This window comes from Paenibacillus sp. VT-400 (assembly GCF_001029205.1).
Taxonomy (GTDB): domain Bacteria; phylum Bacillota; class Bacilli; order Paenibacillales; family Paenibacillaceae; genus Paenibacillus; species Paenibacillus amylolyticus.
The window spans coordinates 288,358-346,028 of record NZ_LELF01000047.1; the positions used below are offsets into that span (position 1 = coordinate 288,358).

Genomic DNA, 57,671 nt, shown 5'->3' on the forward strand with positions numbered 1-57,671 from the left:
TTCCGCGGCGTGTTCTCCTTAATCGGAACAATCCAGGAGAAGAGGGTCAATACGCCAGACAAAATGAGCATCGCACCAAGACGTACGAATGTATCCCCCACGTTCGAACCGTCGAGTCCCCACTCCAGCAGAAGCCCTGCCAGTAGACCCGACACCGCACCGCCTATACCAAAGCTGAGCGCGAGATGACGGTTATCAAACACGAGTCCGAGTGACACACCCAGCGCCACGCCAATCAGTAACACGGCTGCTACACGGAAAATCGCCAGATAAACGCTGTGCTCCATCATGCCTGTACGCTCCGTTACCAGCGTCCGTTCATCAATCGTATCGTAGATCTGCTGGAATGCCAGATTCAGACCACCGGAATCTGGTACATCATAGTACATGCCGCCCGTTTGCTGAGCAATATTACGCAGCAGATCCGTACCTGATGGGTCCACCAGGCTTAGGCCGACTGTATTAATAGAGATCTGTTCGTTGTTATATTGGGACAAAATATCGGTCGTGTCCGCTTCACTGAAGCCATCGGATAACAAGATGACGACGGTACCGCGTTTCGGGTCCTGTTTGCCCTGAATCTGCTCCATGCCTTCCCGCAGCACGGCATCAAAATTGGTGCCGCCCGAAGTCGTGACAATGCCATCGATTTTGCTATAAACCTCATTCTTGGCCGCTTCACTATCCAGCGCAATAAACGGCTGTAACAACTGCGGTTGGTCATCAAACGTAATGACAGCTACCTGTTTGTCACTCTCCATTTGGCTGATTAGTGTCTTGGCGGCTTCAAAGCGTCCGTTATCCGGATCTGTATCATTCATGCTGCCCGAGTTGTCGATCATTAGTACGATGTCTTTCACTTGCTTCACACCGCCCGGATTGATCTGATACAACAATTGCAGGGCGAGTCCAACAACAAATAACAGAGCCAATGTTGCCGGAACAAGCAATTTCCACGACAGTCCCAGATACCGGAGCTTCCATGAAGCGCCATTCAGCTTGGGTGAGATCATCTCTGCGATCAAACAGAACAATCCAACGCTCAGCGCCAGTACGCCAAAGTATAATCCCATCAGCAACAGACGTGGCATCTCCCCAAGCCATTGACGCAGCATGATTTCTCCTGCCGCAAAGCCCACTGCCCCGCCAATCAGGCTGAACAGGACCAGGAGAAGATTGATTTTTCGCTGCATGTCTACATGCATCCTTTCCATACCAGCCGTAAACAGGCTGAGTTAATACAAGATTGGTGCTGGGTGTCAGGACACTTCCGGCGTCTTAACGAATGGGTGACAACTTTTCCACCAGACCAGCGGGGTGAAGTTCATAGCCGTTCTCCGTGTACGAGTCATAATATACCTTGCCGTTCCGATACACCATGAGATCCTCCAGATGGAAACCGCCCATCAGATTCAGCTTCTCCACGCCACTACTGCGTTCTTCGTACACCACACCCAACTTGTAGATACGTGACGTCTCTTCGGCATGTGCCGCGTAGTCCATGAAAGCACTATGATGGTCACCAAAGAAATACTTCTCTTCATATCGATGTTCCTGCGTATAATCGAATACCCGGACCCGAACAACCGCCTGATCCTCCAGCGTGTGGTACAACCTGCGGAACAGATCATCGCGGGTTAATACATCTTTATCTCCGTAGGCAATCGTGACATTCGCCCGCTGCAACAGTTCTTCTTCAAATGGCAATCGCAATGGCTCGGCTGTAAGCAGCAACGAGTGACATACCTCCATCAACCGTTTCAGCAGACGATCATCGCCTTCTGTGGCAAGCCGGTTCATGTCTCCCATGTAACGGTCCTCAAACCATACATCCCGTCCGCGTTTGGCTTCCAGGTCGATGATTAGCTCTTCCGTCACTTTGCCGTAGTACTCCATCACGTTCTGGCCGATGTATTCATCCGCAGCGGCGATACTTTGGGTAGCTGTCTCGCGCAGTGTGCGTTCCAGCGCTTCAAGTGCTGCTGTGACGTGGCGACTAAAACGGTGAAGCTCTTCCATCTCCGTATCGTAGTTGCGCAGCAGATGTAATTCATTTTCCAGTCGCAGTAATTCTACCTTTGGTACATACACTCGCTCCAGCATGCAGTCAATCAGATTGCGCACATTCTGTTTATCACGGAACAACGCTCGTTTGAACGACTGATCTTCCACTCGCTCTTGCTGACGTTGCTCCAGCAGAGCACGTGCCGATTCAAGCTGCACTGATTTATCCCTAATCAGTCCGAGCAGCGCTTCACGTACACTACCAGGCTCACTGTCACTCCAGGCAGCCCACTGGAAGTAACCAACCTCTGGATGCTCCGCGCGGGATTGTTCGGCCTGACGGCGCAGAGAGCCGCCAGAGCTGCGCTCACGCACACGCTCTTCCACAAGACGGACAACGTTATCGCGGAAGTACGCTTCAGCTCCTTGTCCAAACAACGCTCTCTCCGCTTCACGAAGTGAGAGCGGCTTCAGATCGGAAAAACTGACGTTATGCGTCATGATGCCACTCATGCCACTAACCAGATCTTCATCGGGCAGCAGGCCTTCGACTTTGCGTTCCACCGAGGCCGCGTCCAGTCCAAAGAAAGCGAGCTTGTCCTTAATGCTCCAGTCCGGCTCCTGCCGCATGCGTGCGAGCAGATACCGATACATGTGATATAACACCGCCAGTGCAATCGGCTTGTTTGGCCGCCTGATCTCGGCAAAACCCGCACTTGCATAACCATGCTGATCAGAGGTGGTACGAATATTGTTTTTAAAGGATGTATTGTTGTACGTGTTCGCTCCCGTACTTGAAACGCTACCCGAGTGATCCACATCCTGCTTCCTGTTCTTCAGCAGGCAGATGCGGCAGATGATCTCGGCATTTTCGATCCAGCCACCGGGAACGCCGGTTCCACGCTCATTTTTGTCGGACAACAGATATACCAGATCAAACAACGGCGAAGCGGGATGTGTAACAGGAATGGAGATCCCATCCTCCGTCACCAGCAGATTACCGCTGAACGTGTAGTCCAGCGACTGCATATAATCCAGTTCCCGCAGAAAAGCGAGGCCTGCTGCGCTGGCATATCCGAAGGAATCCACCTGTTCCATCTCACTGACCAATACATGTAGATCCGTCTGCACCGACTTGAAGGCTTGGGACAGAATGGTCTCCGTCAGCTTGGTGAGCTCCGGCAACAATACATTCAACGGATCATCCGCTCTGGTTACCACCGTAACGTAAATCCGATCAAATGACGAGTATAACCGTCCATATTCGGCAATCCGGTTACTTACCCGCCGAAGCGTACGATTCAGATCAAAGAGCGCCTGATCCGATTCGTGGAAACTGCGATGTACATCCTTACGCCGTGTTTTGGACGGTCGCTCTGTCAGCCCAGCGGACAAAGGCAAGCGGTGACGAGTCACCTGACCATCATCGGACGAGCCACCATTTCTCGTTTCAACCGGACGTGCTTCCTGATCTTCTGTCCCGATCTGAACGTAGACCACACCGTCTCCGTTATCCCATTTCAGCCGATTGATCTCCTGCACGGCAGACACAGCAGGCGCAACCAGATCACCCACGAATAGGAACAAAGCCGGGTAATGGATACTGCTGCGTCCATCACCCAGGCTGCCTTGACGCTCCTGCTCTATTGCATACTGCTCTGCATATTTCTCCAGATCACGCTTCAGGGTATTGTTCCAATTGAACTCCATCCCGGTCACCATCTTACTTCAGCCTTCTGCGAATGTCGTTCAGCTTGGACGACATCGTTCTGTAGAACTGATAGATGTCTTCTCCGTTAGCCAGTTCTACCCGCTCGTATTCCAGACGATCACGCGATTCCATGAACAGCGCAGCCAGATCATCAAGCTTTGTCAGCAGTGGGGTGATATCCTCAGAGGCTGTAAGATCGTTATCACGGCGGGAGGCTTTGCGCAGCAATGTACTGCGATCCTTCTCCGCCAGACCGCGGAAGTTGCCAAACACTTCATACTCGGCAAAGTTACGGCTCTTCATCAGGTTTGCGAACGGCTCCCATGCGTCTTCTTCCGGGTCACGGTCATAGACGTAGAGCGCACCTTTTTTGACGATGGTGTCGGTATACAACGCTTCGATGAAGCGGTCATACCACTGCTCTTCGTCTTGGTACTGGGCAAGAATGCCTTCGAGTTCGGCAACTTTGGCCGAGATGGCATTCATCTTCGCAAGTTCCTCACGGACACGTGCGATCAGCTGCGGGGAGCGTACCAGGTTTTCTTTGGCCATATCTTCATTAATACTTCCGAAAATATCCTTAACGCCTACACGCGGCAACCCTTCGGATTGCAAACGTTTCAGCTCAATCACGGCTCGCTTCACTTCGCCAAGGTTCGGCGTGGTGGACGTCAGACGCATGTCGTAGGCTCCCAGTTTGGCAGACAGATCAAACGCTTCTGTTGTCACAATCGCATACCGGTTACTTGTATTTTCATCAATGGATTTGGCTGTTACGATGTTGCATCCAAGCGCCTGCTCGAATTCACTACGTACACGGGCGTTATACTGCTTCACGCGGGCGTTCTCGTACACATCTCCCCATGATTTCTCCGGAATCGGAGACGGCAGATAGGTCCAGTTGTTTTTCTCCGTTTGCACCAAGTGACGACCAATGCCTTCTTTGTCCAAAATGGTACGTTCATAACTTTCCTCATATACTTTGAGCGGTGTATACACAAAGAGTGGTACCCCGTTGCGGGTGTTCAGCCAGAAAATCCGGTTACGCACTTCACTTTCCTTGACGGTAAAATGAGATTTGCCCACTGCATTGTTCTGATAATTACGAATCCCTTTCAGAATGCCTGGTGCCTGTGCCGGCACCGATACAAATCCCCATGAAGGGAAATGCAGACTGCCTGTACTGTTGCTCAGATTAAACACCGGAACGGCCTCATCATCCAGCTTGCCAGCAATGAAACGTTCCACGAATTTCTCAACCGACTCATCCTGACCGTATTTGATTACCAGGAAATCTTCCATGGATCGCGTAATCAGATCACCGAATTTCTCACTCAGGAAGTCGGAGATGGAGCTGACGATATCAATCTCGTTTTCTTTCACCCACTGGCTGGAGTTTTCCAGCAATTCACGAGAGAAATCACGGATCAGATCATCTGTATCACGCTTATCCAACAGCCCGTCCACCACACTGACGATATCCGGTACACTTACAACGTTCCAGTAATATGTTTTGTTGCCTTTGTGATCGGCTTGTTCTTCGCCGCGTGTCAACAGATCACCGTTCTTGGCGAATATCGAGCTAAGGGCATTCAGCGTTTCGGTAAATACGTTATAAATGCGGCTGTTTTCCTGGTTCAGCAACTCATACAGATCTTCATAGAACTCGATCATCTGATCGTTGCGTTCCACGTCGGCGTGCAGCCAGTACTCATGAATTTTTGCTTCAATATAAGCATTCTTTTTCTTCTCTTTGGAGACAAAAGCACTCTTCGCATCGCCCAGCTTCTCTTCGGACTGCTCCTGAGCTGCTTCAATATCACGCGGAATGCGGAAGGCATTCTCACGCAGCGTTTCGATGTACGACTGAATCATCTTCAGTACACAGAAACCTTTTTCCGTATAAATTAGACGAGAGACATAGAACGGACCTTGTTCGGGATGTAAAAACATACGCCGGATCTGTTCGGTGAACTGACCGGCAATCTCGCCTGGCAGTTGTTTCTTCGCCTTGATATATTCTTCACGGGCACGCGCCAGGAAGTTCTGTTCCAGTTCGGTGTCCATATTCACAACCTGTGATTTCACCACGTTGCCATAGGATAAACGCTCACTGTTCTGATAACCAGGTAGCGGCTCTGGCACGCGGGCTTCAAAGGACTTGACCACACTTTCGAGATCAATGCCCAACTTGCGGGCAAACTTCTCGGTATCCTCCTGGTTCGGTGCTTTGGAGAACATGGTATTCATTTTGTCAAACATCCGGTAAGCCAGATACGTGGTCATCTCTTCGATCGGAAGTACGGCTGAAGATGCACCGATGATGTTGTAATCATAGTTAGCCGGGTACACCTTGTTCATCTGTGCAATGTTGGTCCGAATGTTGCTGATATAGTCATGGATCGCAAACTCCTCACCCGACTGCTTCTCCTCACTTGCCATGAAGTTGGTAATGTTCTCGGCCGTGACGTTCATGCAGTAATCGTAGGCGTTCTCCAGCAATTTGCCTTCGGTATTCGTCGCAGAGATCAGATGACACAGGTTAAATGGCGGCAGTGGTGAGTTAACTGTTAAAATATTGCCGTACTTCTGAGTAAATCGCTCCCCACGGCTATCCACGTTCATCCAGTAATCCAGCTCTTTGAGCGCAGCATATCCGTTCTTGCGAATGTATTCACGAGTGTGTTCACTCAAGCTTTTGTTGGAAAGGTTCACGTCTGGCGTGAACAGATACCCAAGCGTATTCACGCGGTCAATCCCGGCAGAACCGTGATCACGTTCGATAATGCCGCGTACGATATAGGAAATATCGAGGAAACAGCCGCTGCCTGTACCGCCGGACAGACCTGTCAGCAGGAACACCATCAGTTTTTTGTTGGTGCCTACGGATAAGGTTTTGATCTTTTTGTCGATGGCCTGCACGACCTGATTAATCTTCGTGAACAGGAGCAGACGTCCAGCCTGACGCACACCTGCGGCGCCGTTCATGCCGTCCGTAATGCTCAGTTCGGGAGACAGCCAGTCCGTAATATAAGGCTCCAGCACGCTGCGGTTTTGTAGAAGTCCGCCAATCTCGGCATTGGACAGCAATACGAATTCATTGATCGGATCAAGTCCGATTCCTTTATACTTTTTGGCACGATCCTGTTCGTTTGTCTCAAAAGCCAGAAACTCCACATTGTCCGGCTTGTCCATTTTTTTCTTGGATACCGGGTCCTGTGGCAGCTTGAAACGACGGTTGATCTGATATTTGAGGCGCAGCAACGCGTCAATTCCCGTTCCTCCCAGACCGATAATCAAAATGGGGTTATCAATTGTATCAACTCTGATCTTCTCACTGACAATACCTCCGCCAAGTGATACATCCAGTTGCTGAATATGTTCTCTAACAATCGGTTTCATTCCATGTCCTCCCTTTAGTTAGACCAGTTGGGCACAAACTCATTACACTTGCCACTCCGATGACAGAGTAACCTTCCGATCGCTGTTATCCTCAGATTTTTTTGGTTCCCTTTTCTAAAGGGAAAAATCTGAGGATAAAGGCGAACGCTTCGCTTCTTCAGGTTTTCTCTGTCCTCTCCGTTCTCGTGTAAACAATTATATCCAACTTAAATTTGCATTCCTTTTAAACCAAACAATCAACTTACACCAGATACTCAATTAAAATGGTCTTGTCCGCCTGTTGCAGCGGGATGCTCAGTCGGTCACCGTTCTTCAGTTCAACGCCTGAGCTTGCATCGACTGCACGACCGGATTTCTCCAACGTACCGCCTGCGGTGTTACGGATTATAATTCGATCCCCATTGCTGGGCGTAAATACGTATTTTTCGGTTTCCTTAAGCTCAGGGTCCAGTTGCAACAACTGATGCAGATGAAATCTACCGCGGAAGGATACCAGCTTTTTATATTGTGGATAGGACTTGTCTCCCGTGTTCTCATCACGAATCTCCACGACCATCTGACCTACAAATCCCTGGTTTTTGCGTTTCAGCCAGCCCATCAAGAACCAGGCACCAACACCGACCACAATCAGAGCTATAACACCCAGGATGACAGGCAACCAAGGAAACGGCTTGTCCTGTTCACCGCCTGACGTTGTTGGTTGAGATCCACTTCCGGCTGCTCCACTCGCGTTGATCGTGATTGGCTCACTTTCACGGTAGAAGCTGTCTTCTTCCGCACGGATGACTAATTCATAGTTATGATTGTCTGGTACTTCAAACGTTCCGGCAAAACCAGAACCTGTGTTTTCCAGCGGTTGTTCCTCGCTTTTACCTGTATCCACATCTTTCACAACCAGCGTCGCCTTCATATCCTTATACAGGTCATTATCCTGAAGCGGCTGACCTCCATTCTCCAGTTTGGCTGCAAGATCAACCTTATCCCCTTTGGTATAGGACTTGGTCTTAATTGGGTCCACAACGAGCTGAAGATCATAGTTGAACAACAGGTTGATATCGATGCTGTCTTTCGGAGCCCCTTTTACCCGAAGTTTCCAGTCTCCTTCTTGGGGTTTCAACAGCTTCACGAGTGAATAACTCTTCGACGTCGAGAGCTTGGCTGCATCCGAGTTCAGGTCCACAGCTTGTCCGGAAGGGTCCGTCAATTGCACTTCCACCGGCTTCGAAGACATGATCGAAATGTTTGCTTCCAATACACTGTCATTCGGTACATTCACGGTAACTTCCTGATAACTGCCGTTTCCCGTTACAGAGGGCAGTTTCACAACATTCAGTTTGGCATGATCGGCGAAGATCTCACTCAGAATCTGTGGCAGATCATCCGGCGTATCGGTAATGAATGACTTGCCTCCAGTCTGCTGAGCCAGGTCTGCAAGTGCATTCTTGTTCAGCTTGCCATCGGCGTTCAATCCAATCGTATACACCGGAATACCTTGATCCTGTGCTTCCTTCACGGCTTTCGCCAGATCAGCGTCGGATTGTGCCTGTGTACGGCCTTTGGTTTTGTTAAAGTCATTGTTGCCATCCGCCAGCAGCACGATCATCGGCGAGTGGGATGGGTCTGCACCATGATTCAGTATGTTGACGGCTTCAGCGACACCAACTGAGACATCGGTATATGGCCCCCGGCCGAGCTGATCAATAAAATCTTTCAGGCTGCTCTTGTCCGCATCGGACTGAATCTCCAGCATAGCCTTTTCCCGCTCTACCTGATCGGTATAAGCAACAATCCCTACCTTGTCCCCCTGGACCGGCAGCATATCAATAAACATTTTCATGGCTTCATTACTAATCTTGTCACGGTCACTTGTATTCATTGAGTTACTTACATCGGCTACAAGTACCGCATCGATTCCGCTTGTCTGTGCCTGAGCCGCTGCAGCTTGTGGCAGCAACGCTTGAGGTAACAGTAGCGTTAGAATTGCCAGTAGAACCATCGTTCCGCTGAGCCAGCGTATTTTGCGTGTCCGCAGCATTGGGTGTACTCCTTCACGTTTGAGATTAAAATGGGAATAGTTTATTATAGGCGTCAAGCCTTAAGGAAATCTTAACAGTCTACTAATAAATTCTGAAAAGCACCCCTATCTTGAGTTACAGTTTTGTAATGACTGACAAAAATCGACGATTTCATGCCTTGAACTGGCACAAAAGTACCAACTATGGAAATATGATATAGTTATTGCCAGCAAACTGCAATATAACAGCGCTTGTTCACCAAGCCATAGAAGGGAACGGATTATGGTTACATACGGATGCCTCGCCATATTGTTTCTTTTTGTCATTATAAAGGGTTTTGCACTCCAGCTTCATCGGCGGAAACCCGTCTCCCGCGAAGACACGGATCGTACCCTCTACACTATTCTGAATGGTGAGCGTGATTGAGCATGAGTACTAAACTAGTTGTATCCATACGACCATTTCAACGAACGACCTATGCCTATGAAAAGTTGCAAGTCTGCACCCGTTGTGGACAGTATACCTGCCTGTGGGAAGAGGAGTGCACGGCCTGTGGCCGGGGTACCCTGAATTCCGTTCAAGCGAAGGCAACTTCCCGTGTGAAACGTCGAATTGCACGCGACCTGTTCATTACCATATTGTTCGGTGCAGCTGCAACCTATTTCGGTGAGACCATAGATCAAACCATGGCGGCAGCCAGCGTTTCCCTGCTGCTTCTGGCCTTACTGATCTTCATGCAGAAACGTTCGTTCGAGGTAGAGCAGCAGCGCGAGTTGAAGCGCACGTTGCAACAGGATGAGGAACTCATCCGCCAGGGTATTAACCGCAACTGGGCTCTGGTCGCCGAAGCTCGAAAGCAGGATGAAGCACTTGCCTATGAGATGCTCCGCGAGATCGGCTCACTCGTCTACAATGACCGGATTCGACTGCAGCAGGTTGCGCTGTTACAATCCTTTGTCCTGCGCAGTGATATGGATCTGCAGCTCAAGCCCTTGCTACTACGCAGTTTCGAGCGGCTGCTCGCTGAATATATCGGTGAGATCGCGCGACTTAAGCCGGATTTGATCCGTGAAGATGCGATTCGTTATATCGCAACCTATGAAGTGAACATTTTACAGCTCCACAATGGAATTCAGATACTTACAGCCGTAGCTGCTGCTGCCGTGCGCAAGAGCAAATATATTGAGTTATTCCCTAGTCTTATTACCCGCTACGCCCGCTTTATGCCCAAGGATCGCTTCATGAGACTTTATCACACGATTGAACGCTATCCGAGCAAGGCACGAGGGGGATTGGCAGAGTCGGTAGGTCGGGTTTATAACGAGAAATATCGGGATCAATATGCAGATGTTCAGCTGTAGGGATGATATATTGAGAAAGAAAAACGTAGTTTAGTGCAAACTCACTCCCTGTATATAGACGAATGCAATTTCATCCATCCCTGCATGCGCGTCAGCACCACAGATCGAAGGTTATGCTTCTAATGATATAAGAATTAATCCAAAAACACCCCATCCTTAGGTCTAGGATGAGGTGTTTTGAATTTTATGGCAGTCTGCCAAGTGCTATGTGCAATACACGAAAAAAAAGAAAAACTAGATGGTGAATACCTAAATGGCATCTTCCATGGATCAAGCAGGCGCGCCAACAGACACTCGAGATGACAAAAAGAATAAGCGGAATTGATCATCTGTACTGGTGAAAAAAGGGCCGCGACGTGGTTCCGTCGCTACCCTTGATCTGAGGGTTCGGTACATCTGTACCCGAACCCTCTCATATGTGCCATGCCAAACCCTGTGGCATGGCATGGTGCCTGCGCAATTGCGGCTGCATCGCCGCTTGCGCCAAGGCTTTACCGTCCGCGACGAGAATCGCGACGGTCACCCTTCGCCGGTCCGCGTCCTGCGGATTCCGGACGGCGAGAGCCTTCGCTGCTGCGCCCGGAGGTGCGCTTGTCGGCACTACGGCCAGCCCAGCCGCTGCTAGCTGCGCGGCCGCCTTGGCCCGCTGCACCGCGACTGCTGTCGCTGCTGCGCGCGGAACCACGACCTGCGCTGCGCTCGTCGCCACTGCGACCCGCACCGCGTCCACCTTGACCCGCTGCACCACGACTGCTGTCGCTGCTGCGGCCACCGCTACGACCACCACTGCGTCCGCCTTCACTGCGGCCACCTTCGCCACCGCGGGAACCACGCCCCCCACGTCCGCCATCTCTGCGATCGTTACGGCCTGCACCGCGACGGGCACTACCAGTTCCGGAAGAGCGTCCGCCTGAACGTTCGTCATCCCCTTGACTGTTGATGGAACGTCTAGCTGCTCCAGTTGAAGCAATTGGACCTTCGCTTGTCCACTGGATACGGGACAGCTTTTGGTCGATACCTTGCTCAATACGTGCAAGTTCCGGTCTGTCGTGCTCTGTTGCAAACGTTACAGCAAGACCTGTACCGCCTGCACGGCCCGTACGACCAATCCGGTGGATATAACTTTCCGCATCATGCGGCATATCGTAGTTAAATACATGCGTAACGCCTTCAACATCAAGTCCACGTGCAGCTACATCTGTAGCAACCAGCACTTGCAGTTTGGCATCGCGGAACGCTTTCATTACGTTCTCACGCTTGGATTGGGACAGATCTCCATGAAGTTCATCACTTGCATAACCTGCTTCACGCAGATCTTGGTTCAGCTTGGATGCACGACGCTTGGTCCGACAGAAAATAATCGCCAAGTATGGGCGATACGTATCAATCATGCCGCGAAGTGCTTCTAATTTACCACGATCCGTGCATTCCAGCACTTGCTGGCGAATCTGTTTGATCGGGATAACAGATTGGGAAGATACTTTTACATCTTCCGGATCTTTCATGTAGGTCTTCGCCAGGTTGCGAATGCCCTTAGGCATCGTTGCTGAGAACAGCATTGTCTGACGTTTATGTGGAAGCTCGCTAAGAATCGTCTCCACATCGTCCAGAAAGCCCATGTGCAACATTTGGTCAGCTTCATCCAGCACCAGTTTTTTCACATTATCCAGCTTCAACGTGCCACGGCGCAGGTGATCCAGCAGACGACCCGGTGTACCAATAACGATCTGGGTACCGTTCTGCAATTTACGCAGTTGTTTGTCCACATCCTGCCCGCCGTATACGGCAAGCACGTGCAGTTTATCGTCATTTGCCGTGAGCTTCTTCGCTTCTTCCGTAATTTGCAGCGCAAGCTCACGCGTAGGCGCGATAATCAGCGCTTGCGGAGAACGGTCGGATACGTTAATTTTCTGAATAATCGGCAGCAAAAATGCCAGCGTTTTCCCTGTCCCTGTCTGTGCCTCAGCGATAATATCGCGTCCACCCAACAGTACCGGAATCGAACGCTCCTGTACCGGAGTCGGCACGGCGATTCCCTGATGTTTCAGGATCTCGCACCATTCCGGGCGAATGCCCAGTTGTTCAAAGTTTGCCAATCGTTACACCTCTGTATATTCATTTAGATAAGTCCATTTCATAATGACCTTAGTATCAGTATCTGCCATCAAGACTAGTTTTCCTTATATCAATCATGATTATGAAATGAATTTTTTAAAAAGCAATCCACTCGTTGCTCTTCTTCTCCATACCCTGTAGTTTACACGTTAGTCAAGCAAAACAAAAGGGGATACAGCGTTACACCCCCAACTTGTAGCACAAAATCCCAAGATCAGCGTAACTTGTATCGACCAAGTGAGTTTGAGGTTGGTTTTTGAGAGTAACTCCAGAACCAACTCTGAGAATGATGATGAGTGGAACAAGCTAAGTTGTTAGCTCGAAGTATGACTTTGACTCTGTGTATTGGTTGAGGATTGAACTGCACATGTTCAGGCGGAGGGCATAGCGGGGTATATTGTCTAATGGTACTTTTTGAGAAGGATGTAATGGATCGTGATGTTCATAACCCAAGATCGTTTAGTGATATTGTTGAGATTGAGATAACTGCTATAATTCTATAAATTGTTGTGAAGATCATCCTGAAACAGATCAAAAGGAAGCTATTTCGCAAAAGTTTCAGGAATTGAAAGGTACCTTACATAGCTCTGTACATTGAGATCAAGATTCAAGATTTCTCGCGGTTCGAAAATAGCTCTCACGCTGAACCCCCCACTTACCACTAATTCTAACGAATCCAGGACACCCTATTACGCCAATTAAAGCCGTTTGGATTTTCTAACGAACTCCAGTCACCTTATTACTCGGAAATACCGGGGAAACGGCATCAGTATAAGTGGAATCAGCAAAATAAGATGTCTAAGATTCGTTAGAATAACGAAAACATGAAATAATTCCATATAAGACGCGCCAGGTTCGTTAGAGTTTACACATACTGAAGAACACAAGCTTGAGCACAATAAGATCAGCTAGAGTAATAACAACATTTACCAGAACCAGAACACCAACTACAAAAACTAGAACTAGGAACAACAACAAGCACTACCTATACTTCTACTAGAACTGCTACTACAACTGCTACTACAACTACAACTTCTACTAGAACTACCACTACCACCATTAGAACTACTACTACTACTACTACTACTACTTCTTCTTCTACTTCTACTTCTACTTCTTCGTTCTTTTTCTGTTCTCTTCTTCACTGTACACACCACACACTCTAATAAAAACAACGACGCCCTCTCCCCAATTTATTTTAGGAAAAAGTGCGCCGCTGATAGAAAGTATCTTTTTATGTTATCTACTACATAGGGCTGTCGCATGTCTGCTCAACACTACTTTAGGACAGTAGCCTTCATAACTTTACTTTATTACTTGTTTAGATCCTTAATTCCAGATTTACTAAACTGTTCATTTTTCACCTTGTCCGCGTAACTATAGTCAGACATTGCACCTTTGGACAACAACATTCGTTGCAACCAAGTTACGAACCGTGCCCTCCAGCTGTAGCAAACCCACTCCGTTCAAGAATACGAGTGCTCTCCTCGTTTAACCCGCGCAGGTGCACGGTTTTGCCTAGCTTCGCGTATTTGAACTTCAATTTGCCGATAGCCACAACCGCAGTGTTATCCCAGATATGTGAACCTCCGAAATCAATCGTGATTTCCTTCGGATCGGCCTCTGCATCGAACTCATCTACAAAGCGGGACGAAGAGCCAAAGAAGAATGGTCCGTGAACCCGATATACTTTCTGCCCTTGTTCCTGGCTCGCCTGTACGCGAATCTTGGTCTGTTTCCAGCCAAAATGCAGCACACTGAGCACAACGCCGACCATGACCCCGATCGACAGATCGTGAGTATAGACCACAATTGCCACCGTCACGATCATGACAAAGGCTTCCGCGCGCGGCACGCGAGTTATATTTTTGATAGAACTCCAGTCGAATGTCCCGATACACACCATAAACATCACACCGACGAGTGCCCCCATCGGTACCTGTTTCACCACACCGCTAAATAGCAGCAACAGGATCGCGAGAAACGCACCCGCAGTAAACGTAGATAATCTTCCACGTCCGCCAGACTTCACATTAATGACCGACTGCCCAATCATCGCACAGCCGCCCATGCCGCCAAACAAACCGTTCACAAAATTTGCAATACCCTGACCACGTACTTCACGGTTCTTGCTGCTCTTGGTCTCGGTCATCTCATCCACGATGGTTGCGGTCAGCAGAGATTCGAGCAATCCAACCAGTGCCATGGTGAATGAATAAGGTAGCAGAATCATCAGCGTGTCCCAAGTCCATGCAATATTCGGCAAGTGGAACATCGGCAGAGTACTCGTTATATTCCCCATGTCGCCGACCGTTCTTACATCCAGATGAAACACCAAGGTAATAATCGTCATCACGATGATTGCAATCAGTGGAGCCGGAACGCCTTTGAAAAACCGTGGCAAAATATAAACGATCGCCAGCGTGCCCGCCACCATCGCATACATGATCCAGTTCGCTCCCGTGAAGTGGGTCAACTGCGCCATAAAGATCAGTATAGCCAGTGCATTCACGAATCCGGTCAGTACTGAATGAGGCACAAACGTAATAAATCGCCCAACCTTAAATATGCCAAGCAGAAACTGAATAATGCCCGTCAAAATCGTCGCCGCAAAAAGATATTCCACGCCATAATCCTTGACGAGTCCAACCATCAGTACCGCCATGGCACCGGTTGCCGCCGAGATCATACCTGGTCTTCCACCAGCAATCGAGATCACAATCGCAATTGTAATCGAAGCGTACAATCCGACCATCGGATCGACACCTGCAATGATGGAGAACGCAATGGCTTCCGGAATTAACGCCAGCGCTACCGTAATGCCTGCCAGCACGTCTCCGCGAATGTTGCCAAACCATTGTTGTTTTAAAGTATTCATATGTTCTTGCCGTTCCTCCTACATGTATTCCTTATAATGGACAATCCTGCTGAAGAGTAACGGAAGCCGTTCACACTAACCAACTACCCAGGACAGCACAAAACAACGGATTCCTCTCCGCATGATCTGCCTATGCTCTTGCCTGAGTTGCATCATTCTTTACCATCCATATAGTCTTGACGGGTTAATGAGCACTCACGTCTTTTCCGTTCCAGTGTGTACAGCTAGCATTCCATTGCTGCCTCAGTTGACTTACTCGTGCGACAACAGGAGCTGATCCTGAAGCCAATAGGTTTTCCCCTCTCAGAAAAACCGGGTCCGTTAATGTACTGACCTATTATTATAGTCACAGGACTGGATATGTACTAATACAATTAAGGCGAAAAAACAGAACCTTATCTCCTATTATCTTAATCTTTCTATAATTTACTCACCCATGCTCTATTCACAAAAAATAACCCGTAAAGATCCTTTGATAAAAGTCTCTTTACGGGTCTTGTTGTTATGCTAGAACCTTCCCGATTTGAATATTGAATAAAGCAGGAAAGCCACCATCAAAATCGCCACCAGGAAACCAATCTCAATGACCGGAATATCCCACAGCATCGTGGACTGATGACTGATCGATGAACCGATAATCAAGCCCACCATGATAATACAAAAGGCAAGTAACACGATACTGAAGGACAGCCGATTGCTAATCTGGTCCATTCTACGCATGAGTGCATCCAGTTCAGGGACACTAATCTCCAGCCTCAGCTTGCCTTTGCTAATAATGGATGATAACTGCCTTAACTGCCCTGGCAGACCAATGACACTCTCGGCCATATCAGCCGCACTGCGGAACAACCGATTCTTGATTCTTCCTGCGCTAAAACGTTCCTTGATCAGCTTACGGCCAAAGGGTTCAGCCATATCTACAATGCTCAGGGAAGGATCAAGATGTTCAATCACACCTTCCATCGTCAGCAACGATTTACCGAGCAGCAGAATATCGGCAGGCATGACAACCCGGTGCCTCTGGGCTACGCCGAACAAGTCATTCAACGCCTGACCCACACTAATCTTGGAAAAGGGAATATCGTAATATTTGCTACGCAACTTGTCCAAATCCACATGAAGACCACGCAGGTCCATGTCATCTGGCATCATGCCCAATTTCTCAATGGCCCGGATCATACTGTCTGTATCTTTGCGCATTAACCCAATAATAAGCGAAGCAAGCTGCTGTTTCATCTCATCGCTCAGACTGCCCACCATACCGAAGTCTATAAAGGCAAGACGTCCATCCTTCAATACCATCAGGTTACCCGGATGTGGGTCAGCGTGAAAGAATCCATGAATAAAGATCTGATTCAATAATGAGTCCACTAGCCGCTCAGCAATATTGTTCAGATCATGGCCGCGTCTGACCAGTTCTTCACGATCATTGAGTTTGATACCTTCGATATACTCCATAGTGAGCACACGTGACGACGTCTGGTCCCAGTAAATTGTCGGGATTTTCACCTTGTTGTCCTGTTGGTATTGCTGTGCAATCTTTTCCGTATTCCGGCCTTCGACCGTATAATCCAGCTCAGCCATCAATGCCTGGGCATATTCTTCTACCATTTGCGGAATCTGATATTGCTTCACCCAGTCCCAGCGCTTCTCGGCCATGGCTGTCAGTTCACGCAAGATATCCAGGTCACGCTGCACAATACGCGATATACCGGGACGCTGAATCTTGATGGCTACCGATTCACCGCTTTGAAGTTTGCCCAGATGCACCTGTCCAATGCTGGCCGCAGCTACAGGGGTATCCTCGAACCGGGAAAAGATCTCCTCCAGCGGTGTATCCAATTCCTGTTCCAAAATACCCCGTGCCGTCTCGGAAGAGAACGGCGGGACCTGATCCTGCAACTTCACCAGCTCGCGAATGACAGACTCAGGCAACAGATCTGCCCTTGTGCTTGCGAGTTGCCCCAGCTTGACGAAAGCTGGCCCCAGCTCCTGCAGCACAAGCCTGATGCGTTCACTCAGCGTTTTGGTGGTGTGTGCTTCACGCGACATCCACCGTCTGGGCAGAGCCAGCAACTGGAACAAACCCAGCTCCTCGACCATATAACCGAAGCCATGACGCACTAGCGCCATGGCAATTTCACGGTATCTGCCGACATGTTTGATTCGCACTGCCATCTACTCGATCTCGTTTCCTTTGAGAGGAGGAGGAACTTCAAGTGGAGCTGGGGATTCATCAGGTTGAAGCTGTGGTGAGTGGCCCAGTTCGGCAAGTTTTTTCTCCAGGACAGCAACGCGCTGTTCCAGACTGGTTACATCACTTTCGGATGCCACACCAGCTTCCTGAAGCACACGCTTGACCTGTTCTTGAATCACTCTCTTGAACTGGCCTTGCTCTTCATCGCCCCGTTCCAGCAGACGTTCAACCAAAGCTTTGGATTCACCGGGCGCAAGTTCCCCGCGCTTGACCAAATCATCCACGGTTTTCTCAATTTTTTCTTTGCTTACGACAGTAAGACCAAGCCCTAACGAGATCGCCTTTTTGAACAAATCGCTCATTTTTGTCATCCTCCTCTTCGTTGATCTCTATATTATACCCCTTACACTCCGCATGCAAAAATAACAGTCCGATCAAACGTAACGTGCAGCCCATTTGCCTGCTTGCAGCAGTAACTTGCGGTAGGTTTCGTGTGCAAAAGACGGCACATGGTGACCCGGCATCAGATAAACAATACGCCCAACACCATATCGATGAGCCCAAACCGCAGGCTTTGGTCCTTCTTCGGATTGATATTCAAGCAATATCTTCGTTTCGGCAAAAGAACCAAATTCGAACTGATACGGCTCTTCTTCCATTGTGAAATTCGAAATGCCCTCCGTCACGGGATGGCTTTCCGCCGTTACAGTGAATTCAAGCGGTGCATACGCCGGATGATGCAGGAACTTGGCACCGATCATCTGTTTGAGCTCATAACGATTTTGGAGCGAAATGCCGTTATGTATAATGACCAGTCCACCTCCATTACTTACATAGGACAACAAACCTGCTGTCTGCTGTGGAGAGACTTTACCCTTCCAATCGTCCATGTATGAGATACATACATCAAACCCGGTTATATTTTCTTGCAGTAGCATATTCCGATTCTCACTGCACTGCACTGTCATAGTATCATGGAAAATTCGGCTAATCTCCGCATCCACCCCCTGAAGCGGGTGCCAATCCGGATGTGTATAATCGCCAAGTAGTAATGCTTTTTTACGATGATCCATTCAATTAATCTCCTTTCTTGTTCACCTCACTGTATCAATCAACTACCAGGGGAGTTTCTCTCCCTTGTAGTCCACATATGCGGGCTGATCTCCTTTAAACTGTTCATGGCGGTCGATAAGCACTGCGATATGCTGTGCAGATTGCTCGGGCGTGAGATCCGCAGCAACATCCAATTCGCCCCTCATATAACTCTGTACCCAACTGGGATGCACAAGCATCACTTGTCCGCCTTCATCCTTCAGACCATTGTGCACAAGGCGGGCCTGCATGTTCAAAGCAGCTTTGGACATACAATAGGCATACCACCCATCCCGACTGCATTGTTCTATACTTCCAGCCTCGGAAGAGATATCAACAATCAGCTTGACCTGTCCTTGAAGAAGGAGGGGTAACAGGGAATGAGTCACACGCAGTGTACCTAAGGTGTTCACATTAAATACTTCAGCCATCTCCGCCATATTCAACGGCCCGCGGATATGATCCGTAATACTTCCTAGTATAGCCGCATTATTGATCAGCATATCCAAATGATTCGTATCCAGCTTCAATGTCTCCGTAAACAGAGCTACCGACAGGTCGTCCGCGATATCCAGTTCGATGGCGCGCAGATGGTCAGGATATCCTTCTGCAAGCATACGAATTCCCTCGGAATCTTCCACGTCCAGACCGGCCGCATACACAAGATACCCTCTCTTCAGCATCTGTGCCGTCAAAGCCAATCCCAATCCCCGAGCAGCTCCCGTTACACATACGGTTCTCATCATGATGTCCCTCCCTCGCATAATGATTCTGTCTTTTATTCATTCCACATTTTCATCTGAAAACCTTTAATTCAGAATGGGATCGCCAACTTCACGACCAAAGACTCAGGAGGCAAAAGCGAGATTAGAGCCATTTTGCTTATTGAATTCAGCTATCTATTTGAGCTATAAATAGCTGTTATTATCCCTGCATATATCGCTCCTGCCGATAGGCTAAACAATGCTCCACCCATCTTCGAGCAGCTGCCGGATAAGAGCCCAGATGAACGTGCGTATACCCCGCCACGATGTTGCCTGCGGCATATCCCTCTTGCTTCAAGCCACGCATCCCCTTGGTCTCATACGCATAAGGAATCGTTTCTTCATCACGATAGGTCATTGTCGAATAATGAAATTCATGACCCCGAAGTACTTCACCCTTTTTCAGCAAAAAGGAATCCCGAACGCTACTTGCTTCACGGTAGCCAAGCGCAGCGCGCTTCTTCTGCATCTGCACCTGTGCGTGGATAATGCCCGCCATGTCGAAAGTAACTCCCTCTCGGTCGGTCAACGTTTCTCCAAGTACCATGTAACCACCACACTCGGCAAATAAAGGCATGTTGGATTGTGCTGCCCTTCGAAGTCCTTCCAAGAAATCTTGGTTACCGGCAATCTCTGCTGCAAACTCCTCTGGAAACCCGCCGCCCAAATAGATGCCATCCACATCTGTTGGAATACTTTCGCCAGCGAGCGGACTGAAGTAATGTAATCGAGCCCCGGCCGCTTCGAGCAATTCCAGATTATCGGGATAATAGAAATTAAATGCCGCATCGCGCGCAACGGCAATGACAGGCTGCAACGCATATGATACATGTCGATTATTAACATGGATCACTGAATTGGAAAGTGGATCGTAATTCGAGCCTGATTCAGCATTAGCCGAATCAGCGTGGGCAGTAGTTGCAGAACTCACTTCTTCTGTATTCAAAGGTGGGGCACTTGTCGCCAGTTCCAGCAGAAGATCCAGATCGGTGCCCTCCATCAACACATTGGCAGCCCGCTGAAATAAGGGTTCCAGTTCACCGCGCTCAATGGCAGGTACCAGCCCCAGATGTCTCTCCGGGATGGACATGTCTTCGTCCCGCTTCAGCCAGCCGACCACCGGAATACCGCACATCTGCTCAATGGCTTTTTTCACAATGGTATAATGACCCGCACTTCCACAACGGTTGACGATCACTCCGGCAATATTTAATTCAGGCTCCAACTGTTGAAAACCTAGTACAATCGCAGCCGCACTGCGAGCCATGCTACGTACGTCCACGACCAGGATCACAGGGGTCTGCGTGACCAGAGCAATCTCTGCAGTCGAGCCTGTATTGCTGAGCGGATCTTTGCCATCGTAGAGGCCCATAACGCCTTCTATAATAGAAATATCATGCCCCGCCGATGCTTTCTCGAACGTATCTCTCACGTACTCAGGCGATGTCATCCATGCATCCAGATTGCGTGACGGTCTGCCCGTAACAGCGGTATGGTAGGTCGGATCAATATAGTCTGGGCCGCATTTGAACCCTTGTACACTCAAACCACGCTGAGCGAGTGCTCTCATCAGCCCCAAGGTTACTGTCGTTTTCCCTGCACCACTTCCGGTCCCTGCAATGATAAGTCGGGGTCTGGCGTTACGATCTGCAATGGTCATCGTCATTTCCACCTTTTCTTCGAGATAAGAAAAGCTTCTGATCGAAGCACTATCAAGGATGTACATTCGTATTTTAGTTGTAATGTATAAATTCTATAATCTCAACAAAACCGCATCATATAGCGATGCGGTTAAGATTAATGCACACTTTTTATTCATGAAGCGACGCCAAAAGCTTTTTATCGAACTGATCTAAAAGCAGGCCACTAATCTCTAATCTTGGCCGCACGCCCTGCTGCAAAGTAACGTCCAAGCTCAACGATGAGTGCTCCCATCTTCTCTTCCTCCGGAATGACCAGTGCCTCAATGCCTTCTTCACGCATGGAGTTTGCGGTAACTTTACCTACAGACGCAGGAATTACACCTTGTCTGAAGGCTGAAAGCATCGGCTCAAGCTTGTCCTGGGAGGCTGCATATTGGGTCAGAAATCTGACCTGCGGTCCACTTGTGAATGCAACAGCATCTACTTCGAACTTTAGAATTTCATTTAATAACTGTTCCAACTCTGCCTCTTCTGGCGGTACATGGCGGTAAGGAAGCACTTGTCTGACGATTGCACCTTGTTCTTCCAACCATGCAACGAGTTTGGGAGCTGTCTCCCCATGAAGCTGCAACATAACCTTTTTCCCTGCGAGATCATGTGGGGCGAATTCTCGAATAAGCCCGTCCGTGCTACCGTCATCATCTCGTACCAGCGGTGTTAACTTGCGCTTTTTGAGCGCATTCACCGTCTTGTATCCCCTTGCCGCAATTGAGGATTCCGATAATACATCCAGTAATTTTCCCGCCACTTCCATATCCTCAGCCATTTCAAATAATGCATCCAATCCCATACCCGTAGTTAATACCGCCCAGTCTGGCGGGTCTGAGATCCAGGATACCAGCCCATCTCTGATACTCCGATCATCCAGGAATACGGTCCCCTGTGCCGGTCGCACAAGCGGGATTCCACCCATTTTTTCAACCAGTATGGACATTTCTTTCGATTTTCGTGGTCCTGTCAATGCTACACGCACACCTGCCAAATGTTGAGCCATTCATGTTCCCCCCGTTAGTTCAGCCGAATGTTCATCAGTCTGACTACAGTATACAGGGTACTTCTGTGGAGGGAAACTGTACTTTCCCTCTTTTTGCCCGTTCATCTATAAGGATTTTTGATGGAATGCATCAGGAAGGCTGGAGTTCTCCGCCATGAGAATCTTTCCGTCTTTTCTCTCCGTCCTTCTCCGAATCAGCCGATTTTTGTTCCGGCTCATGTTTCTCTTTCTTTGACTGTTCTCCCGATCTCTGTTGGGTAGATTCTTTTTTATCCTTTTTGCGAGGACGAAGGAACAGAAACAGCACAATAGGGAACAGCGCTTCAAAAACAATGGCAATCCATGTCCATTCTCGAGTAAAACGATTGAGCTGAATGGCATTTCGGAAGAACCAGAATGCACAGACAAATCCGACGAGGGCAATCGGGCCTGTCAATACCTTTCCCGATACGTTCGGAATCATTCGCTTCAATCCCCAGCAGACAAAGTACAGGTCAAATGCAATTTTCGTAATCATGGTAGGCAAGGTTGCCGCTGCCAGCGCAAGGTCAAACCGATCCAAGAAATCACTGATTTGCAATTGTCTTGCCAGTTCATAGGAGGGATACACCAACCTTGAAGCGATAGGAACTCCAATGGAGGTAATGGTCTCCACAAGGATTAGCATCATCAGGAGTGCAGAGAGGATAATACCTGACACAACCGATTTATATCGAAAATCACTGCCTTTGATAACAAAAGGTAATGCAATCATCTCTCCGTAAAACGAAAATATGTACCAACTCCCCTTGCCCACTCCCGTAACATCAACGTGAAAATACGGCATCAAATTATCCATATTGATCTGTTGAATGAGCATGAAAGGCACAATCACGGAGTTTAAGAGAAACAATGTCACATACAACTCCGACATACCGATTAAGGAGCCGAGCCCACCTCTGACGATAAAAACTCCCATAACGATCAGAGATAACACAATGATGGAGATGGGCGTGGTCTCTAACAAAGTTATGCTGATATAATCCCCCGTTAACCGGATATCCCTCGCAAACACAAAGAAAAAAAACAAAATGTACATCAATCCTGCGAGCCTTCCCAAAAAGGGGAATCGCCCAGCAAGGGCTTGAAATAGATCCTGATCCGGAAATCTCCGCTGGACCCGACTTAACATCCACATGGATGCAAGCATCACTACGACTACAGGTATATACGAGAGATAAGCGTGTTGTTCCGCATAGTAGATAGCTTGCGCGTGAGGCTGTATTAACGTTCCTGAAATACTGAGCAGCAGCACGAGCAGGATCATCTGACGGTGTGTCACTCTCTGATTCATGATATACCTCCTTTCCCTCTCGCGATCTCGCAAACTTAATGCATCCTGCCCATAACCTAGGGCAGTGGCAGTAATCGCTGGATAACGTGGCTTATCCATACCGACACAAATAAGGTTTTGCTTAGATTAGTCACATAGAACCAAATGCCTGTAGCCACTGCTATCAAACTATAGGATAGCCAGCGATTAATGGCAGCTGCCTGTTTCAAATGTCTGAAATCCATCAAAATGACCACGATTACCATGGCCAGGAAGGTAAATAAGAGTGGTTTAATCATGTACAACTTCATCCTCTCCGACGCCAATTGGTTTATTGCTCACCCCAACGTTTTCAATAAGGACATGGGGGGTAACCGTCACCTCAACTTCAGGGTATATGTCATCCCAACGATCCTTCATCGTGTCCCACTTGGCCGGCAGATGTTGATGAATGGATCGACCGATTCCAAGGATGTCCGCATGGTATTTTCCCTGAACCAACCGGACACCTTCCTCGATATCCAATTTTATTTTCTCGTGAATGGCTTCATGTAACTTCAGAATCTCATTTTCACGCCGGTCACCATAATTGGATTCGTTATCTACGAGAACTCCCTTGGCATATAATTCAATATTCACGGTGACCTTGTCAGCCTTGATACTGGGATGTAGTGAAGCGTTGTTCTCGTTCAACTTGATGAACATATTTCCATCTCCGCCAGGAGCTTTAACCATAATCTCCGGTGCATTGGCCTCGCCCATAGCAAGAATGAGCGCATCGGCTGGAGCTTTGTCAATCATGCCAACCAGCTTATCTTTCTTGAAAATGGCCAATCCATCCAGCTTGATGTTTGTTTTGGCGTCCTTCCACCCTTTTGGAACATTGCTCACTTTCGAAGCGACCGGCAGGAATGGATCGACACCTTCACTCAGAATGGCATCTATAAACGTTTTAAGTGAACGTGGATTACGCATATTGAGGAAGCACAGTTCCCGCACCATCTCGGATGGAAACTTCTCTATAGGTGCATCCGTATCCATGACCTCATATGCTGCACCTTTTGTGACCACTGGCAATGCAGAGAGTCGGTTCAGCGGATACCGCGTAAACAGATCAAGCATGGGGGCCACGCCATCCCGGGCAAGCTCCTCACCAATAAGCATCGTACGGCGATGCGCGTAATAGATTGTTCGTGAGAGTTCCTTTTGACCTTCAATAGACGTACCATGCAATGATTTGGCTGTATTGGATAACATGAACCAGGATTTATCCCCACTCGTGCCGCCTCCGCCTCCTTCACTACCGGAAGAACCGGATTGTCCCGGCAGAGCAATCTGAAGACTGGATCTGTAATTATCCCCCTCCTTATCAACAGCAATACCAATCACAAAGGCAACATCGTTAATCTCCTTACGATCCCAGCAACCTGAAATAAAAGTGGTACATAACAACAGCGCTATCACTGCCCGGTACTTATATATGATCTGCATGGGTTCACCACCCTTCCTCAGCTTCAGGGGAACCGTTGATCTTTTCGGTCATCCGTTTCTGATCCCGATGTACCGTAGAAGGACGATTGATCATTTTCCACCATGGCACACGAATGAGAATGTCTTTGGTATCTGTTTTACTGTACGGGCTAAGACCAGAGAGATATGGGACACCGAACGAAGTCATCTGTGTCAGATGCACCGAGATCAGGACCAAGCCGATGACGATGCCATATAATCCAAGCATACCTGCCAGTAACATGATCGGAAATCGGAGCAGACGCACCGTAATCGCGAAGTTAAATCGCGGGATCGTGAAGGAAGCTATTCCTGTCATGGATACGATAATAACCATCGGTGCCGATACAATACCCGCCTGAACTGCGGCCTGTCCGATCACAAGTGCACCGAGGATACTGACTGCCTGACCCACTGTCTTGGGTAACCTGACCCCCGCTTCCCGGAGAGCTTCGAACGACAGTTCCATGATGAGGGCTTCCACCAAAGCCGGAAAAGGAATAGCTTCCCGTGCACCCGCAATACTCAGAATAAGCGTGGTGGGCAACATGTCCTGATGAAATGTAGTGATGGAGATATAAAGCGCCGGCAGAAAAAGAGCGATGGCTACGAACAGGAAGCGAATCCACCGCACCAGATTACTGATGAAGAATCGCTCGTAATAATCCTCGCTGGCTTGCAGCATCTGCCACATCGTGACTGGAGCAATCAGCGAGAATGGGGTTCCATCTACCATAATGGCAAAGCGTCCTTCCAACAGATTGCCTGCAACGGTATCCGGCCGCTCCGAATAGTGCATCTGAGGGAAAGGAGAATACGGATGATCTTCAATCAGTTCCTCGATATAACCCGTCTCCAGGATGCCATCAATATTGATTTTTTCCAGACGTTTCTTGACATCTTGAATCGTTTTTGGATCAGCAATACCTTCCAGGTAGGTCAGCACAATATCTGTCTTGGTGTCTGTGCCAAGGGTCATACTCACCATCTTGAGAGCAGGTGTTTTCAGCTTGAACCGCAATAAGGCCGTATTCACACGGAGCGTTTCGGTAAATCCCTCCCGCGGTCCCCGAATCACGGATTCTGTCTGCGGTTCCTCCACACCACGTCTGACGCCACCTTTGACATTGAACATCCAGGCTTTGTTACTTCCATCGACCACCAGAAGGGCAGAGGATGCCAGCACTCCTTCTGTCGCAGCAGCCCAGGTATCCACTCGCTTCACCTGTGTTAGCTCAACGGTTGTATCATCCAGTGGAACATCAGGTTCATCTGTACGCTGCTGCACCAGCCCTCGAATAATCGGTCGCAGCATGTGTTCCTGGATATCAGCCGAATTAACAATACCTTCGATATAGACCAGAAGTCCTTTCATTTCAGGCGTAATCATGACGTTGCGAAAAACCACATCCGAACAATCGGAGAAGATTTCCTTTACCGCCTTAATCTGAGTTTCATGTACTGAACTAATCGGCTGCCGAAGAAAAGGCGGGGACGGCAGTCCCAAAGGAATATGTTTTTTTTCTTCTGAAGCTCGTCCCGGTTGTCGGGACTTGTCTTTCCCAGATGTTTTGTCTGCCATATGCCGCCCCTCCGTTCTTGTTTTTATACAAGGTAGCTTGTGCCAGACAGCAGGGAATTATGTGGTCTTTTTTGCAAAATTACGATTAAATTCTCTGAGTTTTCAGACAGCAAAAAGGCCTCTGTATTTAACAGAGACCTCTGGGATGTTCCAAGTTCTATAGTTACTTATAGGTTAATCCGCAAAATAATCTTCAGGCACATAACGAATCTCCGACTTCGCATAGATGCTCAGCGTGTGACTTTCCCTGTCGTATACTACCCGTTCACCATCTACATAGTACCAGTGTTTCAAAAGGGGCTGATCCTTGCGTTGGACGAATCGAAATACGTTCAGTTCCTGTCTAAGCTCCATAATCTGTTCCACAATCTGCTCGTCCAGACCCGTAACGGTAAATATGAAACCTGTACCCTCCTGTTGGAACCGATAGGACAGCGAATCTGTTTTGCTATTAGCTAATCCTCGCCCGGTCACCGCATGTTTAACCATAAACCATTCCTGTTGCGCCATACGTGTATATCCTCCTTCATCTTGGAGTTCATTTCATCAGCCATCTACGGCAAATCAATAATCATATAGAACGTATCTTCGTTTCCTTGCAGTTCGATTGAATCCCGCTGTTCCACACGAGCCGTGTCGCCTTCGTTCAACAGGTACTCTCCATCCAATCCCAGCTTGCCTTCGATGGAGAAAATGTACATACGACGGCCCGAATCCTGATTAAAGGTTAACGTTTCGTCTTTGGCTAATCGGCCAAGGTAAATCGTCATATCCTGATGAATGGTCGCAACTCTTGGTCCCCCATCTGGGGATACAATCGGCACGAGTGCTCCTGCCAATGCCGCGGGGTCAAATGATGTGGTCTCATAGGAGGGCTCCAACCCTTTTGTCTGTGGCATGAACCAGAGCTGAAGCAAACGTACTTCTTCGGTATCGGATGCATTATGTTCGGTATGAATCATGCCACTGCCTGCTGACATCCGCTGGATACCACCAAAGCCTGTAACGGCTACATTCCCCAGGTTATCTTCATGTCGCAACTTGCCGTTCAGTACGATGGATACAATCTCCATGTCACTATGCGGGTGAGCCCCAAAACCGCGACCAGGCGCGATCACATCGTCGTTCGCTACCCGCATCGGTCCAAACGCCGTATTCTCCGGGTCTTGGTATTCTCCGAAAGAAAAGCTGTGACTGCCACGGAGCCAGCCTCGATCAAAGCTGGAGCGGGCATCGGATGGAATGACGTTAATCATAAAATGCATCCTCCTTATTTTTTCTTAGTAGCATACTTATTCTCATTGTAACAAACCATAGGCATGTCGTCCAAACGAAAAAAGTTCTCTACTGATCAGCCCGGTTCGCAAATCAATTCCCGAACCGGCCTGGCCAATAAAGAACCTCGTTACAGGACTCATCCTGCACTTCATTATTTTTTAGCGATCGTTAGTCAAATCAAGCACTCACATTCTGGCGAGCGTTCCCCTGTCTGGAGAACAGATAATCCACGGCCAGGAGGCGGCTTCCTGTGAAGAGCAGTGTCAGGGAACCCGCAAGAAGCAGGTAATCTAACTCGGTACCACTCAGGAACGGCTCACCCACTTTGGCTGTAAACAGAACGCCAACCATCACGATGGCAAACAGGGCAGCAAACACACGTGTTCCCAGACCCAGAATCATCGCTGCACCACCTACCAACTCAATGATGGCTACAACGGATGCAAGAAATCCGGGAATACCAATGCTTTCGAAAAAACCTACCGTACCGCTGATTCCACCTTCAAATTTACTCCAGCCGTGCAATACAAAGATCAAACCGATCATAATCCTTGAGAAAAGTAATCCAATCTCTACACTTTTATTATTCATGTTCATCTTCCTTCCTCATTATATTTGACTTCACATTTAGCCCAATTAATCTATCCGATGGACCAAACAAACAAGATAGACAGCAATAGAAAAACAGTAGCCGACATCAGAACAGCATAACGTGGCAACCTCAGCGTCACGTCCTGTTCCGGGTCCAGCAGACGTGAAATTCGGACATTCACCGACGTATCCGCAAATGAGGATTGAACGGTCAGTTCTTTGGCCCCCCAAGGTTCAGGACAAGCACGGAGCAACTTGAGCAAAGCACTGCCAATGCCAGCCACATTGCCTGTACGCTCAATGGCCTCATTGTCTGCCAGAATTTCTCTAACAATATTGTAATGTTTCGAAGTATGCTTCAATACAGGAATATACGGCATCATGATTGCAAATACCGATAACAGTGTTGTCTTCAGTGGGTCACGGTGCCACAGATGATGGACTTCGTGGTACACAACTGCAGTCTCCTCTTCTGCATCCAGCATCGTCAGAAGCCCCGTGGAAAGTACGATGCAAGGTCTCCATAGACCAATTGTAAATGCAACCGGAGAATGCTTGTCCACTACAATGAATCCTGGCTGTCCGAGATGGTGATACTTGGACTCCAGTTCACGAGACAATGCATGCACTTCCATGGAGCGAAGTTTACGTACGGCTGCTCTGGTTTTCATCATACGCACCATTAACAACCAACCTGTTCCCGCAAATGTCAGCAATACCAGTGCCAGCAGGAAATGTCCCACGGATAACCATCCCAGTCGACTCATCCAATGATTGCAGAGCCAGAGCAGGTTAAACGGGATATCCCAGCCAAAAATTTTGTACATCGCGTACATGAACATCTGCATGAACACGAGTAGCGGAATGCCAAACCCGACGGTAAACAAAAGTTTCGAGCGGGTCTTCCACATCTTAATCGCTATCCTTTTTCCATTGTTTGATCTTCTGTTCCAAGCGTTCAATCAGACCCGCATCTGCTTCGTCCAGCGCATCCAGCATATGATTCAATGCCAAAGCTCCGAATTCATCCACCAACTCATGTGACAGTTCCTTGGATTGGTCGTTCATAAACTCCTCCTTGCTCTGTACCGGTTGGTACAAAGATGTTCTGCCCTTTTGTGACTTTCCGAGAAGTCCCTTGTCTACGAGCCGATTCATCACGGTCATGACTGTATTAAAATTGACGTCTTTGTCTTGTTCAAGTGCGGTCTGCACTTCACGGATGCTACTGCCAGGATGAGCCCATAAAATGTCCATAATCTTGGCTTCCAGCGGACCGAAAAATCGGTTGAGCCCACGCTCACCCACTTTGAAATTGTGTATTCTCATTTTCTGACACCCCTCACACTACCCATTGTAGTGCCATCAAATGAGAAGTCAACCTCTATGTCAGCTATTTTATGTAAATGATTTGTAAATTTGTTTTCCATTTCAGTAAAAAAGGCCAAAGACCGGGAGTTCCGCACGTTCGCGGTTCTGCCCGGTCTTCAACGAATATTAGTCCATATGATGTTGTAGAACATGGTCAAACTGTACTTTATTTTCCATCCTGTGACGGCATATGTGCAGAAATATCCACGCCGAGTCCATGAGCTAAACGTCCGCCAAGCTGTCCATCCGCTCGGAAGAAGTGGCACAGAGCACGCATTTGAATATCAACAGATACGCCCTTAAGGTCATTGATCAGATTATCAAGCAAATGCTGCTGCTCTACAGGAGTAAATGAACGGAAAAGCTCCCCTGACTGCGTATAATCATCCGTCTTCTCGATTTTCTCTCTTGTAACATGCCCTTGCAACGGAACCTGACTGTCCCGGTATGCCGGATCTTCTTGCGGGCTGTTTCCGGAACTGTTGGGTTCATAGTTCACCGGAGATGGGTCCTGATTCACATTCATGAGTCCATCACGCTGATGATTACGAACGGGTGCGTACGGGCAATTCACCGGAATTTGCAAATAGTTCGGTCCAAGCCGGTGACGCTGTGTATCTGGATAGGAGAATAGGCGTCCTTGCAACAATTTGTCTTCGGAAGGTTCAATTCCGGGTACAAGCGCACTAGGAGAAAAGGCCGCCTGCTCCACTTCAGCAAAGAAGTTTTGCGGATTCCGATTCAGGGTCATGGTCCCTACCGTATGGAACGGCAATACATCTTCAGGCCATGTTTTGGTTGGATCGAGCGGATCAAAAGCAAAATCATCCATTTGCTCAGGCTTCAAGAGCTGTACCTGAAGCTTCCACTGTGGGTACTGCCCGTTCTTGATATGTTCATGCAGGTCCCGGGTAGCATGATTAAAGTCTTGCCCCTGTACCTCGGCAGCTTCCTGACGAGAGAAGCCTCGCACGCCTTGTGCAGATTCCCATTTGTATTTCACATAGTGGACCTGTCCCTGTGCATTAATCCATTTGAAAGCATGGACGCTGAAACCATCCATCTCCCGATAACTTGCTGGTGTGCCCAGATCAGAGAACAACCAGGTCATCATATGTGTTGATTCCGGTGAGAGGGTCATAAAGTCCCAATATCGGGCAGGTTCCTGAATGTTTGTATCCGGAGCCGGCTTCAAGGAATGCACCATATCAGGGAACTTCATCGCATCACGAATGAAGAAAACGGGCAGATGATTACCGACAATATCATAGTTGCCTTCCCGTGTGTAAAATTTGACGGAAAATCCACGTGGATCTCGTGCAGTCTCTGGTGATCCCGTACCATGAATAACGGTTGAAAAACGAACCAGGACATCCGTCTCCGTACCTGGATCTTGTAGGAAGTCAGCTGTTGTATAAGCCTTCATACTCTGCTCCAGCGTGAATACACCATGAGCTCCGGCACCTCTCGCATGTACGACTCTTTCGGGAATACGTTCACGGTCAAAGTGGGCTATTTTCTCAATGAGATGGTAGTCTTCAAGCAGTGTCGGCCCTCTTCTGCCTGCTGTGCGGGAATTCTGGTTGTCACCTACAGGTGCTCCCTGATTTGTAGTCATACGTTCTGTCATCATGTCGTCCTCCTCTAATGGGTCTCACGGCTGTTATATATCTACTATTAAAATCATATTCGGCTTCGGTTTAAATATACATTTAGACTTGATCTAACTGTTAAATTGATTCTAACATGTCCCACTCTACTCTTGCATGAGGTTCACATGAGATTAAGATGAGGTTCTTCAACACTTCATGAATGAACTATGAACATGTTTTAAGGGAATGATTCTGATCTGCCTATCTATTAAGTAGTACCCGAAAAAGCATGAAGTGAAAGATAAAATTTGGTCAAAAAAAAGGCGGACTAATCCGCCAGGCGGTAGCCCACTCCTCTTACTGTTACAATATATTGCGGCGAAGACGCATTATCGCCCAATTTTTTGCGCAAACTTTTGATATGAACATCGACCACATTACTTCCACCTGTAAAGTCCGTCTCCCAGATATCGCTGAGCATTTCCTCACGGGAAATGACTGCACCTTTGGCATCAATCAGCTTGAGTAAAAGATCATATTCGGTCTTGGTTAGATGAATCCGGTTATTATCGCGCTGTACACTCATCCGTTCACGGTCGAGCCACAGATCTTTAAATCCGATACGGTGCCCTTCCTCAGGCAAAAAACCACGGTTGGGCAAAGCAGGACTGTTGCCAATCATGCGCTGCACCCGGTAAAGTGCTTCCTGCGGGCGTGCAGGCCACACCAGCAGCTCCTCCTGAAGCATCGGTCCACTTGCGCTGCCAATCATCTTCTCACCAACCAGATACAGACAAGGGGTTGTATGCTCAGCCTCACGATTCAATCGGCTGCTAATGCCGGCAAATGCATCGATCGTTCCAGCCACAGACAGATCATAGATCAACAGATCAAAGACAAGACGCTCATGCAGATCCGGTTCCCAGCGATGGAAGACCAGTACATCAAAGCAACTATCCGTTAAGGCCTTTACCAGTTCATGAACCTGCCCCGGCATCGGGCTGATCAGAATAACACGCCTTGTAACCGGACAATTGTCCACAAGGGGTGTTGAGTCAGACAAGGCTGGTTTAACCCTTAGGGGTAAACGGCGGCCAGGCAGTTTTATTTTTACTTGATCCGTTTGTTTCTGCATTCCCCGCAGACACCTCCAAAGACCACATGAGCATGATCGATTGCATATCCGGTTTCTTCAGCTACCTGTTTCATCCATTGTGGAGGAACCTCTGTCATCACCTCGTCCACTTTGCCGCACACTTCACACATAATATGCTGATGATCATCCATACGGGCATCGTACCGGCTTGCTGTCTCTCCGAGTTTAAGTTCCCGTATCAATTCTTTGTCCGTCAGATAACGAAGAGAATTATACACCGTACCATAAGCAAGATTATATCCTTGTTCCACGAGTCGATTCATGACATCAGCAGCTGTCGGATGATCCTCTGAATGGCGCACCACATCATATACTGCTTGTCGTTGTATCGTCAGATTTAAAGTTCTCACAACCATTTCTCCTTTATTATTGATCCATTTTATATGAAATCAGACACTGATCTTCTACTTATGATGGTCTTCCCAAAAAGAAGGAATATATTTTGATTTAGATTAAGTATAAATCTCATTGCATATTGAAGTCAATATCACTCTAATATCCTGTATATGCAAATAAAACATCTTTCCCAGCAATCCCCTCATAAATTTGGGATATTATGGTTCGCTACAGCACCACTTTTCAGATAAAATATAGGGATGTGCGTAAAAAGGGGGAATGTCGGTTGTTTAGCACTTTTTTCATTAATATCTGTGTCATGATTACGTTTATGTATGTGTCCGGGATCATCGCAAAGTTCTATAGTATCCGATTGCCTTTTCCCTCGTTACGTGTTCAGTTGATCGGCGGCTTATTATTCGGTATATATGGCACAGTACTCATGAACTATTCTTTCCCTCTGAACGAAACTACGATTGTAGATCTACGGCATCTGGCCATCGTTACCGCAGCGGTATATATGGGAGGATTAGCTTCAGTCGTTACGGGACTCATGATCTCGGTCATTCGTATTTTGATGTTCGGCTTATCATCCTCTGCCATAGATGCAGGTTTTGTCATGACTCTGATCGGACTGTCCGGTGTATACTTCGCCTATGCTCCCTGGTCCAGACTGACCAAAATAATTACGATGAATCTGCTTGGCATGACATTAATCTTTATCATCCTTATGTTGAATACAGACAGCATGAATTCATTAATGAAGATATATCCGTTACAAATGACCATTTCCTTTGCCGGTGGAATATTTATCTATTTCATCGCAGAATTCATTAATAAATCCAATGAAATGTTATTTCTATTGGAAAAAAGAGCTTCTACCGATCATCTTACCAACCTGAGCAATCGACGACAGTTCGAAAAATCACTTCAACTGGAACTCCAGCGTGCGCGGGATTACCAACAGAAGCTTTCCTTGCTTGCCATTGATATTGACCGATTCAAAAAGGTAAATGACACCTATGGTCATTCCGCTGGCGATGCGGTCCTGAAGCAACTTGGACAACTGCTCATTGAGCATGCCCGTTCTGCTGATATCGTGTCACGAAATGGTGGGGAGGAATTCGCCATTCTCTTGCTCGACTGTGGACACCGTCAGGCCGTGGCTACCGCCGAATCTATACGACAGGCTGTAGAGAAATACCATTTTGCTCTGCCCGACGGGCACACGACACGTCTAACCATCTCCATTGGGGTAGCCGTATATCCCGATCATTGTGATGATCATGACGATGACGACTTCTTCGAACAGGCCGATCGCGCTTTATATGAAGCCAAGAATACAGGGCGTAACCGTGTATGTGCCTTAACTTTTCGCTCCTTGCCTCTTACACTTTAATGTAAGATCTACCTTTCAATAATCTCTAACCTTCAACGTTCTCAAAAAAGGGATGTCTCGTTCGCCTATTCAGGCGCACAGGACATCCCTTTCTTTATAGATCATTGCATATCATCTCAGCTTGTGTGCTGACAGGAGATCAAGCAAGAATGCTCTCAATCTCCTCCACAATGGCAGCATCCAGCTTCACGCCAGATGCAGCCGCGTTCTCTTTTACCTGCTCGGGACGACTCGCCCCTACAAGTGCACTGGATACATTGTTCTGGCGCAGAATCCAAGCCAGGGCCAGTTGGCCAACCTTCAGATCCAGCTTGTCCGCCACTTCAATCAGTTGACGAACTTTCCCGATACGATCCGCATTGATCTTTCCTTCGTCCCATCCTAGCTTGGCAGCACGGCTATTCTCTGGGATATCGGAAACGGACGTATATTTCCCGGTCAATAGACCTTGAGCAAGCGGGGAGTATACAACTTGTCCGATGCCTTTACGCTCGCCGAGCGGAATAATTTCATTTTCGATATAACGGTCAAACATGTTGTACACCGGCTGATTGACCACGATACGATCCAGGAGCAGACGGTCTGCTGTACCCAACGCAGCTTCCATCTGAGCCGCAGTCCATTGGCTGACGCCCACATATAACACTTTGCCTTGGCGTACCAGATCATCGAGCGCGCGGAGTGTTTCTTCAATTGGTGTTTCGGTATGATAACGATGGCAGTAATAGATATCCACATATTCAACGCCTAGGCGCTTCAAGCTGGCTTCACATTGCTCCTTGATATGTTTGCGAGACAACCCCTGGTCATTCGGACCATCACCCATTTTGCCAAATACTTTGGTTGCAAGTACATAAGAGTCACGGGAGTACGCTTTGAGCGTCTGCCCCAGCAGTTCTTCTGCTGCACCCCGTTCATATACATTGGCAGTATCAAAAAAGTTAATGCCTTCATCAAATGCAGTTTCAATTGATTTCACCGCATTCTCACGTTCCACATACCCTCCGTACGTCAGCCAGCTTCCCAGGCTGATCTCGCTTACTTTCAGTCCGCTTCCACCTAATCTGCGATAATCCATTGATTGCATATCCTCCTCTGTTGGTTATAAAGATGAAGTTCACTTTCTATTGTAACGTAACCAGCTCGGAATAAAAGGGCTTTGGCTCAGAAAATGGAAAATGAAAAAAAGCGCACCTATAAGGTGCGCCGAATAAAGATCTATGATCATGATCTAAGGCAAAGTAATGCTCAATGCATTCAACAGATCAGCCTGTCTGACCGGCTTGGTCAGAACAGCATCAAAGGCTTCTGCTTCATGCAATTCAATGTGCATACCATAAGGAACAAGAACAATGACGGGCAGATTCTCCAGTCGCTGTTTCAGTTCATGTACAAAATCAACCGCGCCGCCTTCCATTAATCCCATATCCACAACGGCTACATCCGGCATGAATCCTTCCTTGATCCAATCATGCGCTAATGTCACACCCGAGGTCATGTGTACATCCATCTCCCACCTACGCATCAGGGAAGAGACACCTTGCAAAATATCAGGGTCCTTGGCAAGCAACACCTTTTTCCCTTTTAACCGTTGCTGAACACTTGCGAGTTGAGGTAACTCCCAGTATCTGCGCAATGGAAGGGAGATGTTGAATTCCGTCTCATTTTCCTTCACACTACTCACCTGAATACGGCCATGCATGAGAATGGCAAGATTCTGGCTTACAGCTAAACCTAGATTGCTTCCAATCAGTTTTTGGATATTCAAATTTTCATCTTGGCTGTTAAAGGTTGGTGTCTTCTTGTCCGATAACATCTGACCCGTGTACTTCACCTTGAGCTGAAGTGTACCGGTCTCCTCCAATTCTTCTCCGTTCACCACTGCTGTAATCAGAACGGAACCTTCACGCGTTGAATCGAGAGCATACTGAATGACGTGTGCAAGCAACTGTCCAATCTTGACTTCATCACCAACGAACACTTGAGATACATTCAGTTCAAGATTTAATCCCAGCTCAATGTTCTTGCCCGTCGCAATCCCGGCATAGAGATACACGGTATTCTCAATGGTGCCTACCAGATCAAACGGATCATCATGTATAACCGTTTTACCTGCTTCATTAATGTTGAAATTCATCATATTATTCAGCAAGGAAAGCAGAATATTGCCGCTTGTCTCAATCATGTTCACATATTCGGACTGCTCCTCAGGCATATCCGGTGTGCGCATCAGATCTGTCAGTCCCAAAATACCGTTCAAAGGATTGCGAATCTCGTGACTCATTAGCTTCAACATCTGTGTTTTGGTCATAGCCTCAGATTCGGCACGTTCTTTCTCTGCCTGGAGCTGTTCTTGCATTTGTTCCGAATCACTCAATTTCTGCTCCTGAACATGCAACGTGCTTTCCAGATCAACAACATAACCCAGGAATACAGCCATTGCCTTCAGTGTCTTCATATCGGTTTCGCTGATCACATAACCAGGATCATCCATCAGACAGATGGTGCCAAATGTTTCGCCCGATCTTCTCATAATAGGCACGCCCACGAAGAAGCGATTGCCAAGTCCGCTCGTAACGCCCATGGATCGTGTCATCGGATGTTCACATGTATCCGGGATCGTAAGAACGCTACCGTTGTCTCTTAATACCAGGCTGCAATATGAATCCGTAAATGGAAGTGCACTGCCTTTAACAACTAACTCTTCCGTACGATTAAAGGCCTCCAAAATGACATTGGTCACCCCGTCATTCGTGGCAACAAAGATGGTATTGACCTTCAATATACCACTTAATACGTCTACGATGTGGGCCGCAGCTTCCTTTATATCTTCATAGAAGCCTCTTGTAATGCCTTCTGCCGTCCCCATGATTCACCCCTCTTATCTTAGCTGCACTTTCAAATCTGTATTTCAGAATGTTTAATCACGTACAGGGGTCATCAAAAATCCGAATAGCTGTCACAATCTATACTTATATGATTAACACCGTAGAAGTATAAGAGAATCATACTCCCTGCCTATTGCCCATTTGTGGACAAAAGCAGGTCTTAAACGGATGGTTTAACGACCGCGAATTCATTGCAACTCGCCTTTTCAGCTTGATTAAAGTCCATCTTGTCCGACTTCGGATATTATACTTGCAGAATAACTAGAAATTATACGCTTCCGCTCAGACTTTGGGAACCTTTATCCGCAGCAATTAAAGGAAAGTCCACTTTGTTCAGTAAGCTGTGTGATCATTATCACACCCAAAAAACCACATATAGTTTATAAATGGATAAGACAAATCTACATATAGTATTTAACGTGAATTGAATGATAACCAAAATCATTTTAGGAGGAACCTTACATGAACATGCTTGAGTATGCCACCCCACCGGCATCCGATCTATTATCCGACCTGGGAAGACGAATTATTGGCGCAGAAGACGCCGATACGCTGAGGGAAAATGCGAATCTGAACGGGGATTCCTTCAGTGGTAAGATGAGCAGGCTCGGTTCGGAGACCGCCAAGTGGCATGCTCTGCGTCATGTGTTGCCGGAAGAGCTTGCCCAAGCTGTGGAGAATGGGGATCTGTATGTACACGATCTGGATCAGTATGCACTTGGAACGACCAACTGTATCTTTATCCCGTTTGACCGTCTCCTTGCTGCGGGTTTCAACACAGGTAACGGATCGGTTCGCACACCTCAGACGATCATGTCTGCCATGGCTCTGGTTGCGATCATCTTCCAATCCCAGCAGAACAGTCAATATGGCGGTGTATCGGCCAATAAAATTGACTGGGATCTGGCCCCTTATGTACAGCGGTCATTCCGCAAACACTACCGCAAAGGGCAACGGCTCTTTGGTGAAAATGTTCTGATCGGGGATGAACAGCTTCATCTGGATAGCATCGAAGCGAAGAATCAATGTCCGCGGGCATATGCCTTCGCCTATGAAGAGACTGAATTGGAGACAGGACAAGCTGCTGAATCACTGATTCATAACCTGAATACGATGAGCAGCCGGGCGGGTGGTCAGATTCCATTTACTTCACTGAACTATGGATTATGTACTTCTGCGGAAGGACGGTTGGTATCACGCTCGTTGCTGGAAGCAACCATTCGTGGCCTGGGCAACGGGGAGACTCCCGTGTTCCCTCAACATATTTTCCAATGTAAACAGGGGATCAATCAGGCTCAAGGAGAGCCGAACTATGATCTGTTCCGGCTCGCAGTCACCTGTTCATCCCGGCGGATGTATCCTAACTTTGTCAATGTGGATGCCTCTTTCAATCTGCCTTTCTATCATCCGGAAGATCCGGATACGATCATTGCAACTATGGGATGCCGCACACGTACACTGGCTGACCGGTTTGGTCGCAATCGTCAAAGTGGTAAAGGTAATCTGTCCTTCAACACCATTAACCTCGTGAAGCTCGGCATCCGGTTTGGCATCTGCCAAGGTGCAAGAGCTGTCGCTGACCGAGCCGGATTCTATACTGCTTTGGAGTCAGTTATGCATAATGCCGCTTCCGGCCTGCTGCACCGCTACCGAATTCAGACATTGCAGCCTGCCAAGGCATCGGACTTCATGATGCGGGAGGGTGTATGGGAAGGTGGAGAACAGCTTGGCCCGAACGAGCCGGTTGCCGAGCTTTTAAAGCATGGAACATTATCTCTTGGTTTTATCGGTCTCGCGGAATGTATGACAGCTCTCTATGGGCGCCATCATGGGCAGGACCCTCATGTACATCGCGAAGCGCTCAACATTATTCGGACCATGAGAGAGTTCTGTGACCGGATGAGCGAGCAGCATAACTTGAATATCACCCTGTTTGCCACACCTGCTGAAGGGTTGTCCGGCAAATTCACGAAGATCGACAGAGAGCGTTATGGCATTATTCCCGGAGTGAATGATCGGGAGTATTATACGAATTCATTCCATATCCCGGTCTACCACACGCTTCCAGCATATCGGAAGATTGAACTGGAGGCACCGTTCCATACGTTATGTAACGCGGGTGCAATCTCCTATGTGGAGCTTGACGGAAACGTTCGGGCCAACACCGCAGCTTTCCTGCGGATCGTACAGTATGCACTGGCGCAGGATATCGGTTATTTCTCCATTAATCATCCAATTGATCGCTGCCCTGCATGTGGTTATGAAGGCGTCATTGGGGATGTATGCCCAAGCTGTGAAGCCCATGAGAACCATGTACACTTCCAGCGGTTACGCCGCGTAACTGGCTATCTGACCGGAGATTACAAAGTACGCTTCAATGCTGCGAAGCAAGCCGAAGTGCGGGATCGGGTGAAACACCGGTGAATCTATATGGTTACATCCCGGAATCGGTGAATGAAGGAATCGGCCTGCGTGCCGTGTTGTTCATCAGCGGATGCCGTCACGCCTGTCCGGGCTGCTTCAGTCCGGATTCATGGAGCTTTCGAGCGGGTGAGCCCTTTACAGAGGAGCGGCAGCAGCAGATTCTGCATGAAGTGACGACCCATCCATTGCTGGATGGCGTTACGTTGTGTGGTGGTGATCCCTTTTTCTCGGCAGCAGAATGTACGTCTTGGGTCCAGCAGCTCCGCGCTGCACGTCCTGATCTGACGGTATGGGCCTACACGGGATTCGAATATGAAGAACTGATTACCGACCCTGCAAGAGCGGAGCTTGCCCGGTTGTGCGATGTGATTATTGACGGTCGATACGTTGAAGCGGAGCGTGATGTTTCCCTTCCCTTCCGCGGCAGCCGGAATCAGCGTTTGATTGATGTCCGTGCAACACTAGCCACTCGAACCATCGTTACAATGCAGCTCAGTATGCTGTAAACATTGGTTTTATTCCCCTCACCAACTAACAAGGCACTGGTCCCCAGCGGACTCGTGTCTTGTTGGCGTATAGCGGTCTTCTTTAAGAAATAGGTTTTATCCATTCTCTCTATTTTCTTCTCTATTGCATGACGATATATAATATAGGTAGTTATTAAGTTAGCATTTAAAATTTAACCGTTTACATAAGGTAACCAGGGAGGAATCATCTTTTATATGGATATTGTTCAAGCATTAATTACATGTATGCCTTTCTTTCGAGATACGATTCGTCAGGATGTAACCCTCTCCGTGATTGATCATGAGAAATTCCTATATTTCTCAGCAGGGGAATCGTTAAAACAACTGAATTATCAACCCGGCGACCCTCTATTGGATGGAAATCGAAATTTTGCTGATCTCAACGGCGGTACAGTCAAACGATTCGATCACTACCCTAAAGATTTATTCGGTGTTCCTTTTGACGTGGCTTTTATCCCCATTAAAAATGAAAAAGGTGAAGTCATCGCCCTGTTTAATCTGCTCTACAGTATGGATGACCAAGACCAGTTGCAACAGCTCATGGATGCTACCGAAAATCTGACTAACCAGTTAATTGACAGTGTACAGCATGTAGCTGCACACTCCGAGGAACTCAGTGCCACAACCGAAGAGATCCGGAACAATTCCAAACAAGCCGTACAGAAATCAGGCAATGTCACTCAGGTCGCCAGTTTCATTCGTGAAATCTCCGAACAAACCAATCTGCTTGGCTTGAATGCTGCCATTGAAGCTGCTCGTGTAGGGGAAGCTGGTGCAGGTTTTGGCGTTGTTGCCAAAGAAATTCGCAAACTGTCTGTGGATACCAAAGAAGCAACGGCACGTATTGAAGATTCTCTTCTCTCGGTTCGGCAATCCATTCAAGGCATGGAGAATGAACTTGGTGAGATCACTGCAAGCTCCCAAGAGCAGGCTGAACTCGTAAACAATTTCATGAGCACAATTGAGCAACTGAATGAAACCAACAAACAATTGAAGCAATTTGTGCAAAAAATGATTACGTTTGACGGAAAATAAAAATACGTGCGATGGCAAAGCATTTTGTATAATTCTAGTGTTACCGCTCAGGATAAAAGAGTTGGACAGGAAGAAGCATCCTGATCCAACCAGCGTATAGACCAACAAAAGCCTCCGAATGCATTCGGAGGCTTTTTCATGAACTATTTGACTTAACGAATCTCGAAGTGACTGATGCGCACACCCGCAGACAACACAATGTATACATCCTGCGCACCTGATGCACCTGTGAGTTCCGCCTTCACGGTAGACCACTGCTGGGCTTCACCTTGTGCCAGTTCCACACGTCCTGCGAGCGTACCGTCTGGTGAACCGAGTCGAACTTCCAACACAGCGCCTGCTTTTTCCGCGGATACACGAGCTTCAATTGCTGCTGCCCCACTACCCAGATCGGCATCCTTAAAGGCAATCCATCCTTGCTCACCAACTACACGGACAGCACTTCCGCCCTCTTTGCTTTCATCCAGATCAACACCCAGGTAAGCATCATAATTCTCGGCACGAGTAGCCACACCCAGATTACGGGCAGGGATCGTCTCTCCTTCTACCGTCAGGTCTGCAACCAGCTGAACATCGGAGGATGACTTGGCAACCATAATAGAGTAAGTTCCACTTTCCACGACATACCGATCACGAGTTACATCCCAGATTGCCAGTTCCTGAACAGGCAAAGTAAAGCTGACCTTCGCTGTAGCTCCCGCTTCGACATGAAGACGACGGAATCCTTTTAACGTTTTGAGTGGACGTTTCACCCGGGATTTGCCTGCACGAACGTACAACTGTACAACCTCGTCGCTGGCAATTGAACCGGTATTGGTTACATCTACAGTTACCGTTACGTTGCCCTCTGTACCCACTTGAGCTGGGCTAAGTTCCAAATTGCTGTATTTAAATGTTGCATACGTCAGACCATGTCCAAACGGATACAATACATTGCCTTCAAAATATTGATATGTCCGACCGGATTGAATGATATCGTAATCTTTGATGTCGGTCAGTTGATCTGCCGATTGTACCCATGTCATATTCAGACGGCCTGCTGGTGCATAGTCGCCATAAAGTACGTCGGCTACTGCATTACCCAGTTCCTGTCCTGCGTGTGAAGTATACAATACCGCCGGAATGTTCTCCTCAACCCAATTCGATGTGAATGGATAACTGCCCACGATGACCACAACCGTATTCGGGTTCGCGGCATAGACCGCCTCAACCAGACGTTGCTGGGATTCGGCGAGATCCAGACTTGGACGGTCAATCTCTTCTTTCCCGTTTACAAGCGGATTATTACCAACAAAAACAATCGCCGTTTCCGCAGCCTTAGCCGCTGCTACCGCTTCCTTCAGTCCATTCACAACCACATCCTGCTTGAATGTCTCTGTAGTACCGAAGGTTTTCAGTTCTTCGGACACTGCAAATGCATCGTTTCCACCATTAGGTGCAGTCACCGTTTTGCCATTCCAAGTGGTCAGACCTACACTTCCGTCCTGTTGTGGCAACAGGTGGAATACTTCCTTCACAAACCAGCCGTACACTTCATCTGCGGAAGCCGTTACGGTCTCTTCATCTGTGGTCAGATATTTGCCGTTGCTTTCCGCCTGCAAGGTATAACTTCCGAAGCCCCAGTCGGACACCATAAACGTCTCCGCTTCTCCCGAAGCAATAACAGGTGATTTCTCACCATCTGCCAGTCCAATCATCTTCCCATTGGCTACGGAAGTTAACGTAATGCGATCATTACCATCCTTAAACGCTACTTTGTCGCTGCCTACTTTGCCACGGATTGCTTCAAGTGGGGATACGTTATACGGCATGGTACCTGCATACCAGTCACGATAGACGGTTCCGCCCAATTGACCAATCACAGCAACTTTACCAGCTTTTGTTTTGTCCAGCGGGAGCGTGCCTTTGTCGTTTTTGAGCAATACCACTTGTTCTCTTGCGGCTCTGAGCGACAGTTCTTTTGCTTTCTCCGTCATCATGGACTCTTCACCAATAGCAGCGTACGGGTTGCCCTCTTCCGGATCGAACTCGCCCAGACGGAAACGCACACGGAACGTATTAAACAACGCTTTGTCGATGTCATCCATCGTGAGTGTGCCTTGTGCCAATCCTTCACGCAGTGCCTGTTTGGACAGCTCAGCATCATCGGTGATGCTATCAATTCCTGCCTTCACAGATTCTACGGTACCTGGTGTGTGGGAATCATAGTATTTATGATCATTCATGATGCCCATTACGTCACCTGCATCACTGACAATGAAACCATCCATGCCCCATTCACCTTTGACAATCTCGTTCACAAAAGGATGCAACAACGCTGGCGTACCATTAATAGAGTTGTACGCCGTCATCATGGACTGTGCGCCGCCTTCCTTAAATGGCTTCTCAAACGCCTTCAGATAATACTCACGCATGTTACGTGGATCAATGCTGGACGAACCGCTTCCACGATCCACTTCGTTATTATTCGCAAGAAAATGCTTCAAGGTAGCGACCGCTTTGTAGTACTTCGGATGGTCGCCCTGAATTCCTTTGACCAATGCTGTCGTCAGCTCGGCTGTCAGTTCCGGATCTTCACCATACGCCTCTTCATTCCGTCCCCAGCGCGGGTCACGTTCCATATCTACAGTAGGTGCCCACAGCGTAAGACCGTTCACTGCCGGATTTCGTTTATAAAATACACGCGCCTCGTCTCCGAGCACGGAGCCAATCTCCTTCATCAGATCCGCATCCCATGTGCATGCAAGTCCCACCGGTTGTGGGAAAGATGTTGCTTCTCCAAGCCAGGCCAAGCCGTGGGCCGCTTCTGTACCGTGTTTGTATGCAGGCACACCCAAGCGTTCTACTGCCGGCTGATATTGCAGCATGGATTCAATTTTTTCATCTTCCGTCAAGCGGGATACAAGGTCCTTCACACGGGTGTCTAACTCTAGTGCTGTATCTTGAAACGGATATTTCGTTTGGTTGGTCGTCATATAGAATCTCCTTTGGTTATCGGTAGTTAAATAAAATGATAGCGAATACATATATCAAGTAAAAACAGGGGTTAATTCGGAGGAAATATTTCTTCCGATGAATAGATTAATCCTTTTATATTCAACGTTTACAGGTGTGAAACTTGATCTCCTTTTCAAAACCTAAAACGGTTTCGGTAATCCTATCATATAGCATGTTTAACAAAAAAAACAGAGGTTCTGCGCAGGAAATTGTGAACATCCCCTCTGCAAAATCTGAACAGCACCGTTTTTTCCTGGCATAGTCTGGCAATCATGAATAAGAGTACAACGATGTGCGCTGAACAACATCCCATTCGATAGATTGAAGACAATCAAGGAGGAAAAAAAATGAGCGACAATCAGCAGCCCAAGACGGGTCTGCCCCCGGTCCCCGAATCACTGTGGCGTGCTACACATGAATTCGATGCCTATCCAAAACTGACCGAAGATATCACCGCGGATGTAGCGATTATCGGTGCCGGTATCGCCGGGATTACTACAGCCTATCTGCTCGCGCAGACGGGTATGCGTGTAGTCGTGCTGGAGGCTGGAAAAGTGTTGGATGGCACGACCGGTCATACCACTGCCAAGGTATCTGCACAACACGGCGTCATATTTGATGAAATTATGCATCACTTCGGACAAGAACAGGCACGGATGTACTATGAAGGTAATGCCGATGCTGCCAAGTGGATGCGCAATCTGGTGAAGGAAAAACAGATTGATTGCCAGTGGGCAGAGGAAGATGCCTACGTCTATATTCAATCAGAGGAAAACATCAAAAAACTGGAGATCGAGCTGACCGCCTATGGCAAACTCAATATCCCTGGTGAGTGGGTAGACCCACTCCCTATTCCAGTTCCCGCAAGGGCAGGCATTCGCATGCCGGGTCAGGCACGTTTTGATCCGCTGGCCTACCTGCACTACTTGCTCGATTCCGCTGTGAAACAAGGTGTACAGATCTACGAGCATACGACAGTTACGGATGTAGAGGAAGATGCTTCACTACATGTCAGAACTTATGGAGATGGCCCATCCGTAACAGCGGAACATATTGTCGTGGCTTCTCATTTTCCCGTCTATGATCCCGGATTTTATTTCACACGATTACACGCCGAACGATCCTACGCTGTATTAGTCGAACCGGAGAAACCCTATGTGGGCGGCATGTACATCTCGGACGATACACCTTACCGCTCCTTGCGTACCGTCTTACATAACGGGAAGGAACACATCCTTTTTGGCGGCGAAAATCACAAAACTGGACAAGGCATCTGTACCTTCGGTCACTATGAACGCCTAGAGCAGTTCGCAGCGGAGACATTTGGCATTCGCAACATCCCTTTTCGCTGGTCAGCCCAGGATCTGATCTCCATCGACAAGGTGCCTTACATTGGACCGATTACCGGAAGACATGAACGTGTATATGTGGCGACCGGATTTGCCAAATGGGGAATGACAACGGGTACCATGGCCGGTCATATTCTCGCAGATCGCATCACCGGACGTGACAACCCTCATGCTGCCATATTCGATCCGGCAAGATTCAAGGCCGATCCTGGTATGAAGCACTTTATTGTGGAAAATGTGAATGTAGCCAAGGAATTAATCTCCGGTAAAGTAGGCATTGTGCACAAAAAGGTTAGCGAAATTGGTGATGACGAAGGAGCCGTCGTTCGTCATAATGGTAAACGTGCTGGCGCCTACAAGGACACCAGTGGCAAGCTGTTTCTGGTGGATACCACCTGCACCCATCTGGGTTGCGAAGTCGAATGGAACGAGGGCGAACGTTCGTGGGATTGCCCATGCCATGGTTCCCGCTTCGATTATGCAGGCCATGTCATTGAGGGCCCTGCTGTGGAAGACCTTAAAGTCCTGGATGCACAAGAATAACCGACATTTAACGATTAACCTGTAACCAAAGAAACAAAAGTTCATCTCACAGACCGGATCGGAATCCGCCTTCAGACGGAAGTAACCGATCCGGTTTTTGCGTATGCTGAATTATAGCTAAACAGACAGCTTCAGCTAAGCATCAGTATTAAACGAACTTATTATCGATCAATCGTGATACGGAACTATTTTAAAGTCACTACCTTGCATTAAACAGTACTGGATGCTATGATGAATTCACCACTACTGAACAATATACACTAGCGAAAAATGAAGCTACTAAGGAGGAACCTGTGTGAATGTGAACATCCAGTTCAAAAAAGGAGTATTGGAGCTGTGCGTCCTGGTATTAATTAACCGCCAGGATCGGTATGGCTACGAACTGGCTCAGGCGGTCTCCAAACATATCGAAGTTGCTGAAGGTGCACTGTATCCCTTGCTTCGACGGCTTGTAAATGACGGTTACTGCACCACCTATCTGCAAGAATCAAGCGAAGGACCGCCGCGCAAGTATTACCGACTATCCGATACAGGTCGCGACTACATGACGGCACTGACGACAGAATGGAATGAATTTGTGCGCAATGTCGCAAATCTGATTGAGGAAGGAATCCCCAATGAATAGACAACAATTTATGAAAGCCATGGAAATTCATCTACGGCCGATGGACCCATTCGAACGGGCTGAGTTGCTCGCCGACTATGATCAACATTTCGAGCTTGGACTACGAGAAGGCAGGCTGGAAGAAGAGATCGCTCGGGAACTCGGACAGCCGGAAGAAATCGCCAAGGAAGCACTTGGTGATCGTTATGACATTCATACACCGGGTTCAGATGCGTTCTATGCACCGACCTATCGCGAGATGCGGTCACCCAGAAACAGCACCAGCGCCACTCGAAAATTTTTCACAGCCATCGGCCTGTTGTTCCTGAATCTGATCCTCGGCATTCCTCTTGGTCTCATGATGTGGTCGGTATGGCTTGTTATTGCCAGCCTTTCCTTGCTGGTATTGGCTCCTGTAGCAGCAGTTGTGGACTTTGTATTCCTGGGCCAACTCGATAAACCGGAAATTTTCGTTGCGATTGGCGCTTTCGGTGTCGGCATTTTGTTTGCCATCGCATCGAAGTATGTCTTTAGGGCCTTCAAAATCGTCACTCTTCAATATATTAGATGGAATAAAAACACGATGAAAGGAGATGTTTCCGCATGAGTACCAAAAAATGGCTTGCGCTTGCCGTGATATGTATCGGAATAGGTTTGCTCGGGACATCCATCTATGGCGTTCAGTTCGGGGATGAACGGGAGCATTATTCCAAACGATGGGATTTCAAAGCAGATGAATTGCAGAACATTATCATGAATGCTAATTTCAGTGCTGATATTCAATTTGTCATAAGCCCCGATTCGAATGGTTATATCGAAGTCGATGGTAAATGGGACCCTGCCATAGTCAAAAGCTTCGAACAAGCCACCTTATCCAAAGGCACATTCCAACTGGCTCAGACAGCACGTGAACGATTGCAATTTTTCACCTTGTACTGGAATGATCAAGACTCCACAATAACCGTTGCTCTGCCTGAAGGACACCAATTAAATGAGGTTAAGCTGGACTCCTCTTCAAGTGAATGGGATCTGACAGGTCTAAATGCCAATCAGCTTGAGCTGAACAACACCTCAGGTTCCATACGTCTGGAAAACATCAAGGCGCCCAATATTGAATTGGTTCTAACTTCTGGCGACATTAACGCTTCCATGATTAATGGAGACATGACCGTGAAACAGACATCCGGAAGTTTTACGGCAGATCAGATTGCCGGTCATGTAAACAGTAAGATTAAATCAGGAGATATTGAGATTACTGAATTAAACGGCGCAGCTGATGTTCAATTCACTTCGGGTAGCATTCATATTGAACAGTCCCATTCCGCCCCGATTAATGCGTCTGGAACATCAGGAGATATTTTCATTCAAGCTGCACCTGATTTTGACGGAATCTACGACGCTAAGGCTACTTCCGGAAGTGTCGATGTACCTGAATCGCCAATGGTGAGCCGGGAAGTGATCAAGGCCCGTACTTCTTCTGGTAGCATCGAGATTACCAAATAGTGATGAAGCCAATTTCCGAACTGTGGGTAATAATAGTATAATTGAATGCTAGTCCATTTCTAAGGAGGAATTACCCACATGGAACTTAAAAATAAAACAGCGATCATCACAGGTGCCGGAAAAGGTATCGGCCGTGCGATCGCTGAAGCTCTTGCCAAAGAAGGAGTGCACCTCGGCCTTATTGCACGTACCGCTTCCGATCTTCAGGCTCTGCAACAGTCTCTGAGTCAAGAATACGGTGTGAAAGTAACCAGTGCAGTAGCAGATATCTCGGATCGCACGCAGGCCGAAGCCGCTGTAGCAGCCATCGAGATGGAACTCGGTGCGGTGGATATCCTTATCAATAATGCGGGGATCGGAAAGTTCGGAACGTTCATGGAGATGGAGCCGGAAGAGTGGGAGCGCATCCTGCATGTTAACGTTATGGGTACATATTACGTTACACGCGCTGTCCTTCCGAGCATGATCAAGGAAAGTAGCGGCAGCATTATCAATATTGCTTCCACTGCAGGTGAGCGCGGATTCGCTACAGGTTCGGCATACTGTGCATCCAAGTTTGCATTGCTTGGCATGACCGAATCTCTGATGCAGGAAGTGCGCAAGTCCAACATTCGTGTAACGGCACTGACTCCAAGCACCGTTAATACAGAGCTTGCGACCAATGCCGGACTGAAAATTGGCGACGAAGATCGCATGATGCAAGCGGAAGATGTAGCTGAACTTGCACTCGCAACGCTCAAGCTGTCCGACCGTGTCTTCGTTAAAACAGCAGGCATCTGGACAACTAATCCACAATAGACAGGTGCTTCTGACCTTTCTAAGGAATCTCTCGCACCTTATTGTACTCTTTTGCAGGAAATGAGAAACGTAACGAATCACTGCGAGGTTATCTCGCCAGAATTCTGTGGAATGTAGCCAAATTACACACACAGCAGTGAAATAAAGCGCCTGAGATTCGTTACATCTCGAGATCTGCTTAAACTCATCTAATAGGGTTCGCTCAGTTCGTTAGAAATATAAAAGGACGTTTCCCATTGTACATGTATGCAGGTTCGCATGTTCATGACTTGGGAGCCGTCCTTTTTGTATTTTACAGATGATCCAGACCCAATTCTTTGGACACCGCAATGAGCACCACCGCAGGTTCCTCACCGATATTGGTCACTTCATGGGGCACGATCGCATTCCAAGTAAACGAATCACCCACTTCAAGAACTTCCACATCTTCGCATTGCTCCGCACGAATCTTGCCCTGCAACACCAGATGGCTCTCCTCCCCAGCATGTTTGCTAATCCCAGTCGAAGCACCTGGCGGTAACTCCACAATGGACATACGCATCGCACCTTTGGCTGTAAGCTGCTGCACTTTGATCTGTCCGCTTCCTGCTGTCGTCTCCTTACGCTCGTTCTTGCGTACCACGTTCATCCGTTGCTCTGGTGTCAGTAGCAAATAAGGAAGTGGCACTTCCAGATAATCCGCAATACTTTCAAGCGTAGCAATGGAAGGTGACGTTTTGTTGTTTTCCACGTTGCTGATAAAACCTTTGGACAACCCCGTTCCCTCGCACATCTGCATGATCGTAATCTGTTTCTGCTTGCGGATCGTACGAATAGCCAAGCCAATATCCATATCGCGTCCCTCCCCTTCTATTCATCTATATAAGACACCAGACGTAAGCTTAGCTACTACAGGTTATCTATTCGGCGCTTGCCTCAACAAATATAATCCGATTACCAAACGGATCTGTCACGGTCATTTCTCTTGATTGCCAAGGGGTCTCCTCTATACCGGGTCTCGCATTTTTGTACTCTTTCTGACGAAGTGCACCATGAAATGTATCCAAGTTATCTGTTTCCACGCGCAAGGCAGCTCCAGGTGTACAATCTCCATGATGTTCGGAGAGATGAATCACGATGGAATCGAGCGAAACCTGCATATATAAGGGCATTTCTTGCTCAAATCGATGTTCCCAATCCAATTGGAAACCCAGGTATTCAAGGTAAAACTCTCTAGCTTTATTTTCATCAAATATTCTCAAAATAGGCACGATACTCTTTAACATCCTGATCACGTCCTCGGGAATAAGATATGAACCATTCGTAGCGGCATTTAGTGTAGAACCATTCAAGATTTTTTATAAACAACATATATTCATCATACAAAAAAAGTATTGACCCTACAATGAAACCATGATAAATTTTGTTCATAAATAAGAATATTTATTTCATATTGGTGAACTTTATTGTCAGAACGATATATTTAACTCATTCCTCTTCAGGTGGTGTTTTTAATGAATTCTCCTTATATACATGAAGTCCGATTACCGTCTCATTACAATCCAGATCAACGTTATCCTGTCATTTTCGCCTTACATGGCATGGGATCAGATGAACAGGATATGCTTCGTTTAATGGAGCCTATGCAGTCTGATTTTATTATTGTTGCCATCCGTGGGCCTATCGTTCAGGGTGGAGGTTATGCTTATTTTCAGATCAAAAGCATTGGCAACCCCATCCGTGAATTGTATGATGCCTCCGTTCAGGGACTGCAACAATTGATTGTTGAGCTGTCCGCCAAATATGCTATTGATCCCAAGCGGCGTTATATCGCCGGATTCAGCCAGGGCGCAATTATGGCGATGACTTTATCGCTGGTGATGGGAGATGCGATTAAAGGCATTGTAGCGATGAGTGGGTACATCCCGCAATTTGTGAAAGACGAGTACATGCTGCACCCCGATTCGGAGCTGTCTGTGTTCATCTCGCATGGAGATCAGGATCATCTATTCCCGCTGCAACTGGGCGAAGATAACGCCAATTTCTTCCGTCAACACACCAATCACGTCACATATGTACCTTACAACGGTGGACACCAGGTGACCCCCGATCTATATCAAGAATTTCAACACTGGCTTCGGACGGATGCAAATCTGACTACCGAAGACCCGAAAGGACTGAATTCATAATGATGCCATCTCTGTTTATTGCTCACGGTGCCCCATCACTGGCACTGGAGGAGAATGTGTACACCGAATTTCTGCAAAAACTTGGACAGGAACTGCCAAAACCCAAAGCAATCGTGTTATTCTCTGCTCACTGGGAATCCACAACTCAGCTTGTATCCTCGGTAGCCAACTATGAGACCATTTATGATTTCGGCGGTTTCCAGCCCGAGCTGTATCAGATCAAGTACCCGGCTCAAGGACAGGCAGAGACCACAGCCGAGGTGGAACGTTTATTCACAGAAGCCGGGATTCCGGTACAGACCGATGACGTTCGTGGACTGGATCACGGCGCTTGGGTCGTTCTACGCCTGCTCTACCCAGATGCGGATATTCCTGTAATTGCCTTGTCCGTGAATCGCTATCTGACAGGTGAGCAGCAATATCAGGTCGGACAAGCGCTCGCTTCCTTGCGTGAGCAAGACATTCTGGTCATTGGCAGCGGAGGAACCGTCCACAATCTACGTCGATTGAACTGGGAAAGTAACGGCGTTGACCCATGGGCATCAGAGTTCGACAACTGGCTGCATGACAAGCTGGTGAGCTGGGATACGGAGTCTCTCTTCTCTTATGATAAGCTAGCACCTTCAGCTCAAGCCGCCGTGCCTACGCCGGAGCATTTTGTACCGCTGCTACTCGCCATGGGTGCGGGAGATCAGAACAAACAGGCATCGCTCCTGTTTAAAGCCTATCAGTATGGCAATCTGAGCTTGTCCTGTTGGAAGTTTGAATAAAGAGGATTATGTAAAAGGTTGGTTTCATTTATAAAGTAGATAAATAATTAGCGTGGGTTACAGGGATTGCCCCTGTAACCCACGCTTTATTTTTTGTTACCGCCTATAAATAATGAGACCATTGTAGTATGTAAGCAAGGACTCCGGTTTCTTGTGTGCTTTTTCGGATTATAACTATAATATGAGGTGAAATCAGGCACAGTTTGCTCGCATATCACTCACCATATTATCTGAATAGCTCATACGGAGGGAATTGGATGCCAGAACAGCGTATATATGAATTGATGGATGAACTGGATATGTTGCTGGAGGATAAGGTACAAGATGAGGAAAACCGGGAGCTCTTGGAGGCTTATCGCGAGTTTGAAGGCGTGACGGATGAGCAGCTCGACGCATTCGAGCAGGAACACGGTATTCGATTACCTGCTGATTTTCGTGCATTTTATAAACGTAAAAATGGGAGTGGTTATGGCTTTCACGTCTTGTACCCAAGCCTTGAGGAAGGACGGGAATCCGAGCCATTTTACCTGTTATCCCTGGAAAAAATTCAAAAGGAGCAGTCCACGCTGGTGGAGAACCGCATGGATGATTATTTTACCAAAGAAGAGATCAGTGAGCTTGATCCCCGAATCAAACCCTACCTTTTTCAAAAGAAATGGATCACGTTTGGCATGCTTGGAGGTGGTTCGCTGTATCTGATGTTCGACTTTGATCCAACAGAGCAAGGAACGGTTGGACAGATTATTATGTACGTGCATGACCCGGATTTTGTATATTATGTCGCTGGGACGTTTACGGAACTGTTGGAACAATCCAATCGGAATTTACGTGCCTTGGAGGCTATCGAGTACTGAGTCTCACATGGTGATATGACCTTTTTTGCATAATGCTGGGATATGTCAAAGCGGTTATAATAACATTTAGTGGAAATGCACATGCTGTATAGATAAGACTGCCTTTTCTACACCTAATACATTGATCTGGGAGGAACATACGAAGTGGCTGAACAACCGAAGTCTGAGAGCTTTATGTCTCTCATCAAAAAAGGAAACACATCCTCCGCCGTAGCGATGGCAGGTAATGCTGTTCTTGCTGTGTGCAAAGGGGGAGCCTTCCTATTCAGTGGCAGTGGTGCCATGTTCGCTTCGGCGATGCATTCACTCGCTGATGCCATTAACCAAGGGTTTGTCTTTGTCGGAAGTGTGTTGTCCGAGAAAAAACCTACACGCCGCTTCCCGACCGGATTCGGACGGGTCATTAACATTTTCTGTATGATCGCCGTTATTGTTGTTACCATTATGGCGTATGAAACGATCCATGAAGGCATCCATCTTTTGCAGCATCCTGTTGGTCATACCGGCGGTCTCTGGATTAACATCGGAGTGCTTGTTCTGAACATTGTCATTGACGGGGCCATCCTGATCAAAGCCATGAAGGAAATTCTAAAAGAAGCACGCGCACCCAAAGCCGCCGGATTTGCCTTGGTCCCTGCTGCCATTAAAAATGTAGGCCGTGCTGCGCCACCAACCCGTCTCGTATTCTATGAAGATGTTGTCGCTGTACTCGGTGCTCTGCTTGCATTGATCTCTGTCGTGGTCATTGCCTTGACCAATTTTGCATTGCTCGATGGCATTGTGACAACGATTATTGGTTGCTTGATGATCGCTGTAGCCTTCCGTGTCGGTTACGATAATATGATCGGATTGATCGGAGTAGCGGCTCCGCAGGATATTGAGGACAAAGTGTCCCAAACCATTCTGGCAGACACGCACGTTGCCGATATTCAGATGATGCGTATCATTCAGGAAGGCCGTTATTATCATGTCGAAGGTCTGATTGAGTTGACCAAAGGACTCAGTCTTGCCGATGCAGATGACATCAAGTTCCGTATTCAGGAGAAACTGATGACAAACCCCGACATCGCCGACGCTGCCATCTCCATTATTGAGGATGACGGTGTGAACAGCTGGGGCAAGAAACATTCGGATGTGGTGAAATAACAAGCTTCGTTTTGGATAAAAGAATGACAGAACCCACTCTCAACAGAGTGGGTTTTTAGTATGTTCAACTACACCCTCATCCAGGGAGTATAGTTTCTCAAATTTACGTACCTAGACTTTGGTCTAGGTTCATTTTAACTCCAAAGACGGAGGATAGAGTTTTCCAGTTCATGGTATGCTGTGAATAACGAAAGTAATTGCTCTACATACAACCGTTCGGAAAATTGATCTTGTATTAAGAAGGAGAGATATTATGGCTAAACGTACGATCCTTGCGCCTGTTCTCATTTTGCTGGGCGTGTACCTGATTCTGAACCAGGGAGGTTCTCTCGGTCCGGGTACGATCTTTGCGACCTTCTGGCCCACGTTATTCGTGATTCCACTAGGACTGTTCTTCCACTGGCTGTACTTCTCCATGATTGGCAGAGGGGTTGGACTTCTGGTTCCTGGTGGGTTGCTGCTCACGGTTGGTATCGTCTGTCAGATTGCCATGCTATTTAACAACTGGGGTACGATGTGGCCGGGCTTCATTCTTGCTGTTGCTGTTGGTTTGTTCGAATTGTATTGGTTCGGTGGTCGGAACAAATGGTTGCTGATCCCCATCAACATTCTTACGGTGATATCGTTGCTATTCTTCGCTGTGATGTCGATTGGCACGATGCTGAGCAGCTTGAGCTTTATTCAACCGTTCGTGGCGATTGTGCTGATTATGGGTGGAGCTTGGATCATGGTGGGTCGCAAAAAGCGCATGTAGTGGCAATTATATAAGATGAATGGGGTGCGGGGTCACACTAGCCACTCCGCGTGCAGAATAATCTTTCGATCGCTGTTATCCCCGGATTTTTTTATTCCCCTTTTACAATGGGAAAATCCGGTGATAAAGGCGAACGCTCCGCTTCTATAGCTTATTTCTGCCCGCTCCGTTAACGTGTGCCCTTTAATGTTCATCTTATATGGCACTTCGAGCGCTATTGCTCTGAAGCAGGTAATAGAAAAGGGTTGCTGCTCATCATTTCACTTGAATGACGAGCAGCAACCCTTTTTGTTTTTTTCATAATCTAACGAACTGTGCACACGTTATTGGCGGTTACTTACTGTGCATTTTAAACTCCAGGAACAGGTCGTTATAATGCGAGAGCATTTTTTTACCCAGATTATCGTAGACCTCCAGCTTACCTGTCAGTGTCTCGTCTGGATAGAAACGTTCATCCTCCGAGATGTCCTCTGGCAGCAGCTTAAGCGCCTCGGCGTTTGGTGTGGAATACCCGACATACTCCGCATTGCGAGCGGCATGGTCCGGGTCCAGCATAAAGTTGATAAACTGGTGTGCCCCTTCAATATTACTCGCCGTCTTCGGGATAACCATGTTATCGAACCAGAGGTTCGAGCCTTCTTCTGGCACCATGTAATCCAGCTTGTCGTTCTCATCCATAATCTCGGATGCATCCCCAGACCACACGAGTCCAACCGCTGCCTCCTCGTTCGCAAGCAGCATCTTGATCTCGTCTCCAACAATTGCTCTGACGTTTGGTGTCAATGTAGACAGCTTCTTCAGCGCTTCTTGCAGATGATTTTCGTTGGTATCGTTCAAGGAATACCCGAGACTGTTCAACCCCATCCCAATGACTTCGCGTGCGCCATCAAGGAGCAGGATTTGATTTTTCAAACGCGGGTCCCACAGGTCGTTCCAGCTATCAAACGTCAATCCATCCACCAGTTCGGGATTGAACACAACCCCCACTGTTCCCCAGAAATAAGGGATCGAGTACTTGTTGCCTTCGTCAAAGGACAAGTCCAAGAACCGCGGATCGATGTTGCTCAGGTTAGTCAATTTGCTGTGATCAATTGGAACGAGCAGGTCTTCCTCTTTCATTTTGCTAATCGCATATTCGGAAGGAATCGCCACATCAAACGTGGTTCCCCCCTGCTCAATCTTGGTCAACATCGCTTCATTGGAGTCAAACGTCTGATAGATAACCTTAATGCCGGTCTCGTCCTCAAACTCCTTAAGCAGATCTGGGTCGATATAATCGCCCCAGTTATAGATGGTCAGCGTGTTGCCGCCAGAATACCCCTGACTCTTGTTCAGATACGAAGCCAGGATCATTAGGGCGAACGCGGCCACAAAAACAAGCGCAAATGTCCGTACCAGTTGCTTCATGGTCGCAGCCCCTTTCCTCCTGGAGGTATCCGTGTTGCACGGCGGTTAATGAAGTAATATCCAACAACTAGCAACACGGTCAGCAGGAACAATAGGGTGGACAAAGCGTTGATGGACAACGAAACGCCCTGCCTTGCTCTGGAGTATATCTCTACAGAGAGTGTGGAGTATCCATTACCCGTGACAAAGAATGTTACTGCAAAATCATCGAGCGAGTACGTCAATGCCATGAAGAATCCGGCAAAAATACCCGGTTTCACGTATGGCAGCACCACACGCGTCAGAATCTGCCATGAACCAGCACCCAGATCGCGCGCTGCATCCATCAGTGTTGGACTCATTTCCTGCAGCTTTGGCAGCACCATGATCACGACAATTGGTACGCTGAATGCGATATGAGACAGCAGGACCGAAGTGAAGCCCAGTTTGATGCCAATCATGGTGAACAAAATCAGGAACGATGCACCAATGATGACATCCGGACTAACGATGAGCACGTTATTGAGTGACAGCAGCGTGTTCTTGGTCCGTTTGCGACGCACATGGTAGATCGCCAGTGCTCCTGCTACACCAAGGATCGTGGAGATCGCTGATGACAGGAGCGCGATGATAAATGTATTCAGCACAATGATGAGCAGCCGAGTATCAGCGAACACCTCTTTGTACCATTCAAGCGTGAATCCTTCGAAGCTGCGCATATGGCCACCGCTGTTGAAGGAATAGAAGATCAGATACGCAATCGGTGCGTACAATATGGCGAATACAACGGCTAGATAGACGTTAGACAGCTTTCCGTTTCTTCCCATTACGCACCTCCTTTTTGCCTGATCCAGTCAGGAACATAATAATCGCCATCGCAATAATCAAAAAGACGGCAATCGTTGAACCCATCCCCCAGTCCTGGGTGACGAGAAAATGCTGTTCGATCGCTGTTCCCAGCGTAATTACACGGTTCCCCGCAATGAGGCGGGTAATCATGAACAGGGAAAGCGCAGGAATAAATACAGCCTGACAGCCTGATTTTACTCCACTAATGGTCAGTGGAAAGATAACCCGGCGGAAAGTCAGCCACGATGAGGCCCCCAGATCGCGCGCCGCGTAGATTAACGATGGATTCATCTCTTCCAGCGCATTGAAGATCGGCAGGATCATGAATGGAATGAAGATGTACACCGAGACAAAGATAAAACTAAAGTCGGTGAACAAAATCTGCTGTGTGCCAATCCCCACAACTTCAAGCAGGGAGTTGGTCAGACCGTACGTTCCAAACAGACCGATGAAGGCGTACGCTTTTAGCAAAAGATTGATCCAGCTTGGCAGAATGATCAGCAGCAACCACAGCTGCTTGTGCTTCGTCCGGGTAAGCATATACGCCGTTGGATACGAGATAAGCAGCGAGAACGCCGTAATCAGAAATGCATACCAGAACGAACTGAGCGTCATCTGCAAGTACACCGGTGTAAAGAACCGGGCGTAGTTGCCAAACGTGAAGTTACCCTCCACATCGAAGAATGAATAATAGATGACCAGCAGAACCGGCGC

Annotated in this window: 48 protein-coding genes (2 of these 48 only partly in view); 16 read left to right on the forward strand and 32 right to left on the reverse strand. The window is 47.8% G+C overall.

What is annotated here, in order from left to right; translation table 11 throughout:
- The 4 genes from EL84_RS03705 to EL84_RS03720 form a co-directional block, all read right to left on the reverse strand.
- Positions 1-1,193, reverse strand: the 5' portion of a protein-coding gene (locus EL84_RS03705) for a vWA domain-containing protein (protein WP_047840767.1). Its footprint begins 91 nt before the window's first position; only the first 1,193 of its 1,284 coding nucleotides appear in the window; the start codon lies at positions 1,191-1,193; its stop codon lies beyond the left edge, outside the window.
- An 85-nt stretch (positions 1,194-1,278) separates the two neighbouring features.
- Positions 1,279-3,726 carry a transcription initiation factor TFIID gene (locus EL84_RS03710; RefSeq protein WP_082218823.1) on the reverse strand — a complete coding sequence of 816 codons (2,448 nt, stop codon included), beginning with the start codon at positions 3,724-3,726 and terminating at the stop codon, positions 1,279-1,281.
- A 1-nt stretch (position 3,727) separates the two neighbouring features.
- The gene (locus EL84_RS03715) at positions 3,728-7,117 is read right to left on the reverse strand and encodes a tubulin-like doman-containing protein (protein ID WP_047840768.1); all 3,390 of its coding nucleotides are present in this window, start codon (positions 7,115-7,117) and stop codon (positions 3,728-3,730) included.
- Positions 7,118-7,358: 241 nt separating this feature from the next.
- Positions 7,359-9,152 carry a vWA domain-containing protein gene (locus tag EL84_RS03720; protein ID WP_047840769.1) on the reverse strand — a complete coding sequence of 598 codons (1,794 nt, stop codon included), beginning with the start codon at positions 9,150-9,152 and terminating at the stop codon, positions 7,359-7,361.
- A gap of 262 nt (positions 9,153-9,414) precedes the next feature.
- Between EL84_RS03720 and EL84_RS32215 the strand changes: the two genes are divergently transcribed.
- Both EL84_RS32215 and EL84_RS03725 read left to right on the forward strand, forming a co-directional pair.
- On the forward strand, positions 9,415-9,558 hold the full coding sequence (locus EL84_RS32215; RefSeq protein WP_164783298.1) for a hypothetical protein: 144 nt from the start codon (positions 9,415-9,417) through the stop codon (positions 9,556-9,558).
- Positions 9,559-9,560: 2 nt separating this feature from the next.
- Positions 9,561-10,493, forward strand: a complete 933-nt coding sequence (locus tag EL84_RS03725; protein WP_047840770.1) for a hypothetical protein — start codon at positions 9,561-9,563, stop codon at positions 10,491-10,493.
- A gap of 491 nt (positions 10,494-10,984) precedes the next feature.
- Here EL84_RS03725 and EL84_RS03730 read toward each other — a convergent pair whose 3' ends face one another.
- The 20 genes from EL84_RS03730 to EL84_RS03825 form a co-directional block, all read right to left on the reverse strand.
- Entirely contained in the window at positions 10,985-12,589 is a 1,605-nt protein-coding gene (locus tag EL84_RS03730; RefSeq protein ID WP_047840771.1) for a DEAD/DEAH box helicase, read from the reverse strand.
- Positions 12,590-14,034: 1,445 nt separating this feature from the next.
- Positions 14,035-15,486, reverse strand: a complete 1,452-nt coding sequence (locus tag EL84_RS03735; RefSeq protein WP_047840772.1) for a SulP family inorganic anion transporter — start codon at positions 15,484-15,486, stop codon at positions 14,035-14,037.
- Between the two features lie 507 nt (positions 15,487-15,993).
- A complete protein-coding gene (locus EL84_RS03740) occupies positions 15,994-17,664 on the reverse strand; it encodes an ABC1 kinase family protein (protein ID WP_047840773.1) in 1,671 nt (556 codons plus the stop codon).
- The gene (locus tag EL84_RS03745) at positions 17,665-18,045 is read right to left on the reverse strand and encodes a phasin family protein (protein WP_036612779.1); all 381 of its coding nucleotides are present in this window, start codon (positions 18,043-18,045) and stop codon (positions 17,665-17,667) included.
- A 72-nt stretch (positions 18,046-18,117) separates the two neighbouring features.
- Positions 18,118-18,756, reverse strand: coding sequence for a ThuA domain-containing protein (locus EL84_RS03750; protein WP_036667831.1), 639 nt, complete (start codon positions 18,754-18,756; stop codon positions 18,118-18,120).
- Positions 18,757-18,798: 42 nt separating this feature from the next.
- On the reverse strand, positions 18,799-19,521 hold the full coding sequence (locus EL84_RS03755; protein ID WP_053061371.1) for an SDR family oxidoreductase: 723 nt from the start codon (positions 19,519-19,521) through the stop codon (positions 18,799-18,801).
- Between the two features lie 178 nt (positions 19,522-19,699).
- Positions 19,700-21,199 carry a cobyrinate a,c-diamide synthase gene (locus EL84_RS03760; RefSeq protein ID WP_047840775.1) on the reverse strand — a complete coding sequence of 500 codons (1,500 nt, stop codon included), beginning with the start codon at positions 21,197-21,199 and terminating at the stop codon, positions 19,700-19,702.
- Between the two features lie 206 nt (positions 21,200-21,405).
- Positions 21,406-22,236, reverse strand: a complete 831-nt coding sequence (locus EL84_RS03765; RefSeq protein ID WP_047840776.1) for a uroporphyrinogen-III synthase — start codon at positions 22,234-22,236, stop codon at positions 21,406-21,408.
- Between the two features lie 130 nt (positions 22,237-22,366).
- Entirely contained in the window at positions 22,367-23,569 is a 1,203-nt protein-coding gene (locus EL84_RS03770) for a GerAB/ArcD/ProY family transporter (RefSeq protein WP_053061372.1), read from the reverse strand.
- Between the two features lie 56 nt (positions 23,570-23,625).
- Positions 23,626-23,847 carry a hypothetical protein gene (locus EL84_RS31635; protein WP_036612790.1) on the reverse strand — a complete coding sequence of 74 codons (222 nt, stop codon included), beginning with the start codon at positions 23,845-23,847 and terminating at the stop codon, positions 23,626-23,628.
- Positions 23,840-25,039, reverse strand: coding sequence for a Ger(x)C family spore germination protein (locus tag EL84_RS03780; RefSeq protein WP_047840777.1), 1,200 nt, complete (start codon positions 25,037-25,039; stop codon positions 23,840-23,842). The genes EL84_RS31635 and EL84_RS03780 overlap by 8 nt, the downstream gene beginning before the upstream one ends.
- A 4-nt stretch (positions 25,040-25,043) precedes the next feature.
- Positions 25,044-26,639, reverse strand: coding sequence for a spore germination protein (locus tag EL84_RS03785; RefSeq protein WP_053061373.1), 1,596 nt, complete (start codon positions 26,637-26,639; stop codon positions 25,044-25,046).
- 174 nt (positions 26,640-26,813) lie between these two features.
- The gene (locus EL84_RS03790; RefSeq protein WP_036667838.1) at positions 26,814-27,149 is read right to left on the reverse strand and encodes a hypothetical protein; all 336 of its coding nucleotides are present in this window, start codon (positions 27,147-27,149) and stop codon (positions 26,814-26,816) included.
- Between the two features lie 44 nt (positions 27,150-27,193).
- On the reverse strand, positions 27,194-27,895 hold the full coding sequence (locus tag EL84_RS03795; RefSeq protein ID WP_047840778.1) for a pirin family protein: 702 nt from the start codon (positions 27,893-27,895) through the stop codon (positions 27,194-27,196).
- A gap of 199 nt (positions 27,896-28,094) precedes the next feature.
- Positions 28,095-28,508 (reverse strand): DoxX family protein, encoded by a 414-nt coding sequence (locus tag EL84_RS03800; protein ID WP_100528505.1) that lies wholly within the window; start codon positions 28,506-28,508, stop codon positions 28,095-28,097.
- 50 nt (positions 28,509-28,558) lie between these two features.
- Positions 28,559-29,419 carry a M56 family metallopeptidase gene (locus EL84_RS03805; RefSeq protein ID WP_047840779.1) on the reverse strand — a complete coding sequence of 287 codons (861 nt, stop codon included), beginning with the start codon at positions 29,417-29,419 and terminating at the stop codon, positions 28,559-28,561.
- A 1-nt stretch (position 29,420) separates the two neighbouring features.
- Positions 29,421-29,837 (reverse strand): BlaI/MecI/CopY family transcriptional regulator, encoded by a 417-nt coding sequence (locus EL84_RS03810; RefSeq protein ID WP_036612800.1) that lies wholly within the window; start codon positions 29,835-29,837, stop codon positions 29,421-29,423.
- Between the two features lie 208 nt (positions 29,838-30,045).
- On the reverse strand, positions 30,046-31,509 hold the full coding sequence (locus EL84_RS03815; RefSeq protein WP_047840780.1) for a catalase: 1,464 nt from the start codon (positions 31,507-31,509) through the stop codon (positions 30,046-30,048).
- Between the two features lie 290 nt (positions 31,510-31,799).
- The gene (locus tag EL84_RS03820; RefSeq protein ID WP_036612804.1) at positions 31,800-32,606 is read right to left on the reverse strand and encodes a winged-helix domain-containing protein; all 807 of its coding nucleotides are present in this window, start codon (positions 32,604-32,606) and stop codon (positions 31,800-31,802) included.
- The gene (locus EL84_RS03825; RefSeq protein ID WP_036612807.1) at positions 32,582-32,977 is read right to left on the reverse strand and encodes a Fur family transcriptional regulator; all 396 of its coding nucleotides are present in this window, start codon (positions 32,975-32,977) and stop codon (positions 32,582-32,584) included. The genes EL84_RS03820 and EL84_RS03825 overlap by 25 nt, the downstream gene beginning before the upstream one ends.
- 272 nt (positions 32,978-33,249) lie before the next feature.
- Between EL84_RS03825 and EL84_RS03830 the strand changes: the two genes are divergently transcribed.
- Complete coding sequence (locus tag EL84_RS03830; protein ID WP_047840781.1) at positions 33,250-34,362, forward strand: GGDEF domain-containing protein; 1,113 nt, start codon at positions 33,250-33,252, stop codon at positions 34,360-34,362.
- Positions 34,363-34,501: 139 nt separating this feature from the next.
- Here EL84_RS03830 and EL84_RS03835 read toward each other — a convergent pair whose 3' ends face one another.
- Together EL84_RS03835 and EL84_RS30685 are read right to left on the reverse strand one after the other, a co-directional pair.
- Positions 34,502-35,440 carry an aldo/keto reductase family protein gene (locus tag EL84_RS03835; RefSeq protein ID WP_047840782.1) on the reverse strand — a complete coding sequence of 313 codons (939 nt, stop codon included), beginning with the start codon at positions 35,438-35,440 and terminating at the stop codon, positions 34,502-34,504.
- A 153-nt stretch (positions 35,441-35,593) separates the two neighbouring features.
- Entirely contained in the window at positions 35,594-37,231 is a 1,638-nt protein-coding gene (locus tag EL84_RS30685; RefSeq protein WP_053061374.1) for a histidine kinase dimerization/phospho-acceptor domain-containing protein, read from the reverse strand.
- Positions 37,232-37,712: 481 nt separating this feature from the next.
- Between EL84_RS30685 and EL84_RS03845 the strand changes: the two genes are divergently transcribed.
- From EL84_RS03845 to EL84_RS03855, 3 genes are all read left to right on the forward strand, one after another.
- On the forward strand, positions 37,713-39,674 hold the full coding sequence (locus tag EL84_RS03845; protein WP_047840783.1) for an anaerobic ribonucleoside triphosphate reductase: 1,962 nt from the start codon (positions 37,713-37,715) through the stop codon (positions 39,672-39,674).
- Positions 39,671-40,180: an anaerobic ribonucleoside-triphosphate reductase activating protein gene (gene nrdG / locus EL84_RS03850; protein ID WP_036667845.1), complete on the forward strand. Its 510-nt coding sequence runs from the start codon at positions 39,671-39,673 to the stop codon at positions 40,178-40,180. Before EL84_RS03845 ends, nrdG begins: the two co-directional genes overlap by 4 nt.
- A 216-nt stretch (positions 40,181-40,396) precedes the next feature.
- Positions 40,397-41,236 (forward strand): methyl-accepting chemotaxis protein, encoded by an 840-nt coding sequence (locus EL84_RS03855; protein WP_036612816.1) that lies wholly within the window; start codon positions 40,397-40,399, stop codon positions 41,234-41,236.
- A 152-nt stretch (positions 41,237-41,388) separates the two neighbouring features.
- Here EL84_RS03855 and EL84_RS03860 read toward each other — a convergent pair whose 3' ends face one another.
- Positions 41,389-44,211 carry a glycoside hydrolase family 3 C-terminal domain-containing protein gene (locus EL84_RS03860; protein WP_047840784.1) on the reverse strand — a complete coding sequence of 941 codons (2,823 nt, stop codon included), beginning with the start codon at positions 44,209-44,211 and terminating at the stop codon, positions 41,389-41,391.
- A gap of 369 nt (positions 44,212-44,580) precedes the next feature.
- Here EL84_RS03860 and EL84_RS03865 point away from each other — a divergent pair, with 369 nt between their 5' ends.
- The 5 genes from EL84_RS03865 (at position 44,581) to EL84_RS03885 (ending at position 49,030) form a co-directional block, all read left to right on the forward strand.
- Positions 44,581-46,125, forward strand: a complete 1,545-nt coding sequence (locus EL84_RS03865) for an FAD-dependent oxidoreductase (protein ID WP_047840785.1) — start codon at positions 44,581-44,583, stop codon at positions 46,123-46,125.
- 295 nt (positions 46,126-46,420) lie between these two features.
- Entirely contained in the window at positions 46,421-46,750 is a 330-nt protein-coding gene (locus EL84_RS03870; protein ID WP_036667851.1) for a PadR family transcriptional regulator, read from the forward strand.
- Complete coding sequence (locus EL84_RS03875) at positions 46,743-47,336, forward strand: HAAS signaling domain-containing protein (RefSeq protein ID WP_047840786.1); 594 nt, start codon at positions 46,743-46,745, stop codon at positions 47,334-47,336. The genes EL84_RS03870 and EL84_RS03875 overlap by 8 nt, the downstream gene beginning before the upstream one ends.
- On the forward strand, positions 47,333-48,232 hold the full coding sequence (locus EL84_RS03880; RefSeq protein ID WP_047840787.1) for a DUF4097 family beta strand repeat-containing protein: 900 nt from the start codon (positions 47,333-47,335) through the stop codon (positions 48,230-48,232). The genes EL84_RS03875 and EL84_RS03880 overlap by 4 nt, the downstream gene beginning before the upstream one ends.
- A 78-nt stretch (positions 48,233-48,310) precedes the next feature.
- The gene (locus EL84_RS03885) at positions 48,311-49,030 is read left to right on the forward strand and encodes a 3-ketoacyl-ACP reductase (RefSeq protein ID WP_036612827.1); all 720 of its coding nucleotides are present in this window, start codon (positions 48,311-48,313) and stop codon (positions 49,028-49,030) included.
- Positions 49,031-49,322: 292 nt separating this feature from the next.
- On the opposite strand, the gene EL84_RS03890 is transcribed toward EL84_RS03885, so the two are convergent.
- Both EL84_RS03890 and EL84_RS03895 read right to left on the reverse strand, forming a co-directional pair.
- A complete protein-coding gene (locus tag EL84_RS03890) occupies positions 49,323-49,862 on the reverse strand; it encodes a helix-turn-helix domain-containing protein (RefSeq protein WP_036667855.1) in 540 nt (179 codons plus the stop codon).
- A gap of 67 nt (positions 49,863-49,929) precedes the next feature.
- The gene (locus tag EL84_RS03895; protein ID WP_047840788.1) at positions 49,930-50,295 is read right to left on the reverse strand and encodes a glyoxalase superfamily protein; all 366 of its coding nucleotides are present in this window, start codon (positions 50,293-50,295) and stop codon (positions 49,930-49,932) included.
- Positions 50,296-50,523: 228 nt separating this feature from the next.
- Here EL84_RS03895 and EL84_RS03900 point away from each other — a divergent pair, with 228 nt between their 5' ends.
- From EL84_RS03900 to EL84_RS03920, 5 genes are all read left to right on the forward strand, one after another.
- Entirely contained in the window at positions 50,524-51,198 is a 675-nt protein-coding gene (locus EL84_RS03900; RefSeq protein WP_047840789.1) for an alpha/beta hydrolase, read from the forward strand.
- Entirely contained in the window at positions 51,198-51,968 is a 771-nt protein-coding gene (locus EL84_RS03905; protein WP_047840790.1) for a DODA-type extradiol aromatic ring-opening family dioxygenase, read from the forward strand. The genes EL84_RS03900 and EL84_RS03905 overlap by 1 nt, the downstream gene beginning before the upstream one ends.
- 257 nt (positions 51,969-52,225) lie before the next feature.
- The gene (locus EL84_RS03910; protein ID WP_047840791.1) at positions 52,226-52,822 is read left to right on the forward strand and encodes an SMI1/KNR4 family protein; all 597 of its coding nucleotides are present in this window, start codon (positions 52,226-52,228) and stop codon (positions 52,820-52,822) included.
- Positions 52,823-52,966: 144 nt separating this feature from the next.
- A complete protein-coding gene (locus EL84_RS03915) occupies positions 52,967-53,968 on the forward strand; it encodes a cation diffusion facilitator family transporter (RefSeq protein ID WP_143781100.1) in 1,002 nt (333 codons plus the stop codon).
- Positions 53,969-54,221: 253 nt separating this feature from the next.
- The gene (locus tag EL84_RS03920; protein ID WP_017691802.1) at positions 54,222-54,722 is read left to right on the forward strand and encodes a hypothetical protein; all 501 of its coding nucleotides are present in this window, start codon (positions 54,222-54,224) and stop codon (positions 54,720-54,722) included.
- A gap of 333 nt (positions 54,723-55,055) precedes the next feature.
- On the opposite strand, the gene EL84_RS03925 is transcribed toward EL84_RS03920, so the two are convergent.
- The 3 genes in view from EL84_RS03925 to EL84_RS03935 are tightly spaced (each overlapping or abutting the next) and all read right to left on the reverse strand, a layout consistent with a single transcriptional unit that may run on beyond the window.
- Positions 55,056-56,129 carry an ABC transporter substrate-binding protein gene (locus EL84_RS03925; RefSeq protein WP_047840792.1) on the reverse strand — a complete coding sequence of 358 codons (1,074 nt, stop codon included), beginning with the start codon at positions 56,127-56,129 and terminating at the stop codon, positions 55,056-55,058.
- Positions 56,126-56,935, reverse strand: a complete 810-nt coding sequence (locus EL84_RS03930) for an ABC transporter permease (protein WP_036612847.1) — start codon at positions 56,933-56,935, stop codon at positions 56,126-56,128. Before EL84_RS03930 ends, EL84_RS03925 begins: the two co-directional genes overlap by 4 nt.
- Positions 56,910-57,671, reverse strand: the 3' portion of a protein-coding gene (locus EL84_RS03935) for an ABC transporter permease (RefSeq protein WP_017691799.1). The gene runs 72 nt beyond the window's last position; 762 of the gene's 834 nt are visible here — the last part of the coding sequence; the start codon falls outside the window, past its right edge; its stop codon occupies positions 56,910-56,912. The genes EL84_RS03930 and EL84_RS03935 overlap by 26 nt, the downstream gene beginning before the upstream one ends.

Excerpts from the sequence above, each read along its gene's own strand:
- EL84_RS03710 (WP_082218823.1), bottom strand. The coding sequence starts at position 3,726 with ATGGTGACCGGGATGGAGTTCAATTGGAACAATACCCTGAAGCGTGAT.
- EL84_RS03715 (WP_047840768.1), bottom strand. The coding sequence starts at position 7,117 with ATGAAACCGATTGTTAGAGAACATATTCAGCAACTGGATGTATCACTT.
- EL84_RS03720 (WP_047840769.1), bottom strand. The coding sequence starts at position 9,152 with ATGCTGCGGACACGCAAAATACGCTGGCTCAGCGGAACGATGGTTCTA.
- EL84_RS32215 (WP_164783298.1), top strand. The coding sequence starts at position 9,415 with ATGGTTACATACGGATGCCTCGCCATATTGTTTCTTTTTGTCATTATA.
- EL84_RS03725 (WP_047840770.1), top strand. The coding sequence starts at position 9,561 with ATGAGTACTAAACTAGTTGTATCCATACGACCATTTCAACGAACGACC.
- EL84_RS03735 (WP_047840772.1), bottom strand. The coding sequence starts at position 15,486 with ATGAATACTTTAAAACAACAATGGTTTGGCAACATTCGCGGAGACGTG.
- EL84_RS03740 (WP_047840773.1), bottom strand. The coding sequence starts at position 17,664 with ATGGCAGTGCGAATCAAACATGTCGGCAGATACCGTGAAATTGCCATG.
- EL84_RS03745 (WP_036612779.1), bottom strand. The coding sequence starts at position 18,045 with ATGAGCGATTTGTTCAAAAAGGCGATCTCGTTAGGGCTTGGTCTTACT.
- EL84_RS03750 (WP_036667831.1), bottom strand. The coding sequence starts at position 18,756 with ATGGATCATCGTAAAAAAGCATTACTACTTGGCGATTATACACATCCG.
- EL84_RS03755 (WP_053061371.1), bottom strand. The coding sequence starts at position 19,521 with ATGATGAGAACCGTATGTGTAACGGGAGCTGCTCGGGGATTGGGATTG.
- EL84_RS03760 (WP_047840775.1), bottom strand. The coding sequence starts at position 21,199 with ATGACCATTGCAGATCGTAACGCCAGACCCCGACTTATCATTGCAGGG.
- EL84_RS03765 (WP_047840776.1), bottom strand. The coding sequence starts at position 22,236 with ATGGCTCAACATTTGGCAGGTGTGCGTGTAGCATTGACAGGACCACGA.
- EL84_RS03770 (WP_053061372.1), bottom strand. The coding sequence starts at position 23,569 with ATGAATCAGAGAGTGACACACCGTCAGATGATCCTGCTCGTGCTGCTG.
- EL84_RS31635 (WP_036612790.1), bottom strand. The coding sequence starts at position 23,847 with ATGATTAAACCACTCTTATTTACCTTCCTGGCCATGGTAATCGTGGTC.
- EL84_RS03780 (WP_047840777.1), bottom strand. The coding sequence starts at position 25,039 with ATGCAGATCATATATAAGTACCGGGCAGTGATAGCGCTGTTGTTATGT.
- EL84_RS03785 (WP_053061373.1), bottom strand. The coding sequence starts at position 26,639 with ATGGCAGACAAAACATCTGGGAAAGACAAGTCCCGACAACCGGGACGA.
- EL84_RS03790 (WP_036667838.1), bottom strand. The coding sequence starts at position 27,149 with ATGGCGCAACAGGAATGGTTTATGGTTAAACATGCGGTGACCGGGCGA.
- EL84_RS03795 (WP_047840778.1), bottom strand. The coding sequence starts at position 27,895 with ATGATTAACGTCATTCCATCCGATGCCCGCTCCAGCTTTGATCGAGGC.
- EL84_RS03800 (WP_100528505.1), bottom strand. The coding sequence starts at position 28,508 with ATGAATAATAAAAGTGTAGAGATTGGATTACTTTTCTCAAGGATTATG.
- EL84_RS03805 (WP_047840779.1), bottom strand. The coding sequence starts at position 29,419 with ATGTGGAAGACCCGCTCGAAACTTTTGTTTACCGTCGGGTTTGGCATT.
- EL84_RS03810 (WP_036612800.1), bottom strand. The coding sequence starts at position 29,837 with ATGAGAATACACAATTTCAAAGTGGGTGAGCGTGGGCTCAACCGATTT.
- EL84_RS03815 (WP_047840780.1), bottom strand. The coding sequence starts at position 31,509 with ATGACAGAACGTATGACTACAAATCAGGGAGCACCTGTAGGTGACAAC.
- EL84_RS03820 (WP_036612804.1), bottom strand. The coding sequence starts at position 32,606 with ATGCAGAAACAAACGGATCAAGTAAAAATAAAACTGCCTGGCCGCCGT.
- EL84_RS03835 (WP_047840782.1), bottom strand. The coding sequence starts at position 35,440 with ATGGATTATCGCAGATTAGGTGGAAGCGGACTGAAAGTAAGCGAGATC.
- EL84_RS30685 (WP_053061374.1), bottom strand. The coding sequence starts at position 37,231 with ATGGGGACGGCAGAAGGCATTACAAGAGGCTTCTATGAAGATATAAAG.
- EL84_RS03845 (WP_047840783.1), top strand. The coding sequence starts at position 37,713 with ATGAACATGCTTGAGTATGCCACCCCACCGGCATCCGATCTATTATCC.
- EL84_RS03855 (WP_036612816.1), top strand. The coding sequence starts at position 40,397 with ATGGATATTGTTCAAGCATTAATTACATGTATGCCTTTCTTTCGAGAT.
- EL84_RS03860 (WP_047840784.1), bottom strand. The coding sequence starts at position 44,211 with ATGACGACCAACCAAACGAAATATCCGTTTCAAGATACAGCACTAGAG.
- EL84_RS03865 (WP_047840785.1), top strand. The coding sequence starts at position 44,581 with ATGAGCGACAATCAGCAGCCCAAGACGGGTCTGCCCCCGGTCCCCGAA.
- EL84_RS03875 (WP_047840786.1), top strand. The coding sequence starts at position 46,743 with ATGAATAGACAACAATTTATGAAAGCCATGGAAATTCATCTACGGCCG.
- EL84_RS03880 (WP_047840787.1), top strand. The coding sequence starts at position 47,333 with ATGAGTACCAAAAAATGGCTTGCGCTTGCCGTGATATGTATCGGAATA.
- EL84_RS03885 (WP_036612827.1), top strand. The coding sequence starts at position 48,311 with ATGGAACTTAAAAATAAAACAGCGATCATCACAGGTGCCGGAAAAGGT.
- EL84_RS03890 (WP_036667855.1), bottom strand. The coding sequence starts at position 49,862 with ATGGATATTGGCTTGGCTATTCGTACGATCCGCAAGCAGAAACAGATT.
- EL84_RS03895 (WP_047840788.1), bottom strand. The coding sequence starts at position 50,295 with ATGTTAAAGAGTATCGTGCCTATTTTGAGAATATTTGATGAAAATAAA.
- EL84_RS03900 (WP_047840789.1), top strand. The coding sequence starts at position 50,524 with ATGAATTCTCCTTATATACATGAAGTCCGATTACCGTCTCATTACAAT.
- EL84_RS03905 (WP_047840790.1), top strand. The coding sequence starts at position 51,198 with ATGATGCCATCTCTGTTTATTGCTCACGGTGCCCCATCACTGGCACTG.
- EL84_RS03910 (WP_047840791.1), top strand. The coding sequence starts at position 52,226 with ATGCCAGAACAGCGTATATATGAATTGATGGATGAACTGGATATGTTG.
- EL84_RS03920 (WP_017691802.1), top strand. The coding sequence starts at position 54,222 with ATGGCTAAACGTACGATCCTTGCGCCTGTTCTCATTTTGCTGGGCGTG.
- EL84_RS03925 (WP_047840792.1), bottom strand. The coding sequence starts at position 56,129 with ATGAAGCAACTGGTACGGACATTTGCGCTTGTTTTTGTGGCCGCGTTC.
- EL84_RS03930 (WP_036612847.1), bottom strand. The coding sequence starts at position 56,935 with ATGGGAAGAAACGGAAAGCTGTCTAACGTCTATCTAGCCGTTGTATTC.